Source organism: Streptomyces sp. NPDC005728 (genome assembly GCF_040630895.1).
Classification (GTDB): Bacteria; Actinomycetota; Actinomycetes; order Streptomycetales; family Streptomycetaceae; genus Streptomyces.
Genome location: NZ_JBEXYL010000003.1, coordinates 224,270 through 271,058, shown reverse-complemented (window position 1 = coordinate 271,058; position 46,789 = coordinate 224,270). Strand labels below are relative to the sequence as shown.

Here is a 46,789-nt window from a genome sequence, read left to right as displayed (position 1 = left end):
TCGACCACGTACTGGATCGCCGGCTTGTCCACGACCGGCAGCATCTCCTTCGGAGTGGCCTTGGTGGCCGGCAGGAACCGGGTACCCAGACCTGCTGCGGGAATGACAGCCTTGCTGATCCTGGGGTTCGACTGAGTCATGCCCGCACCTTATCCGGTGCCTTTGCAGAGAATCTGTGGCTCCGGTTGATCAGCCCTCATATGAGCACATAAGGAAGGGTGCGAGAGCGACAAGTGGAACACGACGGACGCGCTGCCGAGCCTGACAAGCGAATGTTGCGACGGGAGTTCCTCGCGATGAGGAACAGGTTGACGGAGGATGTCGTCCGGGAAGCGGGCGACGCACTGGCTCGGCACGCCCTTGAACTGCCCGAACTGGCGCATGCGCGCACGGTGGCGGCGTACGTCTCCGTCGGGAGCGAGCCCGGCACGCTCGCGCTGCTGGATGCGCTGCGCGCGCGGGGCGTGCGCGTCCTGCTCCCCGCGCTCCTGCCCGACAACGACCTGGACTGGGGCGACTACGCCGGCCCGGACTCCCTCACGCGAATCCAACACGGGGGAAAGATGGCCCTGTTCGAGCCTTCCGGCAAGCGCCTCGGCCCGGACGCTGTGATCACCGCTGACGTCGTTCTGCTGCCCGGCCTCGCGGTGGACGCGCGCGGGATGCGCCTGGGGCGCGGCGGAGGGTCGTACGACCGCGTGCTCGCACGTCTGGAGCGCGCGGGAGCACACCCCGCGCTCGTGGTGCTCCTGTACGACACGGAGGTCGTCGCGCGCGTACCCGAAGAGGCGCATGACCAGCCGGTGCACGCGGTGGTGACGCCGTCGGGCGTGCGCCGCTTCGCGAGCGCCTGACCGATCCGGTCCCCGGCCACATGCGAGATGGCCCTCCACACACACGCGTGGAGGGCCATCTCATCGGCCTACGTCAGCGACTCACGGCTTGAGGACGAGCGTGTCGCTGGTGCTCTCGTCGACCGCCTTGTCCGAGAACGACCAGGGCAGCAGCTCGCCCTTGGCCCACTTGCTCGTCTGGTCGGTGTAGTGGGCGCTGTAGGCGTGCCCGGAGGCTCCGGCCAGGTTGATCCACTTGGACTTGTCGAGGTCCTTGAGGTTGACCACCATCCGCATGGACGGCACCCACACGACGCTGTAGCCGCCGGCGGCGTTCCAGCCGGTCGCGTTGACGGTGGCCTCGCCTCCGCTGAGCCTCCAAGGGCCGCGGTTGAGGACGTACTGAAGGAACTTGGGTCCCTCGGTGCCGAGTGTCTGGTTCTTCAGGAACAGGCGGTGCAGCCGGCCCCAGTTCCAGGTGTCGATGTCCTTGCCGAGCTTGGCGGTCAGCTCCCAGCGGGCGTCGATCATGGCGCGGGCGAACAGCTGGTCGCGGTTGTCGGCCTTGGGCCGGGTGCCCGACGCAGGCGTCTTCCACCAGTCGCTGTCCGGCTTGTCCATCAGCTTGCGTACGACCTCGAACCAGCGGTCGCCGCCGTCCGGCTGCGCCTGGTCGGCGTCGCGCTGGCCGCACTCGCGCACCTTGGTGTCGTCGTCCACCGGGCCGGTGCTGTCGACCTTGTGGACCCACAGGCACTGGCCCTTGACGCGCAGCTCCTTGGGGAGCTTGTTGCCGAAGGCGAGCTTGAGGATGTTGCGCCAGACGGCGTTGAAGTATGCGGCAGCGGCGGAGTCGGCGTCCTGGGTGTAGTCCCAGCCCTCCAGCAGCTTCTGCGCTTCCCGGACGTTCTTGTCGTCAAGGTTGATCTTCAGCAGCTTGGGCACCAGCAACTTGGCGATCTCGCTGCTGTTGTCCAGCTGCATCTGGCGCATGTCGTCGGTGGAGATCTTGCCGCCGTCCTTGATCTTGGACTCGATCAGGTCGGTGATGCGCTGGCTACGGGTGCCGTAACCCCAGTCGGTGGTGAGTGTGTACGGGTACTTGTCCTGGTCGACCACGGCCTGGTTGGCGGTGACGATGTAGCCGCGCTTGGGGTTGTACTCGTAGGGCAGCTCGTCCTGCTTGATGAAGCCCGTCCAGCGGTACTTCGACTCCCATCCCGGCGCCGGGATGGAACCGCTGTCCGCCGAGGAGCGGGTGGGGATCTTGCCGGGCAGGGTGTAGCCGATGTGGTTCTCGGTGTCGGCGTAGACGAGGTTCTGCGAGGGCACGTCGAACAGTGCGGCCGCGGATCGGAAGTCGTCCCAGTCGGCCGCCTTGTCGATGGCGAACACGGCGTCCATGGAGGTGCCCGGGTCGAGCGCCGTCCACCTCAGGGCGATGCCGTATCCGTCGCCGCGGTCGGGCGCCGCAGTGTTGACGGTGGCCCTCTTGCCGACCTGGACGAGTTCGTCGTCGCGGTCGGAGAGCAGCGGCATCCCGTCGGCGGTCTGGCGTACGACGATCTTCTTGGACTGGCCGCCGGCGACCTTGATGGTCTCCTCGCGGCTCTTGAAGGGCCGGACCTTGCCGTCGTACAGGTAGCCGTTGCCGCTGAGCTTCTCCAGGTACAGGTCGGTGACGTCGACACCGGAGTTGGTCATGCCCCAGGCGATGTCCGCGTTGTGGCCGATGATCACACCGGGCATGCCGGCAAAGGTGTAGCCGGTGACGTCGTACTGGCACTTACTGGAGACGCTGCGGCAGTGCAGGCCCATCTGGTACCAGACGGACGGCAGCGACGGCGACAGGTGCGGGTCGTTGGCGAGCAGCGGCTTGCCGGTGATGGTGTACTGCCCGGAGACGACCCAGGAGTTGGAGCCGATGCCCTGGCCGTTCACTCCGACGGCGGTGGGCACGTCGTCCAGGACCTTGTAAAGGCCCGCCAGCTGGCTCGTGAGGGCCGAACCGGACGTGGACGAGGTGGAGGAGCCGGTCGTGCCCGCTGCGCCCTGAGAGCCGCCTGTGGCGTCGCCCTGCTGGAAGGTCTTGGTCAGCTCGTTGTACTGACCCTTCTGGACGATCGGCTTGTTGCGGCTGTAGGGGTACTCCGGGTACAGGTCCGCGATCTGCTGCGGGCCGAGGCGGCTGGTCATCAAGGCACGGTCGACCTCGTCCTGCATGTTGCCGCGCAGGTCCCAGGCCATCGCCTTCAGCCAGGAGACGGAGTCGACCGGGCTCCACTTCTCGGGCTTGTAATCGTTGGTGAAGCCCAGGGCTGCGTACTCGAGGGAGATGTCCTTGCCGTCCTTGCCCTGAAGGTAGGCGTTGACTCCCTTGGCGTATGCCTGGAGGTACTTCTTCGTGGAGTCCGACAGCTTGGTGTCGTACTCCTCCTCGGCGATCCGGTCCCAGCTCAGGGTGCGCAGGAACTCGTCGTTCTTGACCTGGCCCTTGCCGAACATCTCCGACAGGCGCCCGGAGGTCATGTGCCGGCGCACGTCCATCTCGTAGAACCGGTCCTGTGCCTGGACGTAGCCCTGCGCCATGAACAGGTCCTCGTCGGACGAGGCGTAGATCTGCGGTATGCCGTTACCGTCCCGCTTGACGTCCACGGGTCCCGAGAGGCCGTCGAGCGTGATCGAACCCGTGGTCTGCGGGAAGGAGGCGCGGACGGTGCTGATCGACCAGTACGCCCCGTAGGCGATGCCTCCGATGAGGGCAAGGACCAGCACCAGCACGATCAGCCGGGCTTTGCGCCCCTTCTTCCTACCGGACGTGCCGGGCGTGGCACCCGCGGTGGCGGTGTCACCCTTTGTGGCGGTGGTGTTGGGGGGCATCGCTGTCCTTGCTGTCCTAACGCGAGCGGCAGGTCGGGCTGTGACTTTGAATGAGCGCTGGAGCAACCATAGGCGCAGGGCCCCGAACCGCTTGACGCGGAGTCGGGAACCAGCGCGCACGGACGTTCGATCTTGCCTCGGCGAACGTCAAGAAAGCGTCAAGAGTTAGGTAAGGTAACGAAGTGCTTGGGTGCGGTGCGCCGCAGCCTCGGGTCTTGTGTACGTGAGCTCGCCCGCCCCGCGCGCGGGCCAAGGAAGGAAACCGCCGCTGACCGTTCACCACCTCAACCAGCTCCTGCTCGTCTGCTCGCTCGTCCTCCTGGTCGCCGTCGCGGCCGTCCGGATCTCCTCGCGCAGCGGGCTCCCCAGCCTGCTCGTCTACCTGGGCATCGGCGTCCTCATGGGCCAGGACGGCATCGGGGACATCCACTTCAACAACGCCGAGATGACCCAGGTCATGGGGTACGCGGCCCTGGTCGTGATCCTCGCCGAGGGCGGTCTGGGCACGAAGTGGAAGGAGATCCGGCCCGCCCTGGCTTCTGCCTCCGTACTGGCGCTGGCAGGGGTCACGATCAGTGTCGGCGTCACAGCGGCGGGCGCGCACTATCTGGTGGGGCTGGAGTGGCGGCAGGCGCTCATCATCGGCGCGGTGGTCTCCTCGACGGACGCGGCGGCGGTCTTCTCGGTCCTGCGCAAAATCCCCCTCCCCGCGCGCGTGACGGGCACGCTGGAGGCGGAGTCCGGTTTCAACGACGCCCCTGTGGTCATCCTGGTCGTCGCCTTCTGCGTGACAGGCCCCGTCGAGCACTGGTACGTCCTGCTCGGCGAGATAGCCCTGGAACTGGCCATCGGCGCGGCCATAGGGCTCGCGGTGGGCTGGTTCGGGTCGTGGGGCCTCAAGCACGTGGCCCTGCCCGCCTCCGGCCTCTACCCGATCGCCGTGATGGCGATCGCCGTCACGGCGTACGCCGCCGGCGCGCTGGCGCACGGCAGCGGCTTCCTGGCCGTGTACCTGGCGTCGATGATGCTCGGCAACGCCAGACTCCCGCACTGGCCTGCCACGCGCGGATTCGCCGAGGGAGTCGGCTGGATCGCCCAGATCGGCATGTTCGTCCTGCTCGGCCTGCTTGTCACCCCGCACGAGCTGGGCGACGACATCTGGCCGGCTCTGGTCATCGGTCTCGTGCTGACCATGGTGGCCCGCCCGCTGAGCGTGGTGCTGAGCCTGGCCCCGTTCCGGGTGCCGTGGCCGGAGCAGGCACTGATGTCGTGGGCGGGGCTGCGCGGCGCCGTGCCGATCATCCTGGCGACCATCCCCATGGTGAACGGCGTCGACGGCAGCCGCCGCATCTTCAACATCGTCTTCGTGCTGGTCGTCGTCTACACCCTCATCCAGGGGCCGACCCTGCCCTGGCTGGCGCGCACACTGCGCCTGGGCGAGCAGGGCGAGGCGTCTGACCTCGGCATCGAGTCGGCGCCCCTGGAGCGGCTGCGCGGGCATCTGCTGTCCATCTCGATCCCCGAGGGTTCCCGGATGCACGGCGTCGAGGTCAACGAGCTGCGGCTGCCACCCGGGGCCGCCGTCACCCTGGTCGTCCGGGATGGAAAATCGTTTGTTCCGCTACCCACGACGGTCCTGCGGCACGGAGACGAACTCCTCGTGGTCGCCACCGACCCGGTCCGCGACGCGGCGGAACGACGGCTGCGCGCCGTCGCTCACGGCGGCAAGCTGGCCGGCTGGCTGGGCACGAACGGGGCGGGCGCGGGGCGCTGAGCGCGGGCCGCCGGCGCGAGGGGCGCTCGATGCGGGCGTGAGCTGCGCGAGTGTGCGTTAAGGGTGTGTTTCGAGCGGTTCACACCTTCGCCAATCTCAGGTGAACGCGCCCCATGGTGCTCATTTTCACAGGCTCACAAGCCTGTGACCCCTGTACTATTAAGGCACCCTGATCGAACCAACTCTGTCTGACGCAGAGCTGGCGCGACCGTATGGCGGCCGGAACGCCCTCCGCAGTGGCACCGGTATCTACCGCAGTTCCGCGCAAGAGGACAGCTCTCGGCGCCCCCGCACGGGCGCGCTACCAGGCGGTAGAAAGGCACGGGCCGTGGCGTCCACGGTCACCACCGAGTCGGCGAAGAACTCGTCGGCTTCGTCCCGCCCTGGTTACGGACAGTTGCTGCGCACCCGCGGCGCCTGGACGTTCCTGCTCCCCGGCTTCGCGGCGCGCCAGCCGTTCGCGATGCTCACCATCTCCATCGTGCTGCTCGTGCAGCACACCACCGGCTCGTACGGCGCCGCGGGTGCCGCCGCGGCCGCCACCGGTGTGTCCATGGCGCTGTTCGCGCCGTACAGCGGCCGCCTCGCCGACCGCTACGGGCAGCGCGCCGTCCTGATCCCGGGTGTCCTGGTGCACACGCTGTCGGGCCTGACCCTGACGGCGCTCGCGCTGGCGCATGCGCCCCTGTGGGCGCTGTTCGCAGCGGCCGTGCCGACCGGTGCCTCGGTGCCGCAGGTCGGACCGATGGTGCGCGCCCGCTGGGGCGTGAAGCTCCAGGGTTCGCCCCTGATGACCACCGCCGCGGCGTTCGAGTCCGTCACGGACGAGCTGACCTTCGTCTTCGGACCCCTGCTGGCGACCGCGCTCTGCACTGCCGTGACCCCGTCCGCGGGCCTGGTGACGGAGGCCGCGCTGACGCTCGTCGGCGGTCTGCTGTTCGCCGCGCAGAGGAAGACGCAGCCGTCGGTGACCCGCGAGAGCGGGCACGCGCGCGTGCAGCACGCTTCCGCCCTGCGTATCCCCGGTGTGCGGGTGCTGGTCGTGACCTTCCTGGGCATCGGGTCGGTCTTCGGCGGTATGCAGGTGTCGCTGGCGGCGTTCACCGAGTCGATCGGCGAGCCCGGCCTGAACGGTGTCCTGTACGGCACCTTCGCCGCGGGCAATATGCTCTCCGGCATCGTCTGCGGCGCCATCGCCTGGAAGGTCGCCCCGCAGCAGCGCCTGCTCGTCGGCTACACGGCGCTCGCGCTGACCGCGTCCGCGCTGTGGACGGCGCACTCGGTGCTGTTGCTGGCCGCTCTCGGCCTGCTGGTCGGCATGTGCATCGCACCGGCCCTCATCACCGGCTACACCCTCGTCGACGGCCTGGTGCCGGCCGGGGCCCGCACCGAGGCGTTCACCTGGCTGACCGGCGCCGTCGCGCTCGGCCAGGCTGCCGCCGTCACCGTCGCCGGACAGTTGGAGGACCACCTGTGGAACGGCGCCGGTTTCCTGGTGCCGATGGCCGGCACCCTGCTCGCGCTGACCACCCTGGTGGCCCTGCGTTCGCTGCTCATCACCCCCTCCCGGAACCGCACGGTCGCACGTGGCGTCGGTCACCGCGTGCCGGTGACGGTGGACTGATCCCCGGGAATACGTCACTATGGACCGTCGTTAGCACTCATCGAGTGAGAGTGCCAGGAGGAAGACAGTGCCGACCTACCAGTACCAGTGCACCGAGTGCGGCGAGGGCCTCGAGGCGGTTCAGAAGTTCACCGATGACGCCCTGACCGAGTGCCCCAGCTGCAGTGGCCGCCTGAAGAAGGTGTTCTCCGCGGTCGGCATTGTCTTCAAGGGCTCCGGCTTCTACCGCAACGACTCCCGCGGTTCCACGTCGAGCAGCAGCCCGGCGTCGAAGTCGTCCGGCTCCGCGCCGTCCAGCTCTTCGTCGTCCGACTCGAAGTCGTCGTCTTCGTCGGCGTCCTCGTCTTCCTCGTCGGGCTCCGCCAGCAGCTCCGCAGCCTGAGAAAGCATTCCCCGGGCCCTGCCGTCGTGCGACGGCAGGGCCTCAGGTGTTCCCCGCACCGGCTCCTCCGCGTTTTCGCAGCCAGCTAGTGTGCTCGTCATGGCGAACGCAGAAATCGGCGTAATCGGTGGCTCGGGCTTCTACTCGTTCCTCGACGACGTGACCGAGGTCCAGGTGGACACCCCCTATGGGCAGCCCAGCGACTCCCTCTTCCTCGGCGAGATCGCCGGCCGGCGGGTCGCCTTCCTGCCCAGGCACGGCCGCGGCCACCACCTGCCCCCGCACCGCATCAACTACCGCGCCAACCTCTGGGCCCTGCGCTCGGTCGGCGTCCGGCAGGTTCTCGGACCGTGCGCGGTGGGTGGGCTGCGCCCCGAGTACGGCCCGGGCACCCTGCTCGTACCGGACCAACTGGTGGACCGTACGAAGTCCAGGGCGCAGACGTACTTCGACGGGCTGCCGCTGCCTGGCGGCACGGTGCCCAACGTGGTGCACGTGTCCATGGCCGACCCCTACTGCCCCGCAGGTCGGGCCGCCGCGCTGAAGGCGGCACGAGGACGGGACTGGGAACCGGTGGACGGCGGCACGTTGGTCGTGGTCGAGGGACCGCGCTTCTCGACCCGCGCCGAATCGTTGTGGCACCAGGCTCAGGGCTGGTCAGTGGTGGGCATGACCGGGCATCCGGAGGCGGCGCTCGCCCGTGAACTGGAGCTGTGCTACACGTCGCTGACCCTGGTCACCGACCTGGACGCCGGCGCCGAGACCGGTGAGGGCGTCTCGCACGAGGAGGTGCTGCAGGTGTTCGCCGCCAATGTGGACCGACTGCGGGGTGTGCTGTTCGACGCGGTGGCGGCGCTGCCGGAAACAGAGGCGCGGGACTGCCTGTGCGTGAACGCGCTCGGCGGTATGGATCCGGGCTTCGAACTGCAGTGACGTAGGGGGATACAGGAGGCGGGGCGGCCGGGCAGGGCGGCTGTCGAAGGGAGCCGCCCTGTGGAGAACCAGGCGGCGGATCGAGCGGAGTTCCCCGTTCGGGTGGGCGAGTTGTCCGCAACCTGTCGGTAGTCCACCGGCTCCGGCGGGCTTCGGCGCGAGGCCTCATCGTGGCACCGCAAGCCGAATCCTTCGTCGCAGGCGGTGATCCTCATGCCTTTGACCTCGTCGTCCCCCACTCCGTCCGTGCCCTCTCCCCCGCACCCTCGCTCGCCCTTCGCGCCTCCCTTCCGCCTCCCGCGTCCGCTGGGCACGGATGCCCCGGCGACCTGCGAGGTCCCCCACTTCGCCCCGGTGCGCGTGCGGGGCGGGCGGTATCAGCTGCAACGTCTCGTACGACATCGCAGGCGAGCCCTCGCGGCCGGTCTCGCCGTGACGGCGGCAGCGCTCGTGGCGGCGGGGCCGCGGACCTCGACGGAAGAACCGCACCGCGCCGACCGGGCTCGCGGGCACCCGGTCACAGAGCCCGTACGACGGCAGCCAACGGTGGACATGGTGACGGCGCCGGTGCGGATCGCCGACGCCGCCACCGTCCGGCTGCTACAGCCCGGCGACCGGGTCGACGTCATCGCCGCCGAGGACCCGTCGACCGGAGGCGGCGCCCGGGTGCTCGCGCGCGGTGTGCGGGTGACGAAGGTCCCGGAGCCCTTGGAGGGTGCGGCCGAGAGCGGGGCACTCGTCGTGCTGTCGGTGCCGCGCACCATGGCGGCTCGGCTCGTCGGCGCAAGCGCCACGGCACGGCTGGCGGTGACGTTGTGCTGAGCCGCCTCGTCCGTTGTCTCGGCGGCCTGCTGCCAAGTCCCTTGATCGATCCGCGGAATTGGACACAATGGCCTCACCGTGCCGTAGGTTGCGGAGCGTTTCGTTCCACACCCTGTGCATGCGAGGAGAGTCCCCGAGGTGAGTGCGAAGAAGGAACCGAGCATCCTGCAGGGCTTCAAGGCCTTCCTGATGCGCGGGAACGTCGTCGATCTGGCGGTCGCGGTGGTCATCGGCGCCGCCTTCACGAACATCGTCAACTCGGTGGTGAAGGGGCTCATCAACCCGCTGGTGGGCGCGATCGGCACGCAGAGCCTGGACCACTACAGCTCCTGTCTCAAGGACCCGTGTGTGGTGAACGCGGACGGTTCGGTGAAGAGCGGTGTGCCGATCCTGTGGGGCACCGTCATCGGAGCCACGCTCACGTTCGTGATCACCGCGGCGGTGGTGTACTTCCTGATGGTGCTGCCGATGTCGAAGTACCTGGCACGGCAGGAGGCCCGCAAGAAGGCACGCGAGGGCACGCACGAGGTCATCGAGGTGACCGAGCTGGAGGTCCTCAAAGAGATCCGCGACGCGCTGGTCGCGCAGCGCGGGTCGGGGCACGACGAGCGCTAGCGGCGCTCCTGCGGGCGACTCAGAGGTGGTGGGGCGGCTTCTCGTCGAGGAAACGCTTCAGGTCGGCGGCGCTGTCGCCGTCCGAGCGATCGCCCCACCCGCGGTCGGTGTCGTCCGAGGACTGCTGGTTCAGCGGGTCGTCGAAGACCAGCGCGGGCTTCGGGTCACGCGGCTCGGATTCGGGGGCGGTGCTCATGCCTCAAGGGTACGTCCCCGACCCGGACGGCCCCGCAGAACTGTCTCGGCAGGCGCGTGCGGCTGCCCGCCCGAGCAGCCGCAGGGCACGGGTTCAGACCACGGACAGGCCCTGGGCCGCGAACACGTCCCGGGCCAGGGCAACACGGGTTACAGCGGCCGATGGACATGGCGGCACCGTTCTGCTCCTCGACCGCGCCGAGACAGGCGAAGGACAGCCACTGGACTGCTTTGCGGCCAGGACAGGCGGGGCCGGAGATCTCGTAACCGTAGGACAGGGCCACGGGCCTGAGTTCTTCGAGGGCCCGGATCTGCTCGCTGACTTCCTCGCGTTCCTGGATGAGCTGCGCCGTCGGCCATTCGGCGTCGAGGAGAACCTTGACCGCCTGTTCGGCCGCTATGAGCCGGTCGACGCCGTAGAGGGCGACGCGACGGTAGCCGCCGATGATGCGACCGCGGACGTAGGCGTCGGGCAGGCCCGTGATGATGCCGCAGGAGCGGCAGGCGCGGATCTCGGGCGTGAACGCGTCGAAGACACCGTCGTTGTAAGTCTTGCGGGTCTTGGTGTAGGTCTCCCGGACGCCAGGGTCGGGCTCGTACCCGTAGGCCTTCGGAGTGCCGTCGACCATCCGCCGGCCGCCGCCCGGCATGACGTCCCGCCCGGGCGGCGCGTCGGTCTGCATGCGGACGATCAGGTCGGGGTCGGGGTCGACGTAGCCGGGGGCGAAGGCGTCGGTGCGGGACGGGGTCGTCAGGTCGACGTCGTGGAAGCCGCGTTCGATCTCCTCGGGGAACGTCGCGAGGAGACCGTTCCAGACCCGGGTGGTGCGCTCCGCGGGTCCGGCGAGGAAAGAGGCGTCGCCGCCGTGGGGGGTGCAGTTGCGCTGGACGAAGTCGCGGACGTCGACGGTGTCGCGACAGCAGCCGTCCCGGAAGCCGGCCCAGGCGTCCCAGCGCGCCGGGGGCTCGCCCGTCGTGTCTTCCGCCGCGGTCGCCGTGATGATTTCCGCAGGCGTGGCTGTCCTGACCCGCACCTTCAGCATCAGGTGGTCGCTACGGAGCCACTGCACGCCCGCGAGGACCTGCCCGGGCACCGCGTCGGTCCCCGAACGATGCCCGAAAGCCCCATGGCCCGCCAGGCGAAGCGGGAAAGAGGGCGCCCGACCTGGGGTTCACACCGGGACTTTGGCTATTTGTCCATTTGTGAACCTGTTCACAAGATTTTGTCGCGGTTTTCTGCTGTCCTGGGAGGCATGACGTCCAGTTCCGCTCCGGCGCCCGCCTCACCGGGCGCACAGCAGTCCCAGGGGCTCCTGCGGCGGCTCACCGCGCGCGGGCGCGACGAGGCGCATCGGGTTTCCTCCCCGCTGGAGCTCTTCTTCGACCTGTGTTTCGTCGTGGCCATCGCGCAGGCGGGCGTGCAACTCGTGCACGCAGTGGCCGAGGGGCACGCGGGCGACGGAATCCTGAACTACGCGATGGTGTTCTTCGCCATCTGGTGGGCCTGGATGAACTTCACCTGGTTCGCCTCGGCGTACGACAACGACGACGCGCTCTACCGGGTCGTCACCCTGGTCCAGATCGCCGGCGTGCTGGTTCTGGCCGCGGGCGTCTCCCAGGCGTTCGAGCACCACAACTACCTGATGGTCTGGCTGGGCTACCTGATCATGCGGTTGGCGATCGTCACACAGTGGCTGAGAGCGGCGAGATCGGCCGAGGGCGCGGAGAGAACCGCGGCGCTCAGATACGTGGGTGGTGTGCTGTTGTGCCAGGTCGGCTGGCTGGGACTGGTACTGCTGCCCGCGCCCGCCCGGCCCTGGACGTTCCTGGTGATGGCGATCGCGGAGCTGTGTGTGCCGCTGTACGCAGAGAAGGGCCACGAGACGGCATGGCACCCACACCACATCGCCGAGCGGTACGGCCTGTTCACGATCATCGTGCTCGGTGAGAGCATCGCCGCAGCCACGGTCGCCGTGAAGTCCGCGGTGGACGAGCACGACGCGCTGAGTGAGCTGCTGCCGATCGCGGCAGGCGGCCTGCTGATCGTTTTCTCCGCGTGGTGGATCTATTTCGTGGTGCCCATCCACGGGCACCTGCGCTCCAACGAACAGGCGTTCCTCTGGGGTTACGGCCACTATCTGATCTTCGCGTCGGCAGCTGCGATCGGCTCGGGCCTGGAAGTGGCGGTGGAGCAGACGGTCGGCAAGGCGCACATCTCGACGCTGTCCGCCTCAGCGGCCGTGACCCTGCCGACGGCGCTGTATCTGCTGACGGTGTGGGCCCTGCACTCGCGCCACTTCAAGGTCGGCATCACCCAGCAGCTGGTGCTTCCGGTCACGGCACTGCTGGTGATCTGCTGCACCTTCCTGGGCGATTGGGCGGTGTTCGCCGCGGGGCTCGTGTCGGCGGCAGCGGTGGCGACCGGGGTGACGCTCACGGCGCGCACGGTCGCCCACGAGCGGCACGGGAGCGCCTCGGCGCCGGCCTCCTGACTCCTGCGGGCGCGTCCTACGGGTGGGCAAGACTGGCCCCATGACAGTTGACGCATTGACGGATGTCGCCGGGCTCCGGGTGGGACACGCCACCCTCAGCGGGGACGGCTGGCTCACCGGCACCACGGTCGTCCTCGCGCCCGAGGGCGGCGCCGCCGCTGCCGTGGACGTGCGCGGGGGCGGGCCCGGCACCAAGGAGACCGATGCCCTCGACCCGCGCAACGTGGTGCAGAGGGTCGACGCCGTCGTGCTGACCGGAGGCAGCGCGTACGGGCTCGACGCGGCATCCGGGGTCATGGCCTGGCTCGAGGAGCGGGGGCGCGGGGTGCCGGTCGGGACGGAGCCGACCCACGTCGTGCCGGTGGTCCCCGCCGCGTGCGTCTTCGACCTGGGGCGGGGCGGGAACTTCCACGCCCGCCCGGACGCGGCGACAGGGCGCGCGGCGGTCGAGGCGGCCGCGGCGAGCACGCAGGGGGCGCGGGTGCCGGAGGGGTGCGTGGGTGCTGGTACCGGCACCGTGGCGGGAGGAATCAAGGGCGGGGTGGGGACTGCGAGCACGGTCCTCGACTCGGGAGTCACCGTGGCCGCGCTCGTCGTCGTGAATGCCGCGGGGGCCGTCGTGGATCCCGAAACGGGCGTGCTGTACGGGGAGTTGTTCCAGGGGCGCGTGGAGTATCCGGAGGCGCGTGTGCACGAGGCCGCACGCCGACGACTCGACGCGGCTGCTTCGAGGAACTCGCCCCCGCCGCTGAACACGACGCTCGCGGTGGTCGCGACCGACGCGGACCTCACCAAGGCGCAGGCACAAAAGGTGGCGGGCACAGCGCACGACGGCATCGCGCGCGCCGTGCGGCCGGTGCACCTTCTGCACGACGGTGACACGGTGTTCGCGCTGGCGACCGGCGCGCGCCCGCTCGGCAGCGAGCACCCCTTGGCGCTCAACGACATCCTCGCGGCCGCCGCGGACCTCGTGACGCGCGCGATCGTACGTGCCGTGCACGCCGCCGAGTCGGTCGACGGGCCGGGGGGAGTGTGGCCGTCGTACGGGGAGTTGTACGGGAAGCGATAGGTACGGGGCCGGGTGGAAGGCGGGGCGCTCTGCCTGTGTGCGCACGGCGCCCGGAAGGGGCGCGCGCCTGCCCGGACGCGAGCCCTGGGGGTTCGGATTGTCGCGGTTCTGTCACGTGATGGCGTTCACGAAGGCTGGAGGGAACCCTCCCCGGCACCAGGGCCCTCTTTCATCACGCACTGGAACGGATCACGCGCATCACACGAACTTGGAGCAGCCCGTGACAACGCCGGACATTACAGCGCGGCGCGCACTGGGGGCCTGTGCCGCCCTGATGGTCGGCGCCCTCACCCTGACCGCTTGCGGCGGCAGCGCCAACGCGACGAACGACGACGGCAAGGGCGGCAAGGACTCGCCCAAGACGTCGGCGGCGAAGATAGTGATCTCGGCCAAGGACGGTTCGACCGGCGCGTCCATCAACGCGACCGGCGTGAAGGTCAGCGACGGCAAGCTGACGGACGTGAAGATGGCCGTGGCGGGGTCGGGTCAGGCGGTGCAGGGGGCCGTATCGGCGGACGGCAGCAGCTGGAAGCCGAAGCAGCAGCTGGAACGCGGCACCAAGTACGAGATCAACGTGACTGCGAAGGACGCGGGCGGGCGTACAGCGGCGGCCAACTCCATCTTCACCACCGTCACCTCGGCGAACAGCTTCATCGGTACCTACACGCCCGACAACGGCTCGACGGTCGGAGTCGGCATGCCGGTGTCGTTCACCTTCGACAAGTCCATCACCGACAAGAAGACCGTGCAGTCGCACATCACGGTCAACTCCAGCAGCGGGCAGCAGGTGGTCGGACACTGGTTCGGGGACCGGCGACTGGACTTCCGGCCGCAGGACTACTGGAAGGCCGGCTCCAAGGTCACGATGAAGATCGACCTGGACGGGGTGCAGGGCGCGAACGGCGCGTACGGCGTACAGAAGAAGACGGTGACCTTCACCGTCGGGCGCTCGCAGGTCTCCACTGTCGACGCCAACACGCAGACCATGACGGTGGTGCGGGACGGCAAGACGATCAAGTCGGTGCCGATCTCCGCGGGCAGCCCGCAGCACACCACGTACAACGGGCAGATGGTGATCTCCGAGAAGTTCGTGCAGACCCGCATGAACGGCTCGACGGTCGGCTTCGGCGGGGAGTACGACATCCCGGACGTGCCGCACGCGATGCGACTGACTTCGTCCGGCACGTTCATCCATGGCAACTACTGGTACAACAAGGGCAACCCGCCCTTCGGCCGGCAGGGCACCAGCCACGGCTGCGTCGGCCTGGCGGACGTGCAGGGTGCGCAGGGCGACACGATGGCCAAGTGGTTCTACGACAGCACGCTCATCGGGGACGTCGTGATCGTGAAGAACTCTCCGGACACGACGGTGGCCCCCGACAACGGGCTCAACGGCTGGAACATGTCGTGGAGCGCCTGGTCCGCCGGAAGTGCTGTCTGACCGGCCGCTTTTGACGGAATGTGGAGCCGCGCGGGAACTTCTCGCGCGGTCTTCACGTTTTCCCGGCAGACGTTTTCTCGGTTCCCGGACATGATGTCCGACCGAGGGGCTACGGTATGCACCCACTAGGTGACATGCAGCAACGCCGGGAGAAGCCTTGAGCGTTCCGTACGAGACGGCAGCGTACGAACCAGCCGAGTCGCCCGAGTCTCCGGAGGAGCATCTCGCGCGACTCCTCGGCCGTGCCCTGAACTCCTTCGAGCTGCCCGACGACGTGATACGGCGGATCGACTGCGCGCTGGCGCACGACAGTTCCCTGCACTCCGCCCACCACAGTGCGGGGCTGCACCGCGAGACGTACCGGCACACCTGGCTGCTGACCGACGGCTCAGCGGTGACCCTGTGGGAGCTCGTTCACAACCCCGCACCGGGTGGTGACGCGCAGCACGAGGTGTACGTCGACGAGGAGGAGCTGCACACCGCCACCGCGCGGCTCGCGCTGCCGTCGGACACGCCGGACTTCGAACTGCCGGTACTGATGCAGCTGTCCGCGATTCCCGAGCCCCGACACGTGTATCTCCCGGACGACTCAGCGGATCACGCGCGCCGACTGCTGCGCCGGGCGGAGAACCCCGACCATCCGGGCGCGGCGATGGCGGCGCTGCTGGCGACGGCATCCGCGCACGAGATCACCCAGGCGTTCGGGCGGCCCGGACGAGCCGGTCGGGCGGGGCTGAGCTTCGCGCTGTACGAGCACGCGTTCCTGTTGCCGGACGGCCGGGAGGTCTCCCTGTGGGAGGTCGAGCACACGGCCACACCCGACGGGCGGCACATGTGCGAGGTCTACACGACGGAGGACGAAGCCCGGCACGCCATGGAGCGGCGCGCGGCGCGGCAGGCCTAGCTCGGGCGGGGCTTCGGCGCTCTCGCCCGTCAGCGGCCGTCGAGTCGTCGCACCAGGCCCGTGAAGGCGTCCTGTTCCGCCGGGGTCAGTTCGACAGACTCCTGCGGGGGGCCGACCTGGCGCTGGTGCGGGAGGGCCGGCAGAGCGGCGGCGGCATGCCATTCGACAGCGGCCTCGACGCGGGAGCGGCGCAGCAGGCGCATCACGACGACGGCCCAAGCGAGGCCCGCCACGGTGAGGACGGCCATGCCGATCAGCTGAAGGAGCGAGACGTGCTCAGGCATGCGCCCCAGTAGACACCACGGTCCGGGACTTTGGCCCCGGACCGTGACGTATCTCGCAGGTGCCGTGAACAACTCACAGCTCACCAAAGGGACAAGAGGCGGCGGCACCCGTCAGGCGGCCACCGGCTGCTTCGTCTCCTTCGTCCCGGTGGCCGCACCAGCGGCGGGGCCGGCGGCCGTGGTTTCCGGGGTCTGCTTGCGCATGCCCTTGAGGAGGACGACCAGGGCTGTGGTGACGCACACGCCGGCCGCGATGGCGATCAGGTAGAGGAACGGGTTGCCGATCAGCGGGACCACGAAGATGCCTCCGTGCGGGGCGCGCAGGGTGGCACCGAAGCCCATCGAGAGGGCGCCGGTGATCGCGCCGCCCACCATGGCGGACGGGATGACCCGCAGCGGATCCGCCGCGGCGAACGGGATGGCGCCCTCGGAGATGAAGGAGGCGCCCAGCACCCAGGCAGCCTTGCCGTTCTCGCGCTCGGTCTGTGTGAAGAGCCTCCCGCGGACCGTCGTCGCCAGGGCCATGGCCAGCGGCGGGACCATGCCGGCCGCCATGACCGCAGCCATGATCTTCATCGCGGAGTCGCTCGGGCTGGCGACCGCGATGCCGGCCGTGGCGAAGGTGTAGGCCACCTTGTTGACCGGACCGCCCAGGTCGAAGCACATCATCAGGCCGAGCAGGGCGCCGAGCAGGATGGCGTTGCTGCCGGTGAGGCCGTTGAGCCAGTCGGTCATGCCCTTCTGGGCGGAGGCGATGGGCTTGCCGATCACGACGAACATCAGGAAGCCGACGATCGCCGACGAGATCAGCGGGATCACCACCACCGGCATGATCCCGCGCAACGCCGCCGGGATGTTGACCTTCTGGATCGCCATCACCACACCACCGGCGATGAGACCGGCCGCGAGGCCGCCCAGGAACCCGGCGTTGATCGTGAACGCGATCGCGCCACCGACGAAGCCGGGGACCAGGCCTGGCCTGTCGGCCATGCCGTAGGCGATGTAGCCGGCCAGGACCGGGATGAGGAAGTTGAAGGACACCAGGCCGATCTGGAACAGCAGCGCGCCCCAGCTGCCGGTCTGGGTCCATACGAAGTGCTCCATGACCGACGGCGCCTTGTTGACCCTCCAGCCGCCGATCGCGAAACCGAGGGCGATCAGGAGGCCGCCGGCGGCGACGAACGGAACCATGTAGCTCACGCCGGACATCAACCACTTGCGGAGCTTGGTGCCGTAGCCCTCGGCGGAGTCGCCCGTGCGCTCGACCGGCGTGCCGCCGGACGCGGACGCCGGCGCGCTGATCTCGCCGCGCGCCGCCTTCCCGCGGACCTCCGCGATGAGATCGGCGGGGCGGTTGATGCCCGCCTTCACACCGACGTCGACCGTCGGCTTGCCCGCGAAGCGGTCCTTGTCGCGTACGGGGACGTCGTGCGCGAAGATCACGCCGTCCGCAGCCGAGATCACCGCCGGGTCGAGCCGGGTGAAACCGGCCGAGCCCTGCGTCTCGACGCTCAGCTCGACGCCCGCCTCGCGGCCCGCGTTCTCCAGCGACTCGGCGGCCATGTAGGTGTGGGCGATACCGGTCGGGCAAGAGGTGACGGCGACGACACGGAAGGGGCGTTCGCCGGAGCCGGAGCCGGCGTCCGCGTCGGATCCCGAGTCGGCGCCGGGGTGCGCGGTGGTTGCCTGCGCCGTGGCGCTCGCGCCTGGCGCGTGCGCCGTACTGCCCGCTGCGGCGTCGGCGGAGGCCGCCCCCGGCGCCGCAGCGGTGTCTTCGGAGGCGCCCACGGCGCCCTGGACAGCGCTCGAAGTTCCCTGCGCGCCCCCGGCGTCGGCGCCAGCTCCGGCGCCCGCCGCGCCACCCGCGCCCTCAGCAGCGCCCTCACCTGCGCCCACTGCGCCCTCCGCGCCCTCCGCCGACGGCGCCTTCTCCGACTCCTCCCCGCGGATCAACGCCGCTGCCGTCCCCGCGTCGGCCGCCGACCGCAAGGCGTCCGTGAACTCGGTGTTCATCAGCTGCCGGGCGAGCGACGAAAGGATCGTCAGGTGGGCGTCGTCGGCGCCGGCCGGGGCCGCGATCAGGAAGATCAGGTCGGCGGGACCGTCCGCCGCGCCGAAGTCGATGCCGGCGGCGCTGCGGCCGAAGGCGAGCGTCGGCTCGGTGACGTGGGGGCTGCGGCAGTGCGGGATGCCGATGCCGCCGTCGAGGCCGGTCGGCATCTGGGCCTCTCGGGCGGCCACATCGGCGAGGAAGCCCTCCAGGTCGGTCACCCGGCCCTGGGCCACCATGCGCTCGGCGAGGGCGCGCGCCGCTGCTTCCTTGGAGTCGGCGGACAGGTCGAGGTCGACCAGGTCCGCGGTGATCATGTCGCTCATCGCGGGCTCCTATGCACGCGTATCGCCCGGGGAGTGGGGTGGGCGGGGGTGGGGACGGGGGTGCCGTGGGGGGAGTCGGCGGGTTGGGCGGAGGCGGGGCCGGGGAGACCCCGCCTCCTGGGGGCGGCAGAGCGGCTCAGGGTGCCCTGCCGACCCGCGGACGCGACGAGTAACGGGGAGCCTCGCCGCTTCATGGCCGATGGTCGGAGCGGGACCGACCGCCTGGCCGTAGGGATGTGGACGACGTTCATGACACCGGCTCCGTCAGTTCGCGGTCGACCGGGACGTCGGCCGTGACCGTCACCGCGGCCGGGTCCAGGTCGGCGGGGGTCGGCATCTCACTGCCCGGAAGCTGGACGGCGGCGGCGCCGTGGGCGACGGCGGAGGCGAGGGCGTCCGGGCCGCTGCCGCCGGCGATCAGGAAGCCCGCGAGGGAGGAGTCGCCGGCGCCCACGTTGCTGCGCACGGTGTCGACGCTCGCGCTGCCGAACCAGGCGCCGTCGTCGTCCACGAGCAGCTGCCCGTCGGCGCCCAGGCTCGCGAGCACGGCGCGCGCGCCCATCGCGCGCAACTCCTCGGCCGCCTTCACCGCGTCGCCCACGGTCGCCAGGGGGCGCCCGACCGCTTCCGCGAGCTCCTCGGCGTTCGGCTTCACCACGTCGGGCCGCGCGCGCAGCGCCTCAAGGAGCGCACGCCCCGAGGTGTCCAGGGCAATACGTGCGCCCCCGGCGTGCGCCCGCGTGACGACGTCGGCGTACCACGAGGGCGCGAGCCCCTGAGGCAGGCTCCCGCAGCACGCGATCCATTCGGCATGCCCGGACTGTTCGTGGACGGTCTCCAGGAGGAGTTCCTGTTCGGCCGGCGACAGCTCCGGGCCCGGAGCGTTGATCTTCGTGAGCACCCCGTCCGCCTCCGCGAGAGCGATGTTGGAGCGGGTGGCACCGGCGACCGGGACCGGCGCGACCTCGATGCCCTGCGCGTCGAGCAGATCGGCAACGAGCGCCCCCGGCGCACCACCCAGGGGCAGCACGGCAACCGTGCGCCGTCCGGCGGCTGCGACGGCGCGCGAGACGTTCACACCCTTGCCGCCGGGGTCCATGCGCTCGGTCTCGGCCCTGATGACCTCGCCGCGCTTCAGCTTCTGGACCTCGTAGGTGCGGTCGAGGGACGGGTTGGGGGTGACGGTGAGGATCATGCGCGCACTACTTCCGTGCCACCGCGCTCGATCGCGGCGGCGTCTTCGGGGCTCAGCCCGCTGTCGGTGATCAGCAGGTCCACGTCGCTCAGGTCGCCGAAGCGGGCGAAGTGCTCCTGGCAGTGCTTGGACGAGTCGGCGAGGAGGACGACTCGGCGGGCGGCGGCGACGGCCGCGCGCTTGACCGCGGCCTCGGCCAGGTCGGGGGTGGTCAGACCGTGCTCGGCGGAGAATCCGTTGGCGGCGACGAACAGGACGTCGGCGCGGATCTCGGCGTACGCGCGGAGCGCCCAGGCGTCCACGGCGGCGCGCGTGCGGTGCCGTACGCGCCCCCCGACCAGGTGGAGCTGGATGCCCGGGTGGTCGGCCAGGCGGGCGGCGATCGGCAGGCTGTGTGTGACGACAGTGAGGGAGGCCTCCAGGGGGATGGCCGCGGCCATCCGGGCCACCGTCGTGCCGGCGTCGAGGACCATCGTGCCTTCGGTGGGCAGTTCGGCGAGGGCGGCCTTGGCGATGCGGTCCTTCTCGTCGGCGGCGGTGGACTCGCGTTCGGTGAGGTCCGGTTCGAAGTCGAGGCGGCCGACCGGGATGGCGCCGCCGTGCACCCGGCGGACGAGGCCGGCGCGGTCGAGGGCCTTCAGATCCCGACGGATCGTTTCCGCAGTGACCTGGAACTCCTCGGCCAGTGACAGCACGTCCACCCGGCCGCCGTCACGGGCGATCCGGAGGATCTCCTGCTGCCGCTCCGGTGCGTACATGTCCCTTCGCCTCCGAGTCATTTCTCGCTCATGCCCGAACGTGTGGTTTCGCTTGGAGGCTACGCTCGGATTTCCGGAAAGTAAACAGGTTCGGACTCGAAACGGGCATGAACGGACTGCGTAGCTCGCCCCTGCGGGCAGGCATGCAGAAGGCCCGGTACCACCAGGTACCGGGCCTTTCCTCAGCAGGGCTCAGCAGCAGGGCTCAGCGGCAGTGCTCGCCGGCTGCGCTCAGTGCACCAGCTCGCGCTCCTCGTCCTCCATGGAGAGCTGCTCACCGGCGCCCTCGCCGCCGCCTTCCAGGTGCTGGGCCGACCGCTTCGGCAGGGCGAACATCAGGAGGAAGATCACGCCCATCACTCCGGCCACCCACCACAGGGCGTGCTGGAAGCCGTTCACGAAGGCGGGGCCCACCTGGGCGGGGGTCAGCCGGTCGCCGATCACACCGAAGAACACCACCGAGACCAGCCCGAGGCCGAGCGCGTTGCCCATCTGCTGCACGGTGTTGATCAGGCCGGACGCCGAGCCGGCGTGCTCCTGCGGCACCCCCGAGAGCACCGCGTCCGTCAGCGGGGCGACGATCAGGCCCATGCCGACCCCCATCACGACGAGCGGGAGGGCCATCTGCCAGGAGGCGATGCCGAGGCCGTAGCGGTGGGATTCCCAGAGGTAGACGAGGACGCCCGCCGCCATCACCAGCGCGCCCGCCTGGAGCACCTTGCGGCCGAAGCGCGGGACCAGCTTCTGCACGGACATGCCGGCCGCCGTCGAGACCGCGAGGGAGAACGGCACGCCGGTCAGGCCGGCCCGCAGCGGCCTCCACCCCAGCCCCACCTGCATGTACAGCGTCCAGACCAGGAAGAAGATACCGAGCGCGACACCGAAGACGGTCTGTACGGCGATGCCGGCGGCGAAGCTCTTCACGCGGAACAGCGACAGCTCGATCAGCGGGGAGCCGTCCCGGACCGCCTTGCGCCGCTCGTACGCCACCAGCGCCGCGAAGACGACGAGCGCGCCGGCCATCGACACGTACCCCCACAGCGGCCAGCCCAGCTCACGGCCGCGGGTGAGCGGGTAGAGCAGCATCAGCAGGCCCAGCGTCACCAGCGCGACACCGACGAGGTCCAGCTTCAGCGCCTTCGGCGCGCGGGACTCGGTGATGTAGCGGCGGCCGAGGAGGAAGGCGGCGATGCCGACGGGGAGGTTGATCAGGAAGATCGGGCGCCATTCGAGCCCGAACAGGTTCCACTCCGTCAGCAGGGCACCGAGCAGCGGGCCGGAGACCGCGCCCAGGCCGACGACCGCGCCGAAGAGGCCGAAGACCTTGCCGCGCTCGTGGGCGGGGAAGGTGGCGTGCACGATCGACAGGACCTGCGGAACCATCATCGCCGCCATGCCGCCCTGAAGGAAGCGGGAGGCGACCAGCATCTCCGGGTTCGCGGCGAAGCCGCACAGGGCGGAGGCCAGGGTGAAGCCGCCGACGCCGATGAGGAACATCCGGCGGCGGCCGTGGATGTCGCCGAGCCGGCCGCCCGTGATCAGGCCGGCGGCGAAGGCCAGGGCGTATCCCGCGGTTATCCACTGGATCTGGCTGAAGGAGGCGCCCTCGTGCTGCTTGATCGAGGGGATCGCGATGTTGACGATCGTGACGTCGACGAGGTCCATGAAGGCCGCGGTCATCACGATCGCGAGCGCGAACCAGCGGCGGCGGTCGCCTGGGTCCTGCTGAGTGCTGAGGGTCTGTTCCGTGGAGGTCATGCGTCCACGCTAGAACCCCATTAGGTCAGATCGTGTCCTATTTCTGCGGCATGCTCGAAGGTATGACGACGGACACTCCGGCTCGGCTCCTTCAGCTGCTCTCCCTCCTCCAGACACCGCGCGAGTGGCCCGGTGGCGAGCTGTCCGACCGGCTCGGGGTGTCCCGCCGTACCGTGCGGCGGGACATCGACCGGCTGCGGGAGCTGGGCTATCCCGTGCAGGCCACGAAGGGCGCCGACGGCGGGTACCGGCTGGTCGCGGGGAAGGCCATGCCACCGCTGGTCCTCGACGACGAGGAGGCGGTGGCGATCGCGGTCGGGCTGCGGGCCGGGGCCGGGCACGCGGTGGAGGGGGTGGACGAGGCGTCGGTGCGGGCGCTCGCGAAGCTGGAGCAGGTGCTGCCGGCGCGGTTGCGGCACCGGGTGTCGACGCTTCAGGCTGCGACGACGGCGCTGACCAGTGGGGACGGGGCGAGTATCGCGCCGGAGACGCTGACCGTGATGGCGTCGACGGTGGCGGGGCGGGAGCGGCTGCGGTTCGCCTACCGGGACAAGGACGGCAGTGAGTCGCGGCGGCTGACCGAGCCGCATCGGCTGGTCTCGACGGGACAGCGGTGGTACCTCGTCGCGTACGACCTCGGGCGCGAGGACTGGCGGACGTTCCGGGTGGACCGGGTACGGGAGCCGTTCGCAACCGGTGTGCGGTTCGCTCCGCGTGAGCTGCCGGCGGGGAGTGCGGCGGAGTATCTGCGGCGGTCGATTCGGCGGCGGCGGCAGGAGACGTACGAGTTCGAGGTGCGGTTCGCCGGGTCGGTGGAGGTGGTGTCCGCCGAGGTGCCGGGGTGGGTGGGGGTGCCGGAGGCGGACGGGGCGGGTGGGTGCGTGTTGCGGGGGAGCAGCGGGGAGGCGGTGGAGTGGCTGGCGGTGCGGTTGGCGATGGTGGGGTGTGAGTTTGAGGTTCGGGGGCCGGGTGAGCTGGTGGAGTGTGTACGGGAGTTGGGTGGGCGGTTGAGTCGGGCGGGGGCGCGGGGCGTGTAGGCGGGGTTCGGGTGCGTGGTGCTGGGGCTGGGGCTGAGCGGGGGTCGGCTTCAGGTGCCCGGCGCTGTGGCTGGGCCGAGGTCGGCTTCAGGCGCCCAGTGCTGCGGCTGGGCGGGGGTGGGTTTCGCCTGCCCACGCTGGCGGGGTGCCGCTGGGCCCACCCGGGCCGCCCCAAGCGGCACGACTGCCCGCAGCTCCGTACGTCAGCCGCTGCCCGGTCGGCACCACCCCAGCTACGTACGCCGCGTAGGGCCAGCCGGATCGCCTTCCTACTCCCCTTCGCCCTCTCCCGCTCCCGCTCCCGCTCCCGCTCCCGCTCCCGCTCCCCACTCGAACCCCCGCAGGGCTTCCAGGTTGTGCAGGGCAAGGGCCGCTGGGCCGTTGGGGCCTGTGGGTGGAGAGGTGGTGGTGGACCAGGATTCGACGGCTACGCGGATGGCGGCGCCGGCCACCGCCGCTGCGAAGCGGAGAAGTGGGGGGACGGGCGGGGGCATCGACGGGTCGTGGGCAACGTTGTCTTCCGCGGCGGCGGCCCGGGGTTCGCCTGCGGGCTGCGGCAAGCGCTCCGCCAGGACCCGTGCCAGCTCTCCCTCCGAGGCCTGGCAGACCTCCGCCCAGACCTTGCGCAGGGCGGGGCTCGCGTCGGCCAGGTGGATGAGGGTGCGGACCCACTCCCAGGACGCCGCCGAGACGCCGACGCCGGGAGTGAGGGTGTGCTGGACCGCGTGGCTCAGGGCTTCCGGGACGGTGAGCGTGGGCGGGGCCTCGCGGACCGCTTGGGTCCAGCGCTGGGCGCCGGCCGCGTAGAGGGGGGCCACGGCCTCCTCCTTGGAGGCGAAGTAGCGGTAGAACGTGCGCGGGGCGATGCCCGCCGCCTGGGCGATGTCCTCGGCGCGGGTGGCGCGCAGGCCCTGGCGGACGAAGAGGGCGGCTGCAGCGCGGGCGATCTCCATGCGGGTCTCCGCCTTGCGGCGTTCGGTGAGGGACGCCGGAGAGGAGGCGGAAACTGGCTGGTGGGCGGTGTTGCCGGTGGTGCTGGGGGTGCTCACCTCGGCAGGCTATGCCGATGTGGCAGAATCTGCCATCCGGCGGGCCACCCCGGGGTTCAGGTACGGGGTGGCCCGCCGCTTCAGCGTGAGGCCGCCCAGCCACCAGCAGAAAGCAAAAAGCCGGGCTCCGGCGCCTGGGGGGGGTAGGCGCCGAAGCCCGGCTCGGGGAAGGTCCCGCCGCCGGGGGGGGGTGGCGTCGGGACGTGGCTCATAACGTGGGTCGGATCACTCACTGGCGAGTCGGATCAGGTGTTGACCGAACAGGGTGCCGGCTGAACCAGGTCTCGGCCGAACGGCGGAGCGTATGTCAGCCGGTCGGTTACCGACCGGCCGGATGGGTCACACCGAGCAAGCAGTACTTCCACGGTGGGTACTACCGCGGGCGGTCCTACCGCTCAGCCGTACCGAGTCCTCGTGCAGCCAGGTCGTGCGACGTGCTCGTCGTGCCAGGTGTGGGGTGTCTGCGAAGGGTGGGAGTGCGGGCCCGGGGCCCCAACTCCTGGGCCCTGAAGGGTTGTTCCCTCGAACCCCGGAGTTGAAGCGGCGGTAGTGCGCCATGTTTGCGCCGTCTTTCGCCACTGGGCGTACGCGGTCGTACACGGCTGTACGCACTCGTACGCGCACGTACACGATCCGCTCCGCCCCTGTCCTCTTCGATCCACTCCGGTCCGATCCACTCCGGTCCGGTCCGCTTACGCCGCCGCGTCGAAGCCGGTGCCCCGCGCCAGCTTCTTCAGTTCGAGCAGCGCGTGCTTCTCGATCTGCCGGATGCGCTCGCGCGTCAGACCGTGCTCCTTGCCGACCTCCGTCAGGGTGCGCTCGCGGCCGTCCTCGATGCCGTACCGCATCTTGATGATGGAGGCCGTGCGCTGGTCCAGGCGGCCGATGAGGTCGTCCAGCTCCTCACTGCGGAGCAGCGTCAGCACCGACTGCTCCGGCGACACCGCCGAGGTGTCCTCCAGGAGGTCGCCGAACTGCGTCTCCCCCTCGTCGTCCACCGACATGTTCAGCGACACCGGGTCACGGGCCCAGTCGAGCACGTCGATCACGCGATCCGGCGTCGAGCCCAGCTCGGCGGCGATCTCCGCGGGCTCCGGGTCGCGCCCGTGCTCGCGGTTGAACTCCCGCTGCACACGGCGGATGCGGCCCAGCTCCTCCACGAGGTGGACGGGAAGCCGGATCGTGCGGGACTGGTCGGCGATGGAGCGGGTGATGGCCTGGCGGATCCACCAGGTGGCGTACGTCGAGAACTTGAAGCCCTTGCGGTAGTCGAACTTCTCGACGGCGCGCACCAGACCGGCGTTGCCCTCCTGGACGAGGTCGAGGAGCGGCAGACCGGCGCGCGGGTAGCGCCGGGCCACGGCCACGACCAGGCGGAGGTTGGAGCGGATGAAGACGTCCTTGGCCCGCTCGCCGGCGGCGACCAGGGCCTCCAGCTCCTCGCGCGTGGCGTCCGTCTTGGACTCCTCCTCGCCGTCGAGGACCTGCCGCGCGAACACACCCGCCTCGATGGTCTGGGACAGCTCGACTTCCTTGGCGGCGTCGAGCAGCGGCGTACGCGCGATCTCGTCGAGGTACATGCCGACCAGGTCACGGTCGGCGATCTCGCCGCCGTGGACGCGAACACTGCTTGCCGAGTCGGCCGTCTCGCCAGTGGCGGACTTACGACGGGCGACGGCACGGGTTGCCATGCGTGCTCCCTTGCGATGGTGGGCTGGCGGGTGGTCCTAACGAACGCTCGGCTTCCCGAGGACTGTCTCTGGGACTCTCCTCGAGTGCCCTGCATCCGTGGGAAACAACGACTGGAATCCGGACAGAATTCCCAACCCGCGCCCCTATTTTTCTGATCATGCAGTACCCTGTCCGCCACATGGGAGGCGTGATGTCGTCCGCACATACAGAGGTGCAGGTCAGGCCAGGAGTCGAGGCAGATCTCGATGCCCTCACGGCCCTCTACAACCACTACGTACGTGAGACGCCCATCACGTTCGACACGGCGGTCTTCACTGCGGAAGAGCGCCGCCCTTGGCTGCTCTCCCACCCGGAAGACGGCCCGTACCGCCTCATGGTTGCCACGGACAGGGACTCTCAGCAGATTCTGGGGTACGTCACATCCAGCCCTTACCGGCCGAAGCCCGCGTACGCGACATCCGTGGAGACTTCGGTGTACGTGGCCCCGGACGCCGGCCGCCGCGGGATCGGCACCCTGCTCTACGACGCCCTCTTCAAGGCCCTGGCCGAGGAGGACGTGCACCGCGCCTACGCCGGCATCGCCCAGCCCAACGAGGCCTCCGAGCAGCTGCACGCACGCTTCGGCTTCCGGCACGTCGGCACCTATCGCGAAGTCGGGCGCAAGTTCGGCCGTTACTGGGACGTGGCCTGGTACGAGAAGGACCTCTAGCCCATGGACGGCCCACGAACAGCCCACGAACCAGGGCGAACAGCGCACGAACCAGGGCGTCGGATCGCCCACGAACCAGGGCGTCTGATCAGCCGAACTGCACCGACCGCTTCGCCAGGCCCATCCAGAACCCGTCGATCACCGCCTTCTGCGTATCCAGCTCACCGCCCGCCTCCGCCGCGCCCATGGTGACGAAGAGCGGGGCGAAGTGTTCGGTGCGCGGGTGGGCGTAGCGGCCGGCCGGGGCCTTGTGGAGGAAGTCCAGCAGGGCGTCCCAGTCGCGGGCCTCCAGGGCGCGCCGGCCCCAGTCGTCGAACTCGGAGGACCAGCCGGGCACGCCGCCGCCTGCGTGGCGCAGCGCGGCCAGGTTGTGGGTGAAGAAGCCGGAGCCGACGAGCAGCACGCCCTCGTCGCGCAGCGGGGCGAGCTTGCGGCCGATGTCCATCAGACGGACCGGGTCCAGGGTGGGCAGGGAGATCTGGAGGACGGGGATATCGGCGGCCGGGAACATCTCGACCAGGGGGACGTAGGCACCGTGGTCGAGGCCGCGGTCGGGGATGTCCTGGACGGGGATGCCGGGGGCGCGCAGCAGCTTGCGGACGGACTCGGCCAGCTCGGGCGCGCCGGGGGCGGCGTACCGGACCTGGTAGTAGTGCTCGGGGAAGCCCCAGAAGTCGTGGACGAGCGGGACGGTCTCGGTGGCGCCGAGGGCGAGGGGGGCCTCCTCCCAGTGGGCGGAGACCATGAGGATCGCCTTGGGGCGGGGCAGGTCGGCGGACCAGGCGGCGAGCTGGCCGGGCCAGACCGGGTCGTCGGCGAGTGGCGGGGCGCCATGGCTGAGGTACAGGGCGGGCATGCGCTCCTGGGTGGCGGCGGACACGACGGCGGCTCCCATAGGCTCGTTGCTTGATGCTCATTGCTTTAACTCTCAAGCTTTACTTGGGCAGATTACGCCCAGCTTGTTCAAGTTTCAAGGAGATGCCTCGTACAGTGGGACACATGAACACGGCACCGGACTCCGCGGGCGGGCACCGCTGGCTCACCGACGAGGAGCAGCGCGTCTGGCGCTCCTACATGCACGCCACCACCCTGCTGGAGGACCACCTCGACCGGCAGCTGCAGCGCGATGCGGGCATGCCGCACATCTACTACGGCCTGCTCGTCAGCCTCGCCGAGGCCCCGCGCCGCCGGCTGCGGATGACCGAGCTGGCGATGCAGTCGAAGATCACCCGCTCCCGGCTGTCGCACGCGATCGCGCGCCTGGAGAAGAACGGGTGGGTCCACCGCGAGAACTGCCCCTCCGACAAGCGCGGCCAGCTCGCGGTGCTCACCGACGAGGGCGCCGAGGTGCTGCGCCGGACCGCGCCGGGCCATGTGACCGCCGTACGCCAGGCCCTGTTCGAGCGGCTGAACCCGGAACAGCAGAAGGCCCTCGGCGAGATCATGGAGATCGTCGCCGAGGGCCTCCAGCCCAACGAAGCGGGTGCGGACCTGCCCTGGCTCCGCTAAATCACCGTACGGGCGCTCAGTGGGCGACCACCGGCACCGGCACCTCGTCCTCGACGCCCTCTCCGGAGATCACGGGGGTGGTGGGGTCCGGGCGCCCGGCGTTGACGAAGGTGAAGGCGATCAGCGAGGCCAGCGCCAGGATGCCCACGGCGAACCAGATCGCCGCGCTGTAGCCGTGCACCAGGCCCTGCAGCTGGACCAGCTGCTGCTGCGGCTTGGAGGCCGCACCGGCGATGTGGTCCTTGACGTACGACGTCGTCGCGGAGGCGGCGATCGTGTTCAGCAGGGCGGTGCCGATCGCGCCGCCCACCTGCTGCGAGGTGTTGACCATCGCGGAGGCGACACCGGCGTCCCGGGGCTCGACGCCCTGGGTGGCCAGGGACATGGCCGGCATGAACGCCGTACCCATACCGAGGCCGAGCAGCAGCATCGCGGGCAGCAGCAGGGCGGCGTACGAGGAGTCGACCTCCAGCTGCGTCAGCAGCAGCATGCCGAGACCGGCGACCAGGAAGCCGGGGCCCATCAGCAGCCGGGCCGGGACGCGGGTCATCAGCCGGGTGCCGATCTGGGTGGAGCCTGTGATCATGCCCGCGATCATCGGCAGGAACGCGAAGCCGGTCTTGACCGGGGAGTAGCCCTTCACGATCTGCAGGTAGTAGGTCAGGAAGAGGAACAGACCGAACATGCCGATGATCGCGAGACCGAGGGAGAGGTAGATCCCGCCGCGGTTGCGGTCGGTGACCACGCGCAGCGGCAGCAGCGGAGCCTTGACCTTGGCCTCGACCAGCACGAAGGCGAGGAGCAGTACCGCGGACCCCACGAAGAGGGAGACGGTCAGGGTGTCACCCCAGCCGTCGGACTCGGCGCGGGTGAAGCCGTAGACGAGGGCGACCAGGCCGAGGGTGGACAGGATCACGCCCGGGACGTCGAGCGGGGAGCGGTTGCGGCCGCCCTCCGGCTCACGGATGACGAAGTAGGCGCCGAGCGCGGCGACGACGGCGAACGGGATGTTCACGAAGAAGGTCCAGCGCCAGTCCAGGTACTCGGTGAGGAAGCCGCCGAGGATCAGGCCGACGGCACCGCCGCCACCGGCGATGGCGCCGTAGATACCGAACGCCTTGGCGCGCTCCTTGGCGTCCGTGAACATCACGGCGAGCAGGGACAGCGCGGCCGGGGCGAGCAGGGCACCGAAGACGCCCTGGAGGGCGCGGGCGCCGAACATCATCGCGCCGGAGGTGGCAGCGCCGCCGAGCGCGGAGGCGGCGGCGAAGCCGGTCAGGCCGAGGACGAATGCGCGCTTGCGGCCCCACAGGTCGGCGATGCGACCACCGAAGAGCAGCAGGCCGCCGAAGGCGAGGGCGTAGGCGGTGACGACCCATTGCCGGTTGCCGTCGGATATGCCGAGGTCCTGCTGGGCGGAGGGCAGGGCGATGTTCACGATGGTGGCGTCGAGGACGACCATCAGCTGGGCGAGCGCGATGAAGACGAGCGCTTTCCAGCGGTTGGCGTCACCGCTCGGTGCGGCGGCGCCGGGAGCCTTGAGGGCTGTTTCGGACATGGGGTTACCCACTTCGGTACTTCGTGACGGAAAAACGAACGGAAAAGCGAAGGAAAAATGATCAGAAAACGGAAAACTCTCGGACGAGCTGGAGTGACGGCTCGTCGTGGCCGGCGGCCGGGTGCTGGTGGGATGGGAGACCGGTTTCGCGTCCCGAACTAATCGCTCAGGACCGGCGCAGCTCCTCGATGGTCATGGCCGCGCCCGGAAGGGCGGAGCGGGCCGGGGCCCGCAACCCGTCCAGGAACAGCTGCAGATGACGGTGGACGAAGCGGTCGCTGCTCAGGCAGTCGGTGCCGGCCGGCGGCCGGCTGAGCTGGGACACGACGATCAGCAGGTCGCCGACGCCCACGTCGGGGCGGAGCTGGCCCGCGCCCCTGGCCCGGCCCATGATCTCCTCGACGAGCTGTTCGAGGCGTTCCCGCGATGCTTCCAGGTCGGGGTGGTTCTGGTCGAAGGTGCTGGAGACCATCGGGCACAGCGCGCTGATCCGCTCGTCGGCGGCGGCGTGCACGAAGCGCTCCAGGGCGGCGAAGGCGTCCCCGGTCTCCGCGAGGGACTGCTCGGCCGCTTCGGCCGTACGGTCCACGACGGAGCAGACGACCTCGCGGACGAGGGCGTCGCGGTCCGGGAAGTTGCGGTACACCGTGGCGTTGCCGACGCCTGCCCGTCGGGCGATCTCGTCGAGCGGCACGTCCGCGCCGTGCTCGACGAACATCTCCCGGGCGGCGGTGACGATCCGCTCCCGGTTGCGCAGGGCGTCGGCCCGGGGCCGGGGTGCCTTGCGCGTGAGGGTGGCGGTCTGCACGGCGTACTCCCTGTGTCAGTGAGGACGATCTGGGTCGGTGGGTGATCTGAGTCGCTGAGCGATCCGGGGAACGAGTCCCCGTTTCACTCGGACACCCTTCTAAACGGGGAGAGGTTCCCCGGTTATTTCCCGCCACCGAAAAGAATTCCTGTGACGCGGCTCACAGTTGGCGGGGGCGCCGCACTCGGCGAGCACCCACCACGCCCAGCAGGCACACGCAACGCCCAGCAGGCACACGCAACGCCCAGCAGGCACACGCACCCGACGGGATCGCACTTTCACACCCGACGTGCACGCTTCATACCCGCTCGCTTCGAAATGTCCCACGATCGGTCTCCTCCAGCGCGCACCCTCCGCCCTCCCGACACAGGGTGATCGCAAGGGTGCAGCCGGAGATCGGCGGCTGCCGTGGAGCGGAAGGTCCATGCATGCAGCCGCACTCGCCCCGCCGCCGCATACACCCGCGCCGCACACGCCCACGCCGTATACGCCCGCGCCACATACGCCCGCGCCGCGTGGCCGCCCTCGCCACGGTGACCGTCCTGACCCTCGCGGTCAGCACCTCGGCCGGGACCGGGCATCTGGCGGCGCCCACCACCGCCGGGCCCATAGGTCTGGCCCGCTCCCCCCTCCTCGCGCCCTGCATGATCCGGGGCGGCCCGACCGTACAGATGACGGAGGGCATCCCCACCCCGGCCGGTTACTCCCGCTCCACCGGCACGGTCCACGCCCTGACCCTGATGGTCGACTTCTCCGACGCGCCCGGGCAGGGCAGCGCGCTCGACCGCTTCCACGAGTTCTTCCCGCAGACCCAGGAGTGGTTCGACAGGGCGTCGTACGGCCGTCTCGACTATCACCCCGAGGCCCCCATCACCACCTGGCTGCGGATGCCGAAGTCCTTCAAGGCCTACGGGATAGAGCGCGGCGCCCCTTTCGACCCCGGCTACCGGCAGCTGGTGCAGGACATCGTGGCCACCGCCGATCCCAAGGTGGACTTCCGCTCGTACGACCTGCTGAACGTGCTGGTCAGCCCGAACGCCGGCCCCTCCGCCCTGGACACGGTGCTGTCCGTGACCTTCGCCGGCAACTCCGACGCCCCGGTCGCCGACGGCGTCCCCGTCGCCAACGCGTCCTTCGTCTACTCCCGCCAGGACGACGGCTCCGGCTCCTACTCCAGCACCGGCTACCGGGTGCTGCCGCACGAGAACGGCCACACCTTCGGCCTGCCCGACCTCTACACCCAGGAGGGCGGGAGCGCGGTCGGGCACTGGGACATCATGAGCGAGGACTGGGGGGCCAACAACGACGTGCTCGGCTGGCACAAGTGGAAGCTGGGCTGGCTGGACGGCACCCAGGTCGCCTGCGCGGCGGTCCGGGGCAGCGCCGAGTACACGCTGACGCCGCTGTACCGGGCGGGCGGCGGGAAGCTGGTCCTCGTACCGGTCGACGCGCGCACCGCGTACGCACTGGAGCTGCGCGCACCGGGCGGCAACGACGAGGCGGTGTGCAAACCGGGCGTCCTCATCTACAAGGTCGACGCCACGGTGGACACCGGACGCGGCCCGGTCACGGTCTACGACGCCCACCGCAACAGCGGCGGCTGCACCCGCAGCCCCAACGTCCAGGCGGAACTCTCCGACGCCCCCTTCACCTCCGGCGAGACCTTCAAGGACCCGCGCCACGGCATCACGATCCACATGAGCGAGGCCGATGCCGGGAACTACAAGGTGCGGGTGACGCGAAGCTAGCCGGGGCAGGCGGCCGACCGGCGACGGACGGACCACCGGACGGGCGGGTCTACCGTGGGCGTGCCCGGATGCCGTATCGGAGAGTCGATGCCCGCGAACACCGCACTTGATGCCGAGACCCGCGCCAAGGCCGGTGCCGAGGCCGGGCCGCCCGCCGAGGCGGTCGCGCCGCTGATCCGCGGGACAGCCGTCCTGCGGCGGCTGACCGAGGCCGGCGGCACGCTGAGCCCGAGCGCGCTGGAGCGGTCCACCGGGCTCGCCCGGTCCACGGTCGACCGGATCGCCGCCACCCTGGCCCGCATGGGGTACGTCCGTCTCGACGGCCGGGACGTCATCCTCACCCCTCGCGTGATGGAGCTGGGCAACGCCTACCTGGCCGCCCTGCGCCTGCCCGCGCTGCTCGACGCGCGCGCCGACGCCCTCGCCGACGAGCTGGACGAGTCCGTGTCGCTCGCGGTCGCCGACCTGGACGGCATCCGCTTCATCCACCAGGCCACGCGGCGGCGGGCGATGTCCGTGAGCTTCCGCATCGGCGACCTGCTCCCGGCCGAACGCACCGCGCCCGGAACGCTGTTCGCGACCGAGTGGACGCAGGCGGACTGGCAGCGGTGGCGGGCCCGGCGTGCCGAGGACCCCGCGGACGCCTCCTTCCCCGCCGTACCGCCCCGGTCCGAGTCCCCCGCGGACGACTTCGGACAGCGGGCGCAGCAGGCCGCCCGGGACGGCTGGGCGCTGGACGACCAGTTGATCGAGCCGGGCCTGGTCGCGGTGTCCGTGCCGGTACGGGAACCGGGCACGGGCCGTCTCGCCTGCGCGGTGAGCGTGGTCAGCCACACCAGCCGCCACTCGGCGGCCGGCCTGCGCACCTCCCTGCTCCCCCGGCTGCGAACGGCGGTGGCGGCGATGGAGGCCGACCTGCGCGAGGCACCACCGCCGCAGCCCGGCCCGGCACCCTCGGGGCTGGCGATCTGGACGACGGCGTCCAAGCACGAGCTGGGCCGGGAGTTCGTCGAGTCCCTGGCCCGTGGCCTGACCGTGCTGACCGTGTTCGGCGAGGGCCGCTCGGCGCTGTCCCTGACCGAGGTGGCCCGGGCGACCGGCCTGTCCCGCGCCACGGCCCGCCGGGCCCTGATCACCTACGAGCACCTGCGCCTGGTGGCCGCGGGCCCCGATCACACCTTCACCCTCACGCCCCGCGTCCTGGACCTGGGCTTCCCGCCGCTGTCCCGCACCACGCTCCCCCGCCTCGCCGAGCCCCATCTGCGGGACCTCGCCGGCCGGCTGCACGAGCCGACGGCACTGGCGGTGCCGGCGCCGGGCGCCGAGGCGGAGATCCGGTACACGGCCGGGGCGGGCGCGAGCCGGGTGCTGACCGTGGACATCCCGGTGGGCGCGCGGCTGCCGGCCGCCTCGACGTCCCTGGGCCGCGTGCTCCTCGCGGACGCCGCCGGGCCGCTGCCTCCCGCACTGGCCGAGGTCCGCGCGCAGGGCTACGCCCTGGCCGACGAGGAACTGGAGTCGGGGCTGCGGTCGATCGCCGTACCGGTACGGGACCGGGCGGGCCGGGCGGTCGCCGCGGTGTGCGTGGCCACCCACCCGGCCCGCCGCACCCTGGAGGACTGCGTCCACGACCTGCTGCCCGCCCTCCGCGAGACGGCCGACCGCATCCGGACGGACCTGCACACCGCGTCCCGTTTCACCCGGGTGGCCCTCACCTGAGCCCGGTTCCTCCGCCCATCCCGCGGCCGCTCCCTGATCCGGTACTCTGTGGACCGAGTGCCACGCCTTCGTAGCTCAGGGGATAGAGCACCGCTCTCCTAAAGCGGGTGTCGCAGGTTCGAATCCTGCCGGGGGCACCAGGCAAAAGGCCACCTACCAGTCTTGGTAGGTGGCCTTTGACATCCACTTCTGAGACATCAACGCGAGCGGTCACCCACGATCGGGACGCTTCTTCCGAAGCAACCGGTCCATGTGGCTCATGGCCTCTCGCGCTGGGTGTCCTGCACGACGTGCGTGTAGACATCCATGGTGATGCTGATCCGGGAGTGCCCGAGGATCTCCGTCACGACGCGGGGCGCGACCCCGGCCGCCGTCAGGAGGCCTGGATGGCAACGGCCCTCACGCACGGAGCCACGACGGCAAGCGCCTCATCCCAGCGGGACAGGACTTTCCCTACTTCATCAAGGCCCGTGCAAGCGGGTAACGGCCGACGTCATCCGCGGGCACAAGACGATGCCTCCGGGCAGGGGATCGGCCGACACCGGGGGCATCGGGGCGCCGTCGCCGACTGCAAGGCCAGAATTCATCCTTGCCCAGCGAAGCCCACCACTTGTCACCACCTACGTGCATCCACGGGTGCCATCAACGTCCCCGTGTCGGTGGTCACAGCAGGACCGGTGTCACAGGCACGCGGGCCTGGCTCAGTTGGAGACAGGAGTGCGGGACAGGGCGGTGCGCAGCGCGAAGGTGCCGAGCAAGCCGCCTGCCGTGAACCGCTGGGCGGTCATGGCACGGGGCCGGGCGGCCAGAAACCCCGACACCCGTGCTGCGCCCAGCATGACCAGAGCGTTCACGGAGATCCCCACGATGATCTGCACACCACCGAGCTGGAGCAGTTGTCCCCAGGCCGGACCTGCCTGCGGGTCCAGGAACTGGGGCAGTAGGGCGGCGTACATAAGAGCGATCTTGGGGTTGAGCAGGTTGGTCAGCAGCCCCATCGAGAACAGGCGGGCGTCAGAGACCGGAGGCAGGTCCTGGGCCGGGGCGAAGGGCGACCGGCCGCCGGGCTTGAGCATGCCCCAGGCGAGGTAGGCCAGGTAGGCGGCCCCGGCAAGCTTGACCACCGTGAACGCCACCGGCACGGCGGCGAACAACGCGGACAGGCCCGCAGCCGCGGCCAGCAGATAGCACACGAATCCCACGGCGGTCCCACTCAGGCTGACCAGGCCCGCCCTGCGGCCTTGGGTGATCGCGCGGGAGGCGAGGTGGATCATGTTCGGTCCCGGAGTCAGGGCCATGCCCAGTTCGACCAGGGCCACTCCTCCGACTGCGGCCAGAGTGATCACCGGTCAACCTCCTGGTCGTTCCTCGGGTATCTGGTACCCGGAGTGGGGAGTCGCCCGGCTGCAACGGACGGCTGCGACGCATCAGCAGCGCCTGCCTCGCCCACTGCACGATACGGCCTTGCCGCTCGGTATCTCCGTGCACCCCCGACCCCGTTCCTGCTGCGGAGCCGTCAGGCGTTGTTGTGGATCTCGTACTTCTTGCCGTCGAACATGCAGTCGCCGGTATAGACCTTGAAAGAAATCCAGTGCTTTTCCGGCAGGTTGTGCGCGCCGCCGACCGCAGCGGAGGCGTCGCGGCAGGGAGAATCCCGTGATCGCGTCCGACGGCACGATCACGGTGCGGGCCACCGTGCCGCCGGTCTACACGCGGAAGGGCACCGTCACGGGAATCGGCATCACCGACGGCGTCGGCGAGTCCGCGGCCCTTCATCGGCAGCGGCGCCCGCCTCGGCTCACTTGTCCTCACGCGCCGACGGAGGCTCGAAGGACTCCAATGCCTCCAAGACGTCCTCGACACGGGTGATCTCGGCATTGATGTCCTTGCGGCGGCGCGCCAGGATCTCCACCTCGCGCCGGCCCTGTTCGACCATGCTCTCGGCCTCGCGGGTGGCCTCGGCCTTGAGATTCTGAGCCTCCTGGACCATCACGGACCTCATCTCATGGGCCTCCTTCAGGATCATCTCGGCCTCCTTCAGCGTCATTTCGGCCTTCTTCACGGAGGCGATACGGATCTTGCTCGCCTCGGAGAGTGCCTCCGAGACGATCTCCTTGGCCCGCGCCGTCGCCTTCGCCTTCGCCTCGGCGAGCTCGTCCTCGGCGACCTCGCGCCGGATCCGCTCGGCCTCCTCGCGGGTGCGCTCCAGGGTCTCCTCGGCCTGCCGGCGCAGCGTGGTGGCCCTCTCGATGGCCTCGGTGCGGACCTTCTCGCTGTCCGAGGTCGCCTTCTGGCGCAGCGCGTCGGCGTCCGCCTTGGCCTTGGTCAGCAGCTCCTCGGCGGACTCGGCCGCCTCCTCGATCTGCGCCACGGCCTCGCGGCGGGCTTCGGCGCGGATCGTCCCGCCCTCGGCGACCGCGTCGGCGCGCAGCTGCTCGGCCTCGCCGCGCAGCCGGCGGGCCTCCTCCTGCAGCTCGGCCGTCCTGGCCCGGTACTCCGCGGTGTCGTCCTTCGCCGCGCCCTTGAGCTGCTCGGCGATGTCGTGCGCCTGGGCACGCAGCCGGTCCGCCTCGGCCTCCGCCTCCGAGCGGATCCGCTCGGCCTCCTCGGCCGCGGCCCCGGTGGTGTTCCTGGCCTCCTCCGACGCCTTGGTGAGGACGTCCTCGGCGGTCTTGGCGGCCTTGGACAGCTGGGTCACGCTCTCCTCGGCGGTGGCCGCCCGGGCCTTGTCGGCGGCCTCGGCGAGCAGCTTCTCGGCCTCCGCGCGGGCCTCCGTGACGATCTGCTCGGCGTCCGCCCTGGTGGCCTCGGCCTCTCTGGTGGCCTCGCTGACCAGCCGGGCGATCTGCTCCTTCGCTGTGCGGATGCGCTGCTCTTCCGTGAACTCCTGGGCCCGCGTGGAAGCGGCGTTCAGCAGCCGCTCCGCGTCGACGCGTGCCCGGCGCAGCAGTTGCTCGGCCTCGCCGCGCACGGACGCGCTGTGCCTCTCCGTCGACAGCCAGATCTGCCACGCCCGCTCCAGGATCCGACCGGCGAGGGGGTCGATATGCCCCAGCTGGGCAATATCCAGGGGGTTTTCCTCAGGCCGCGTGACCACGTGGTCGACCAGCAGCGTGCTCAGGGCGGCGTGCACGGCGGCAGCATCCGCCGGGCGGTGTTCCGGCCGCTTCGCGAGCAGGCTCATGATGAGGTCGCTCAGCGGGCGGGGGAGGCCGGGGGACCGGTCGCTCGGTGCCACCGGAGTCTTGTCCACCTGCATCCGGAGAATCGCCAGCGGACTGGTGGCGGTGAAGGGCGGCTTACCGGTCACCGCCTGGTAAAGCAGGCAGCCCAGGGAGTAGAGGTCACTGCGGTGATCGACCTCCCGTTCGCCCTCGGCCTGTTCCGGGGACATGTACAGCGGGGAGCCGATCGGGTCCCCGGTGGCGGTGAGTTCGTGGACGCTCAGGGTGTCGCCCATGAACTTGGCGACCCCGAAGTCGAGGACCTTGATCGTCCCGTCGGGGGTCAACAGGACGTTGGCGGGCTTGATGTCCCGGTGGATCACGCCCCGGCTGTGTGCGACGTGGAGTGCCTGGGCGATCTGCCTGGCCCACCCGACCGCGGCCGGCCAGGGAGGCGGCTCGGTCCCGTCGAGGCGCCGGCGGAGGGAGACGCCGGGAACCAGCTCCATCACGACGTAGAGGGTCCGGCGCCCGCCGACCAGCTCCTCGCCCCAGTCGTGGACGGTGACGATGTTCTGGTGGGAGAGCCGCCCCGCCAGCTGCACTTCGCGTTCGAATCTGGCTTGCGTCCTGTCCTCGTCCACGCGCAGCGCGTGGACGAGTTTGACCGCCACCTCACGCCGCATCCGCTCGTCCTGGGCGGACCACACCTCACCCATGCCGCCCGAGCCAAGACGCTCACTGATACGAAACCGCTCAGCGAGCAGTACGCCCTGCAATCGTTCCCTCCCTCGCCGGGGCAGGACCGCCGTGGTGCGACAGCCTGTCCAGGAACCCGTTCCGTAGCATCGCTTGTCGCCGAGCGGTTCAGATTCCCGCCGAGTCACCCGAGCTTCCGTACGAGCCGCCCGCCAGTCGGCGCAGCCGCCGGGCCTCTTCCTCCATGCGGTGCGCGACGCCCTCGGCGCCCGCCGTGCCGTCCAGCCCGCTGTCCAGCAGCTGCGCGGCGAGACCGGTGAAGTAGTGGGCAACGGTGAGGAGATGATCGTCCACGTCGACGGACCCGGCGTCCGTGAGCCTGCCGCCGGCGTCGTCCAGCACACGTTCGATCTGTCGGGTGATCTCGTTCCTGACGTCGTGAGTCCACCCCGACGCGCGGCCGACCTGGCCGAGGAGGGAGTGGCAGGCTCGGATGAGCTCACGCAGCAGCCGGACGTCACGGGTGACCGCGGTGGTACCCGAGGCCGCGGGGCTGATGGTGCCCGTGACGATGCGGGTGCCGGCCGACAGGGGCTCGTAGGGACGCAGGTCGATCGCGCTGGTCGCGCCGAGCGCCTCACGGAAGCACGGGTGGACGTGGAACTCCGTCTCGTGCGGCTGCACCGGCAGGTCGTCACCGCCGGCGAACACCACGTCGTTCCCGCGCCGCACGCCGAGGAATCCCGCCCCGTACAGGACGTCGACGACGCCGGCGAGGGTCAGCGCGTCGGCGTACGCGGGGAACAGCCGGTGGAGCGTCTCGGCCGCCGCCTCGAAGCGGGTGCCGAGGGCGCCCCGCGTCACGACGAATCCGGTGTTCTGGAACAGCGGGAAGAGACGCTTGAGGAAGGGGTGCGCGACCAGATACTCCAGGGCCAGGTCGTTGAGCTTCCACGCGGAGAACTGCCGGCTCGCCTGGAGGACGTCCTCCTCCGTGATCCGGTCACGGCCGTTCGCCAACCAGGCCGTCTCCTGGCAGAGGTTGAGGAACTGGATGGCGTCCCGGGGCCGTGGCAGACAGCGGCTGAAGAGGTACTTCGCGGTCTCCTCGCCCCGTACGGCCCTCGGGAAGACCTCCTGCCACAGTTGCTCCGCGCTCAGTCCGGCGCCGGCGGAGGCCTGCGCGCGAGCCAGGGCGAGGTCCCGCAGGGACTGTTCCGTCCAGGCGATGCGCAGTTCGTCACCGTGGAACTTGTCGCCCTCTCCGAACGACAGCGAGTCGTAGATGTCCGAGCGCAGAAACAGCAGCAACCGTACGGACCGCCCGTAGAGACCGGCAGCGTGCTTCGCCGCCAGCAGCAGTCCGATGACCATCGAGTTGCTGTCGGGCTCCGCGGACCACACCTGCTCCAGCTGGTCGACCATCAGCAGCAGAGGCCCGTGCACGCCGTCGCAGCCCAGGTCGGCGAGGGCTCTCGCCACCCCCTGCTCGACGACGTCCAGCTGCCGGGCGGCTCGCGCACCCTCCGACGGCGACTGCGCCAGGTCCATGCCCGCCTTGACGCCGAACGCCTCCAGGGACAGGGACGTCTGCAGGCCCCGCGCTCCCTGCGCCAGTCTGTCCCCCAGCCGTCCACCGGAGAGTTCGTCGTTCTGCTTCAGGAAGCGGGCCAGCGCCTTGATCGAGCCGGACCTGCCGCGGTGCGCGTCCCCGGCGTGCGCCACCAGGTGGCGGGCGGTGTGCACGGCGAACACGTATCGCCAGATCAGCGCCTTCGCCGAGTCCCGGGGCAGCCCCTGCAACTCGAACCGCCGTAGCTCCTCCCCCGCCGTCTCGTCCGGGGTGATGAGGGCCTTCCCTCCGGAGTGCACGCCGTCCGCCGTCAACTGCATGCAGATCGCGCTCTTTCCGGAGCCCTTCCGCCCGATGATCAGCATCTTCCGTCCGGTGACCGCCCCGCGGTACGCGGCCGTGGGCAGGAACGCCCCGCGTAACAGCAGCCCGTCGGTCACGTCCCGTTCGGCATCCTCGCGTCCGAAGTACAGCTCCGCGAGGAGTGGCCCGTCAGCCATCCCGTCCCCCTGATGTCATCCGCTCGATCCGCCCGATCCGTCCGATCCGCACGGGTCTGCAGGGCACACCGTATCCGTACGGGCGACGGCTCCGCGCCCAGGAACTCCCCGCCCACACCCGCGCATTGGCTGCCGGGGCGCTCCGCCGGGTGACCTGTCGAGCAGACGTCCGCAGAACGACGCGGCGCGCCCGCCGGCGGACCGGATCAGGCGGGCTCGGCCTCCCGAGGCGGGGCTTCGTCGGCCGGGTCGGTGATCCGGTAGCCGACCGTGGGTGTCGTGGTGATCACCGGCGGACTGCCGAGCTTGCGCCGAAGTCTGCCGATGGTCACCGTGACGGTGTTCGTGAACGGGTCGGCGTTCTCGTCCCACACCTGCTCCAGGAGCGCCTCCGCGCTGAGAGAGGCCGGGCTGGCCCGCAGGAGGGCCGTCAGGACCTCGAACTCCTTGACCGAGAGGTCGAGACGGCGCCCGTCGCGGGTGGCCGTGCGGTGCACGGGATCGAGTTCGATGCCCGCGGCGCGGAGTGTGCGGGCGCGGGCGTACGGGCGGCGACGGGCCAACGCCCGTAGGCGGAGCACGAGTTCGGGGAAGTGGAACGGCTTGACCAGGTAGTCGTCGGCGCCCAGACTCAGGCCGCCGACGCGGTCGGCCGGCGTGTCCGCGGCGGTCAGCATCAGCACCATGGGCCGTTCGTCCCGGTCGGTGACCATCCGGCAGAGCGTGTCGCCGTGGATGCCCGGCAGGTCCCGGTCCAGGACGATCGCGTCGTAGGCGCCGGCGTCCAGTTTGGCTGCGGCCTCCAGGCCGTCGTAGGCGACGTCCACCGCCATGCCCTGGTCGCGCAGGCCCTCGACCAGGACGTCGGCGAGCGCCCTGGCGTCCTCCACCACGAGCACCCTCACGCCACGGCCTCCGTTTCGGGCGCCCGGGACAGGGTGACCGTGGCCCGCAGGCCGCCCTCGGCACGAGCCTGCAGGTCGAGGGTACCGCCATGCGCGTCGGCGACCGCTGCGACGATGGACAGGCCGAGGCCCGCCCCCGCGCCACCGCCGCCGCCCGTGCGCTCGGCGCCGAGCCGGCGGAACGGACGGACCAGTTGGGCGATCTGGTCCTGCGTCATCACCGGACCTCCGTTCTCCACGACCAGCCGCACCTGCGCGCCCTCGGCGCCGGCGGCTACACGGATCCAGCCTCCGGGCCGGTTGTGCACGATCGCGTTGTCGACGAGGTTCTCCACCATCCTGCGCAGCAGGGTCCGGCTGCCGCACACCCACGCGCCCGGCCCGCCCCGCGCGCCCCCGGCGTCCACGACGAGGTCCTTGGCGGAGGCCAGGGCGGCACGCTCGGTGAGGGCGGCGGTGGCGAGCAGGTCCAGCGGGACGGTCTCGGTGTCCGGCAGCGGTACTCCGTGCTGCGCGCGGGCCAGCGCCAGGAAGCCGTCCAGCAGCCGGTCGACCTGGTCCAGCTCGGTCCGGACGCGGCGCGCGAGGGTGCGCGTCTGCTCGGGCACCGGGCCGGGTTTGGCGAGCGCGACGTCCGCCGAGGCCCGCACGGTGGCCAACGGGGTGCGCAGTTCGTGCGAGGCGTCTGCGACGAAGCGCCGCTGGGCCGCGAACGCCTGCTCGAGGCGCTCCAGCAACGCGTCGATGGTGTCACCGAGGTCTCTGAGTTCGTCGTGCGGGCCGGGAACGGCGAGGCGTTCGTGCAGGCTGTCGGCGGAGATACGGCGGGTGGCCGCGGTCATCGCGCGCAGCGGTCGCAGGACGCGTCCGGCGGCGTACCAGCCCAGCGCCACCGACAACAGTCCCATCACCACCAGCCCCGCCGCCGAACCGAGCAGCAGTTGGTCCACCTGCCGGCTGTGGGCCTGGTCGAGTTGGTGCTCCAGGCTGGCGATCCTGGCCTGCGCCGCGGACGGGAACGTACCGGGCGTGCCCGGCTGGTTGCCCGGCGCCGGCGCCGCACGATAGGTACCGTCGGCCACCAGTGCGACCACCGCCAGCATCACCACGGCCGAGGCCAGGAACAGTCCGGCGTACAAGGTGGTGAACCGCCATCGAACACCGCGGCGGTGCACCGACCGTCCGGGAAGACCGAGTTCCGCTGCCATCGATCAGCTCCTCCCTCACTGCCCGCTCAGGCTAGGCGAGCCGGCCTAACAGCGGCATGACAGCGGCCGTTCCGTCCTCGTTACGGCCCGGGGCGCAGCGTGGCCCCCGGATGAGACGGGCGAGGGAGGGAGCGGCAACGATGACGGACGATCCCAGGATCGAGGTCGACGGCCTGCGTAAACGCTTCGGGGCGACGCAGGCGCTCGACGGCATGACGTTCACCGTGCGGCCGGGGACGGTGACCGGGTTCGTGGGCCCGAACGGCGCGGGCAAGTCCACCACCATGCGGGTGGTGCTGGGCCTGAACGCCCCCGACCAGGGGCGCGCGCTGGTCGGCGGACGGCCGTACCGGACTCTGGGCAGTCCGCTGCGTCACCTGGGCTGGCTGCTGGACGCCGGCGCGCTGCAGCCCAGCCGGACCGCCCGCAACCACCTGCTGTGGCTGGCCCGGTCGCAGGGCCTTCCGGCCGCCCGGGTGGACGAGGTGCTGGAGCAGGTCGGGCTCGCCGACGCGGCGCGGCGCCGGGCGGGTGGCTTCTCGCTGGGCATGCGGCAGCGGCTCGGCATCGCGGCGGCGCTCCTCGGCGATCCGCCCGCGCTGATGCTGGACGAGCCGTTCAACGGCCTGGACCCCGAGGGGATCCGGTGGATCCGCCGCCTGCTGTCCTCCCTGGCGGCGCAGGGCCGGGCCGTGCTGGTGTCCAGCCATCTGATGAGCGAGCTGCAGGGTGTCGCGGATCACCTCGTCGTCGTCGGGCGCGGCCGGGTGGTCGCCGACACGGGCGTACGGGAGTTGCTCGCGACGCTGTCGGCGGGCCGGGTCACGCTGCGCACGTCGGCGCCTCTCGCGGCGGCGGAGGCACTGGCCCGTGCCGGCGCGACCGTGCACGCCCGGGAGGCGGACGCGCTCGGCGTCAGCGGGCTGACGGGCGAGGCCATCGTGAGCGTGCTGAACGCGGGCGGGGTGCCGTTCGCGGAACTGGCCACGCACCGCGCGACCCTGGAGGAGGCGTATCTGGAGCTGACCCGGGACGCCGTGCAGTACCGCGGCACCGGCGTCGAGGGAGCCGCGCGATGAGGGCGTTCCGGGTCCTGCACGCGGAGTGGACCAAATTCCGTACCGTACGGGGCTGGGTCCTCGGCACCTTCGGGGCGGCCTTGGTGTCCGTGCTGTTCCTGCTGGTCGGGACGGCGTCGTCGAACCAGCACGCACAGAACAGGGCCGCGCTGCCGGTCGGTCCCGGAGGCGGGGCGGTCAACGACAACTTCTACTTCGTGCACCAGGCCCTGACCGGCGACGGCAGCCTCACCGTGTCCGTCACCGCGCTGGCCGGCGTACTGGCCCGGGAACCGGGACGGACCTCGCCGGGGGTCACTCCGTGGGCCAAGACCGGGATCCTCGTCAAGCAGAGCCTCGACCAGGGCTCGCCGTACGCCGCGATGATGGTCACCGGTGCCCACGGCGTGCGGATGCAGAACGACTTCACGCACGACCGGGCCGGCCTGCCCGGCCGCCCCTCCGCCGATGCGCCGCGCTGGCTGCGTCTCGTCCGCACCGGTTCGACGGTCATCGGCTACGACTCGGCGGACGGCGTGCACTGGACCGAGGTCGGTGGCGCACGCCTGCCCGGTCCGGCCGCCACCGTGCACGTGGGTCTCTTCACCGCCTCCCCGGCGGCCGTGGAGACGAGCGACTCCCGAGGGGGTACCAGCCCTGCCGTGGCCACCGGAACCTTCGGCCGTGTCACGCTGGGCGGTTCCTGGACCCGTGGCGGCCGGCCGGACGGCTGGCAGGGCGTGCAGGTGGGCGGTGACGCCGGCACGTCCGGCAGCTACACGGAGAACACCTCGGGCAGCTACGCGCCGACCGGCGGCGGCTTCTCCGTCACGGGTGCCGGGGACATCGCGCCCGTGGTCGGCGGCCCCTCGCTCGGCCCGGCCTACACGATCGAGAACTTCCTGGTCGGCACCTTCGCCGGGCTGGTCGTCCTCACGGTCGTGGCGGTGCAGTTCGTCACCGCGGAGTACCGCCGCGGACTGATCGGCTCCACCCTCGCCGCGGCACCAGGGCGCGGGCGGCTGCTGGCGGCCAAAGCCGCCGTGGTCGTGGCGGTCGCCTTCGCGGTCGGCGTGCTCGCCGCCGCCGTCAGCATCCCGCTCGGCCGGCAACGTGCGCACGCCACCCATTTCCTGGTGTTCACCGTGCCCCGCGCGGTGGAACTGCGCGTGGTCCTCGGCACCGGGCTGCTGCTGGCCGCCACCGCCGCTCTCTCCCTGGCGCTCGGCGTGCTGCTGCGGCGCAGCGCGACGGCGATCACCGTCGCCGTCGTGACGACGGTCCTTCCCTATCTGCTCGCCGTCAGCGGCGTACTGCCCGCCGCTGCGGCGCGGTGGCTGCTCCGCCTCACTCCTGCGGCGGGCTTCGCCGTGCAGCAGACGCTGCCGCACTACGCGCACGTGCTGACCGTCTACACGCCGTCCTCCGGCTACTTCCCCCTCCCGCCCTGGGGCGGCTACGCGGTGCTCGCCGGCTGGGCCGTCCTCGCTCTGGCGGCCGCGGCCCTGCTGCTGCGCCGGAGGGACGTATGAGTGCCACCGCCCTGCGACGTGCGGTCCACGCCGAGTGGACCAAGCTGCGGACCGACACGGGCCATGCGTGGCTGTTGCTTGGCCTCGTCGCCGTCACGGCGTCCGTGAGCGCGGCGGTGGCGGCGACCGCCCGGTGTCCCGCGGACGGCTGCGGTCAGGACCCGGTCAGACTCAGCCTGACGGGTGTGACGCTGGGGCAGACGATCGCCGCGATCGTGGCCGTGCTGGTCGTCGGCCACGAGTACGGCACCGGCCTGATCCACACCACGCTCGGGGCGGTACCGCGGCGCACCACCGTGCTGATCGCCAAGGCCGCCGTCGTGAGCGGGGTGGTCTGCGCCGCGGGGACGGTCGCGGTCCTGGCGTCCGTCCTCGCCGGACAGCACCTGCTGCCGGGCAACGGTTTCACGCCCGCCCACGGCCATGCCGTCCTCTCCCTCGCGGACGGTCCGGTCCTGCGGGCGGCCGCAGGCTCGGTGATCTACCTGGTCCTGGTCGCTCTGCTCGCTCTCGGTGTCGCCACAGCGGTCCGGGACGCGGCGGTGTCGACGGGCCTCGTGCTGGGGTTGCTGTACCTGTTCCCCCTGCTCAGTCATGTGGTCGCCGACCCGGGCGTCCGGCGCCACCTCGAGCAGATCGGGCCGATGCCCGCGGGACTGGCCGTCCAGGCCACCACCGGCCTGGACCGTCTCCCCATCGGTCCGTGGGCGGGCCTCGGCGTGCTGGCCCTGTGGGCGGCGGGCGCGCTGCTCGTCGGCGGCGCGGTGCTGCGGCTCCGTGATGCCTGAGCCCTGGAGCGGGTCTCGCGGGTCCGGATCCTGCCGGGGCCTTCGGCGTCAGCGTTTCGTGTCCGCCGACCCGTCGACAAGGCGCTGGCGAACGCCGAGCTCTTCGCCCAGGACGTGGTCGAGGGCGGCGGCTGACGGGACCAGGGCCTGTCGGGTGTTTCTTTACGGAACCCTGACGTCTGCGCTGCATCCGTCGGCGGGCGCGCGGTGTCCTCCCCGTTGTCCGGAACCGGACGGAAGTCGCGTCGGAGAATGGAGTGCCATGGAAGGCACCGTCGTCGCAGTGGTGATCGTGGCCGCGCTGTTCCTGCTCGTGCTGAAGAGCGGCATGCGGGTCGTCAACCAGGTGGAGCGCGGGGTGGTGTTCCGGTGGGGCAAGGCCCTGCCGAGCCACCGGCAGCCGGGGATCACCTTCCTCATCCCGTTCGCCGACCGGATGCGCAAGGTGAACGTGCAGGTCGTGACCATGCCGGTGCCCACCCAGGAGGGCATCACCAAGGACAACGTGTCGGTGAAGGTCGACGCCGTCGTCTACTTCCGGGTGACCGACCCGCTGCGGGCGGCCATCGAGGTGCAGGACTACCACTTCGCCGTCGGACAGGTCGCCCAGTCCTCCCTGCGCTCGATCATCGGCAAGAGCGACCTGGACGATCTGCTGAGCGACCGGGAGCGGCTGCACGAGGGGCTGGCCCTGATGATCGACAGTCCTGCCGCGGGGTGGGGCATCCACATCGACCGGGTCGAGATCAAGGACGTCCAGCTCCCCGAGTCGCTGAAGCGGTCCATGTCGCGGCAGGCCGAGGCCGAGCGGGAGCGGCGGGCCCGGGTCATCACCGCGGACGGTGAGTTCCAGGCGGCCGAGCAGCTCGCCAACGCCTCGCGGATCATGTCGGACACTCCCGAGGCCATGCAGTTGCGGCTCCTCCAGACCGTCGTCGAGGTGGCCGCCGAGAAGAACTCCACGCTCGTGATGCCGTTCCCGGTCGAACTGCTGCGGTACTTCGACCGGGCCGCCGCGAACCTCGGTGCCGGTCTCAGCGGTAAGACGGTTCCGGCACAGCAGTCGCAGGAGAACGCCGACCAGCCGTAGCCAGCGTCAGCGTCACGGACACCGAGGCCGCCGCCATCGCCGTCATCGCCCAGGCGGGCGAGGTGAGTTGGGCCACCACGCCCGCCAGTGCCGCGCTCACGCCCTGCA

At 70.7% G+C, this 46,789-nt stretch carries 39 protein-coding genes, 1 tRNA gene and 2 pseudogenes (1 of these 42 only partly in view); 21 read left to right on the top strand and 21 right to left on the bottom strand.

Translation table 11 applies throughout. The features are described from left to right. Positions 1-140 (bottom strand): sugar phosphate nucleotidyltransferase (locus ABZ471_RS04430; RefSeq protein WP_359062285.1); only part of this gene is annotated, 140 nt, incomplete at its 3' end. A gap of 132 nt (positions 141-272) precedes the next feature. Between ABZ471_RS04430 and ABZ471_RS04425 the strand changes: the two genes are divergently transcribed. Then, positions 273-854 (top strand): 5-formyltetrahydrofolate cyclo-ligase, encoded by a 582-nt coding sequence (locus ABZ471_RS04425; RefSeq protein ID WP_359062263.1) that lies wholly within the window; start codon positions 273-275, stop codon positions 852-854. A gap of 81 nt (positions 855-935) precedes the next feature. Here ABZ471_RS04425 and ABZ471_RS04420 read toward each other — a convergent pair whose 3' ends face one another. Continuing rightward, a complete protein-coding gene (locus ABZ471_RS04420) occupies positions 936-3,713 on the bottom strand; it encodes a penicillin acylase family protein (RefSeq protein ID WP_359062261.1) in 2,778 nt (925 codons plus the stop codon). Positions 3,714-3,930: 217 nt separating this feature from the next. On the opposite strand from ABZ471_RS04420, the gene ABZ471_RS04415 reads away from it, so the two are divergent. The 6 genes from ABZ471_RS04415 to mscL all read left to right on the top strand — a co-directional run bounded on the left by ABZ471_RS04415 (position 3,931) and on the right by mscL (position 9,863). Further along, complete coding sequence (locus ABZ471_RS04415) at positions 3,931-5,487, top strand: potassium/proton antiporter (RefSeq protein WP_359062259.1); 1,557 nt, start codon at positions 3,931-3,933, stop codon at positions 5,485-5,487. A gap of 328 nt (positions 5,488-5,815) precedes the next feature. Further along, complete coding sequence (locus ABZ471_RS04410) at positions 5,816-7,111, top strand: MFS transporter (protein ID WP_359062257.1); 1,296 nt, start codon at positions 5,816-5,818, stop codon at positions 7,109-7,111. Between the two features lie 67 nt (positions 7,112-7,178). Further along, entirely contained in the window at positions 7,179-7,493 is a 315-nt protein-coding gene (locus tag ABZ471_RS04405) for an FmdB family zinc ribbon protein (RefSeq protein WP_359062255.1), read from the top strand. 99 nt (positions 7,494-7,592) lie between these two features. Next, a complete protein-coding gene (locus ABZ471_RS04400; protein ID WP_359062253.1) occupies positions 7,593-8,426 on the top strand; it encodes an S-methyl-5'-thioadenosine phosphorylase in 834 nt (277 codons plus the stop codon). Positions 8,427-8,639: 213 nt separating this feature from the next. Next, positions 8,640-9,248, top strand: coding sequence for a hypothetical protein (locus ABZ471_RS04395; RefSeq protein ID WP_359062251.1), 609 nt, complete (start codon positions 8,640-8,642; stop codon positions 9,246-9,248). A 138-nt stretch (positions 9,249-9,386) separates the two neighbouring features. Continuing rightward, positions 9,387-9,863: a large conductance mechanosensitive channel protein MscL gene (gene mscL, locus ABZ471_RS04390; RefSeq protein ID WP_359062249.1), complete on the top strand. Its 477-nt coding sequence runs from the start codon at positions 9,387-9,389 to the stop codon at positions 9,861-9,863. 19 nt (positions 9,864-9,882) lie between these two features. Here mscL and ABZ471_RS04385 read toward each other — a convergent pair whose 3' ends face one another. Then, a complete protein-coding gene (locus tag ABZ471_RS04385; protein ID WP_359062247.1) occupies positions 9,883-10,059 on the bottom strand; it encodes a hypothetical protein in 177 nt (58 codons plus the stop codon). After that, positions 10,028-11,152: a pyruvate formate lyase family protein gene (locus tag ABZ471_RS04380; protein ID WP_359062245.1), complete on the bottom strand. Its 1,125-nt coding sequence runs from the start codon at positions 11,150-11,152 to the stop codon at positions 10,028-10,030. Before ABZ471_RS04380 ends, ABZ471_RS04385 begins: the two co-directional genes overlap by 32 nt. Before the next feature lie 159 nt (positions 11,153-11,311). Here ABZ471_RS04380 and ABZ471_RS04375 point away from each other — a divergent pair, with 159 nt between their 5' ends. The 4 genes from ABZ471_RS04375 to ABZ471_RS04360 all read left to right on the top strand — a co-directional run bounded on the left by ABZ471_RS04375 (position 11,312) and on the right by ABZ471_RS04360 (position 15,964). Next, on the top strand, positions 11,312-12,550 hold the full coding sequence (locus ABZ471_RS04375) for a low temperature requirement protein A (RefSeq protein WP_359062243.1): 1,239 nt from the start codon (positions 11,312-11,314) through the stop codon (positions 12,548-12,550). A gap of 40 nt (positions 12,551-12,590) precedes the next feature. Next, positions 12,591-13,619 carry a P1 family peptidase gene (locus ABZ471_RS04370; protein ID WP_359062241.1) on the top strand — a complete coding sequence of 343 codons (1,029 nt, stop codon included), beginning with the start codon at positions 12,591-12,593 and terminating at the stop codon, positions 13,617-13,619. 220 nt (positions 13,620-13,839) lie between these two features. Continuing rightward, the gene (locus tag ABZ471_RS04365) at positions 13,840-15,060 is read left to right on the top strand and encodes an Ig-like domain-containing protein (protein ID WP_359062239.1); all 1,221 of its coding nucleotides are present in this window, start codon (positions 13,840-13,842) and stop codon (positions 15,058-15,060) included. A gap of 157 nt (positions 15,061-15,217) precedes the next feature. Further along, complete coding sequence (locus ABZ471_RS04360) at positions 15,218-15,964, top strand: DUF6227 family protein (protein WP_359062237.1); 747 nt, start codon at positions 15,218-15,220, stop codon at positions 15,962-15,964. 29 nt (positions 15,965-15,993) lie between these two features. Here ABZ471_RS04360 and ABZ471_RS04355 read toward each other — a convergent pair whose 3' ends face one another. From ABZ471_RS04355 to ABZ471_RS04335, 5 genes are all read right to left on the bottom strand, one after another. Further along, positions 15,994-16,248, bottom strand: coding sequence for a hypothetical protein (locus tag ABZ471_RS04355; RefSeq protein ID WP_359062235.1), 255 nt, complete (start codon positions 16,246-16,248; stop codon positions 15,994-15,996). 111 nt (positions 16,249-16,359) lie between these two features. Then, positions 16,360-18,624, bottom strand: coding sequence for a fructose-specific PTS transporter subunit EIIC (locus ABZ471_RS04350; protein ID WP_359062233.1), 2,265 nt, complete (start codon positions 18,622-18,624; stop codon positions 16,360-16,362). Between the two features lie 247 nt (positions 18,625-18,871). Continuing rightward, on the bottom strand, positions 18,872-19,819 hold the full coding sequence (gene pfkB / locus ABZ471_RS04345; RefSeq protein WP_359062231.1) for a 1-phosphofructokinase: 948 nt from the start codon (positions 19,817-19,819) through the stop codon (positions 18,872-18,874). Further along, positions 19,816-20,577 carry a DeoR/GlpR family DNA-binding transcription regulator gene (locus ABZ471_RS04340; RefSeq protein ID WP_359062229.1) on the bottom strand — a complete coding sequence of 254 codons (762 nt, stop codon included), beginning with the start codon at positions 20,575-20,577 and terminating at the stop codon, positions 19,816-19,818. Before ABZ471_RS04340 ends, pfkB begins: the two co-directional genes overlap by 4 nt. A 231-nt stretch (positions 20,578-20,808) precedes the next feature. Further along, the gene (locus ABZ471_RS04335; RefSeq protein WP_359062227.1) at positions 20,809-22,335 is read right to left on the bottom strand and encodes an MFS transporter; all 1,527 of its coding nucleotides are present in this window, start codon (positions 22,333-22,335) and stop codon (positions 20,809-20,811) included. Positions 22,336-22,397: 62 nt separating this feature from the next. On the opposite strand from ABZ471_RS04335, the gene ABZ471_RS04330 reads away from it, so the two are divergent. Beyond that, positions 22,398-23,372, top strand: a complete 975-nt coding sequence (locus tag ABZ471_RS04330; RefSeq protein ID WP_359062225.1) for a YafY family protein — start codon at positions 22,398-22,400, stop codon at positions 23,370-23,372. Positions 23,373-23,641: 269 nt separating this feature from the next. On the opposite strand, the gene ABZ471_RS04325 is transcribed toward ABZ471_RS04330, so the two are convergent. Both ABZ471_RS04325 and ABZ471_RS04320 read right to left on the bottom strand, forming a co-directional pair. After that, positions 23,642-24,325, bottom strand: a complete 684-nt coding sequence (locus tag ABZ471_RS04325; RefSeq protein ID WP_359062283.1) for a TetR family transcriptional regulator — start codon at positions 24,323-24,325, stop codon at positions 23,642-23,644. A 788-nt stretch (positions 24,326-25,113) separates the two neighbouring features. Next, positions 25,114-26,112: a sigma-70 family RNA polymerase sigma factor gene (locus tag ABZ471_RS04320; RefSeq protein ID WP_359062223.1), complete on the bottom strand. Its 999-nt coding sequence runs from the start codon at positions 26,110-26,112 to the stop codon at positions 25,114-25,116. A gap of 191 nt (positions 26,113-26,303) precedes the next feature. Between ABZ471_RS04320 and ABZ471_RS04315 the strand changes: the two genes are divergently transcribed. Further along, positions 26,304-26,822 carry an N-acetyltransferase family protein gene (locus tag ABZ471_RS04315; protein ID WP_359062281.1) on the top strand — a complete coding sequence of 173 codons (519 nt, stop codon included), beginning with the start codon at positions 26,304-26,306 and terminating at the stop codon, positions 26,820-26,822. Between the two features lie 88 nt (positions 26,823-26,910). Here ABZ471_RS04315 and ABZ471_RS04310 read toward each other — a convergent pair whose 3' ends face one another. Further along, complete coding sequence (locus tag ABZ471_RS04310) at positions 26,911-27,702, bottom strand: class III extradiol ring-cleavage dioxygenase (RefSeq protein ID WP_359062221.1); 792 nt, start codon at positions 27,700-27,702, stop codon at positions 26,911-26,913. A gap of 119 nt (positions 27,703-27,821) precedes the next feature. Here ABZ471_RS04310 and ABZ471_RS04305 point away from each other — a divergent pair, with 119 nt between their 5' ends. Continuing rightward, complete coding sequence (locus tag ABZ471_RS04305; protein ID WP_359062219.1) at positions 27,822-28,331, top strand: MarR family transcriptional regulator; 510 nt, start codon at positions 27,822-27,824, stop codon at positions 28,329-28,331. 16 nt (positions 28,332-28,347) lie between these two features. Here the strand turns inward: ABZ471_RS04305 and ABZ471_RS04300 are convergent, their stop codons facing one another. Both ABZ471_RS04300 and ABZ471_RS04295 read right to left on the bottom strand, forming a co-directional pair. Beyond that, complete coding sequence (locus ABZ471_RS04300) at positions 28,348-29,889, bottom strand: MFS transporter (protein WP_359062217.1); 1,542 nt, start codon at positions 29,887-29,889, stop codon at positions 28,348-28,350. 166 nt (positions 29,890-30,055) lie between these two features. Then, a complete protein-coding gene (locus ABZ471_RS04295) occupies positions 30,056-30,697 on the bottom strand; it encodes a helix-turn-helix domain-containing protein (RefSeq protein WP_359062215.1) in 642 nt (213 codons plus the stop codon). 428 nt (positions 30,698-31,125) lie between these two features. Between ABZ471_RS04295 and ABZ471_RS04290 the strand changes: the two genes are divergently transcribed. The 3 genes from ABZ471_RS04290 to ABZ471_RS04280 all read left to right on the top strand — a co-directional run bounded on the left by ABZ471_RS04290 (position 31,126) and on the right by ABZ471_RS04280 (position 34,304). Continuing rightward, positions 31,126-32,445 carry a M6 family metalloprotease domain-containing protein gene (locus ABZ471_RS04290; protein WP_359062213.1) on the top strand — a complete coding sequence of 440 codons (1,320 nt, stop codon included), beginning with the start codon at positions 31,126-31,128 and terminating at the stop codon, positions 32,443-32,445. A gap of 87 nt (positions 32,446-32,532) precedes the next feature. After that, a complete protein-coding gene (locus ABZ471_RS04285) occupies positions 32,533-34,164 on the top strand; it encodes an IclR family transcriptional regulator C-terminal domain-containing protein (protein ID WP_359062211.1) in 1,632 nt (543 codons plus the stop codon). Positions 34,165-34,228: 64 nt separating this feature from the next. Then, positions 34,229-34,304: transfer RNA gene (locus tag ABZ471_RS04280), tRNA-Arg, on the top strand. A gap of 70 nt (positions 34,305-34,374) precedes the next feature. Here ABZ471_RS04280 and ABZ471_RS04275 read toward each other — a convergent pair. The 6 genes and pseudogenes from ABZ471_RS04275 to ABZ471_RS04250 form a co-directional block, all read right to left on the bottom strand. Continuing rightward, positions 34,375-34,544 (bottom strand): annotated as a pseudogene (locus ABZ471_RS04275) (site-specific integrase); the annotation flags it as partial. 321 nt (positions 34,545-34,865) lie between these two features. Continuing rightward, positions 34,866-35,510, bottom strand: coding sequence for a LysE family translocator (locus tag ABZ471_RS04270; RefSeq protein WP_359062209.1), 645 nt, complete (start codon positions 35,508-35,510; stop codon positions 34,866-34,868). 485 nt (positions 35,511-35,995) lie between these two features. Beyond that, positions 35,996-38,215: pseudogene (locus tag ABZ471_RS04265) on the bottom strand (protein kinase); the annotation flags it as partial. Continuing rightward, positions 38,196-40,100, bottom strand: coding sequence for a hypothetical protein (locus ABZ471_RS04260; RefSeq protein WP_359062207.1), 1,905 nt, complete (start codon positions 40,098-40,100; stop codon positions 38,196-38,198). The pseudogene ABZ471_RS04265 and the gene ABZ471_RS04260, both read right to left, overlap by 20 nt. A 206-nt stretch (positions 40,101-40,306) precedes the next feature. Next, entirely contained in the window at positions 40,307-41,005 is a 699-nt protein-coding gene (locus ABZ471_RS04255) for a response regulator transcription factor (protein ID WP_359062205.1), read from the bottom strand. After that, positions 41,002-42,213 (bottom strand): HAMP domain-containing sensor histidine kinase, encoded by a 1,212-nt coding sequence (locus ABZ471_RS04250; RefSeq protein WP_359062203.1) that lies wholly within the window; start codon positions 42,211-42,213, stop codon positions 41,002-41,004. Before ABZ471_RS04250 ends, ABZ471_RS04255 begins: the two co-directional genes overlap by 4 nt. 140 nt (positions 42,214-42,353) lie before the next feature. Between ABZ471_RS04250 and ABZ471_RS04245 the strand changes: the two genes are divergently transcribed. The 4 genes from ABZ471_RS04245 (at position 42,354) to ABZ471_RS04230 (ending at position 46,681) form a co-directional block, all read left to right on the top strand. Next, positions 42,354-43,292, top strand: coding sequence for an ATP-binding cassette domain-containing protein (locus tag ABZ471_RS04245; protein ID WP_359062201.1), 939 nt, complete (start codon positions 42,354-42,356; stop codon positions 43,290-43,292). Next, on the top strand, positions 43,289-44,803 hold the full coding sequence (locus ABZ471_RS04240; RefSeq protein ID WP_359062199.1) for a hypothetical protein: 1,515 nt from the start codon (positions 43,289-43,291) through the stop codon (positions 44,801-44,803). The genes ABZ471_RS04245 and ABZ471_RS04240 overlap by 4 nt, the downstream gene beginning before the upstream one ends. Next, positions 44,800-45,591: an ABC transporter permease gene (locus ABZ471_RS04235; protein WP_359062197.1), complete on the top strand. Its 792-nt coding sequence runs from the start codon at positions 44,800-44,802 to the stop codon at positions 45,589-45,591. Before ABZ471_RS04240 ends, ABZ471_RS04235 begins: the two co-directional genes overlap by 4 nt. 262 nt (positions 45,592-45,853) lie before the next feature. Continuing rightward, entirely contained in the window at positions 45,854-46,681 is an 828-nt protein-coding gene (locus tag ABZ471_RS04230) for a slipin family protein (protein WP_359062195.1), read from the top strand. On the opposite strand, the gene ABZ471_RS04225 is transcribed toward ABZ471_RS04230, so the two are convergent. Further along, positions 46,626-46,789, bottom strand: the 3' portion of a protein-coding gene (locus ABZ471_RS04225; protein ID WP_359062193.1) for an MFS transporter. It continues 1,027 nt past the right edge of the window; only the last 164 of its 1,191 coding nucleotides appear in the window; its start codon lies off the right edge, out of view; the stop codon is at positions 46,626-46,628. The two genes, ABZ471_RS04230 and ABZ471_RS04225, sit on opposite strands and share 56 nt — an antisense overlap.

What these genes read in the sequence shown, in the direction of transcription:
- ABZ471_RS04425 (WP_359062263.1), top strand. Translation starts at nt 273, where the DNA reads ATGTTGCGACGGGAGTTCCTCGCGATGAGGAACAGGTTGACGGAGGAT.
- ABZ471_RS04260 (WP_359062207.1), bottom strand. Translation starts at nt 40,100, where the DNA reads ATGGCTGACGGGCCACTCCTCGCGGAGCTGTACTTCGGACGCGAGGAT.
- ABZ471_RS04305 (WP_359062219.1), top strand. Translation starts at nt 27,822, where the DNA reads ATGAACACGGCACCGGACTCCGCGGGCGGGCACCGCTGGCTCACCGAC.
- ABZ471_RS04420 (WP_359062261.1), bottom strand. Translation starts at nt 3,713, where the DNA reads ATGCCCCCCAACACCACCGCCACAAAGGGTGACACCGCCACCGCGGGT.
- ABZ471_RS04400 (WP_359062253.1), top strand. Translation starts at nt 7,593, where the DNA reads ATGGCGAACGCAGAAATCGGCGTAATCGGTGGCTCGGGCTTCTACTCG.
- ABZ471_RS04325 (WP_359062283.1), bottom strand. Translation starts at nt 24,325, where the DNA reads ATGGAGATCGCCCGCGCTGCAGCCGCCCTCTTCGTCCGCCAGGGCCTG.
- ABZ471_RS04350 (WP_359062233.1), bottom strand. Translation starts at nt 18,624, where the DNA reads ATGAGCGACATGATCACCGCGGACCTGGTCGACCTCGACCTGTCCGCC.
- ABZ471_RS04335 (WP_359062227.1), bottom strand. Translation starts at nt 22,335, where the DNA reads ATGACCTCCACGGAACAGACCCTCAGCACTCAGCAGGACCCAGGCGAC.
- ABZ471_RS04355 (WP_359062235.1), bottom strand. Translation starts at nt 16,248, where the DNA reads ATGCCTGAGCACGTCTCGCTCCTTCAGCTGATCGGCATGGCCGTCCTC.
- ABZ471_RS04245 (WP_359062201.1), top strand. Translation starts at nt 42,354, where the DNA reads ATGACGGACGATCCCAGGATCGAGGTCGACGGCCTGCGTAAACGCTTC.
- ABZ471_RS04250 (WP_359062203.1), bottom strand. Translation starts at nt 42,213, where the DNA reads ATGGCAGCGGAACTCGGTCTTCCCGGACGGTCGGTGCACCGCCGCGGT.
- ABZ471_RS04370 (WP_359062241.1), top strand. Translation starts at nt 12,591, where the DNA reads ATGACAGTTGACGCATTGACGGATGTCGCCGGGCTCCGGGTGGGACAC.
- ABZ471_RS04320 (WP_359062223.1), bottom strand. Translation starts at nt 26,112, where the DNA reads ATGGCAACCCGTGCCGTCGCCCGTCGTAAGTCCGCCACTGGCGAGACG.
- ABZ471_RS04285 (WP_359062211.1), top strand. Translation starts at nt 32,533, where the DNA reads ATGCCCGCGAACACCGCACTTGATGCCGAGACCCGCGCCAAGGCCGGT.
- pfkB (WP_359062231.1), bottom strand. Translation starts at nt 19,819, where the DNA reads ATGATCCTCACCGTCACCCCCAACCCGTCCCTCGACCGCACCTACGAG.
- ABZ471_RS04235 (WP_359062197.1), top strand. Translation starts at nt 44,800, where the DNA reads ATGAGTGCCACCGCCCTGCGACGTGCGGTCCACGCCGAGTGGACCAAG.
- ABZ471_RS04330 (WP_359062225.1), top strand. Translation starts at nt 22,398, where the DNA reads ATGACGACGGACACTCCGGCTCGGCTCCTTCAGCTGCTCTCCCTCCTC.
- ABZ471_RS04395 (WP_359062251.1), top strand. Translation starts at nt 8,640, where the DNA reads ATGCCTTTGACCTCGTCGTCCCCCACTCCGTCCGTGCCCTCTCCCCCG.
- ABZ471_RS04375 (WP_359062243.1), top strand. Translation starts at nt 11,312, where the DNA reads ATGACGTCCAGTTCCGCTCCGGCGCCCGCCTCACCGGGCGCACAGCAG.
- ABZ471_RS04300 (WP_359062217.1), bottom strand. Translation starts at nt 29,889, where the DNA reads ATGTCCGAAACAGCCCTCAAGGCTCCCGGCGCCGCCGCACCGAGCGGT.
- ABZ471_RS04240 (WP_359062199.1), top strand. Translation starts at nt 43,289, where the DNA reads ATGAGGGCGTTCCGGGTCCTGCACGCGGAGTGGACCAAATTCCGTACC.
- ABZ471_RS04385 (WP_359062247.1), bottom strand. Translation starts at nt 10,059, where the DNA reads ATGAGCACCGCCCCCGAATCCGAGCCGCGTGACCCGAAGCCCGCGCTG.
- ABZ471_RS04230 (WP_359062195.1), top strand. Translation starts at nt 45,854, where the DNA reads ATGGAAGGCACCGTCGTCGCAGTGGTGATCGTGGCCGCGCTGTTCCTG.
- ABZ471_RS04340 (WP_359062229.1), bottom strand. Translation starts at nt 20,577, where the DNA reads ATGTACGCACCGGAGCGGCAGCAGGAGATCCTCCGGATCGCCCGTGAC.
- ABZ471_RS04290 (WP_359062213.1), top strand. Translation starts at nt 31,126, where the DNA reads ATGCAGCCGCACTCGCCCCGCCGCCGCATACACCCGCGCCGCACACGC.
- ABZ471_RS04315 (WP_359062281.1), top strand. Translation starts at nt 26,304, where the DNA reads ATGTCGTCCGCACATACAGAGGTGCAGGTCAGGCCAGGAGTCGAGGCA.